At 52.3% G+C, this 54,951-nt stretch carries 49 protein-coding genes and 1 pseudogene; 23 read left to right on the top strand and 27 right to left on the bottom strand.

Features of this window, described 5'->3' with window-relative positions; all coding sequences use genetic code 11:
- The 5 genes from L975_RS02265 to copA form a co-directional block, all read right to left on the bottom strand.
- The coding region (locus L975_RS02265; RefSeq protein WP_047706970.1) for a DEAD/DEAH box helicase at nucleotides 1-1,135 on the bottom strand (1,135 nt) is incomplete at its 3' end.
- 349 nt (nucleotides 1,136-1,484) lie between these two features.
- Nucleotides 1,485-1,727, bottom strand: a complete 243-nt coding sequence (locus tag L975_RS02270) for a YecH family metal-binding protein (protein ID WP_010862012.1) — start codon at nucleotides 1,725-1,727, stop codon at nucleotides 1,485-1,487.
- Nucleotides 1,728-1,978: 251 nt separating this feature from the next.
- Nucleotides 1,979-2,815, bottom strand: a complete 837-nt coding sequence (locus tag L975_RS02275; protein ID WP_010862011.1) for a TraB/GumN family protein — start codon at nucleotides 2,813-2,815, stop codon at nucleotides 1,979-1,981.
- 292 nt (nucleotides 2,816-3,107) lie between these two features.
- On the bottom strand, nucleotides 3,108-3,554 hold the full coding sequence (locus tag L975_RS02280) for a DUF411 domain-containing protein (RefSeq protein WP_047706973.1): 447 nt from the start codon (nucleotides 3,552-3,554) through the stop codon (nucleotides 3,108-3,110).
- Nucleotides 3,555-3,590: 36 nt separating this feature from the next.
- Nucleotides 3,591-6,707 (bottom strand): copper-exporting P-type ATPase CopA, encoded by a 3,117-nt coding sequence (gene copA / locus L975_RS02285; RefSeq protein WP_052181213.1) that lies wholly within the window; start codon nucleotides 6,705-6,707, stop codon nucleotides 3,591-3,593.
- Nucleotides 6,708-6,820: 113 nt separating this feature from the next.
- Here copA and cueR point away from each other — a divergent pair, with 113 nt between their 5' ends.
- The gene (cueR, locus tag L975_RS02290) at nucleotides 6,821-7,264 is read left to right on the top strand and encodes a Cu(I)-responsive transcriptional regulator (RefSeq protein WP_052181214.1); all 444 of its coding nucleotides are present in this window, start codon (nucleotides 6,821-6,823) and stop codon (nucleotides 7,262-7,264) included.
- 159 nt (nucleotides 7,265-7,423) lie between these two features.
- Here cueR and L975_RS02295 read toward each other — a convergent pair whose 3' ends face one another.
- On the bottom strand, nucleotides 7,424-8,446 hold the full coding sequence (locus L975_RS02295; protein WP_052181215.1) for a TDT family transporter: 1,023 nt from the start codon (nucleotides 8,444-8,446) through the stop codon (nucleotides 7,424-7,426).
- Nucleotides 8,447-8,549: 103 nt separating this feature from the next.
- Here L975_RS02295 and L975_RS02300 point away from each other — a divergent pair, with 103 nt between their 5' ends.
- Complete coding sequence (locus L975_RS02300) at nucleotides 8,550-9,467, top strand: LysR substrate-binding domain-containing protein (RefSeq protein ID WP_047706974.1); 918 nt, start codon at nucleotides 8,550-8,552, stop codon at nucleotides 9,465-9,467.
- Between the two features lie 58 nt (nucleotides 9,468-9,525).
- On the opposite strand, the gene L975_RS02305 is transcribed toward L975_RS02300, so the two are convergent.
- The 4 genes from L975_RS02305 to folX form a co-directional block, all read right to left on the bottom strand.
- Nucleotides 9,526-10,380: a co-chaperone YbbN gene (locus L975_RS02305; RefSeq protein ID WP_047706977.1), complete on the bottom strand. Its 855-nt coding sequence runs from the start codon at nucleotides 10,378-10,380 to the stop codon at nucleotides 9,526-9,528.
- 74 nt (nucleotides 10,381-10,454) lie between these two features.
- On the bottom strand, nucleotides 10,455-11,318 hold the full coding sequence (locus L975_RS02310; RefSeq protein ID WP_052181217.1) for an SDR family oxidoreductase: 864 nt from the start codon (nucleotides 11,316-11,318) through the stop codon (nucleotides 10,455-10,457).
- 72 nt (nucleotides 11,319-11,390) lie between these two features.
- A complete protein-coding gene (locus L975_RS02315; protein ID WP_047706979.1) occupies nucleotides 11,391-12,296 on the bottom strand; it encodes a TIGR01777 family oxidoreductase in 906 nt (301 codons plus the stop codon).
- A 19-nt stretch (nucleotides 12,297-12,315) separates the two neighbouring features.
- Nucleotides 12,316-12,717: a dihydroneopterin triphosphate 2'-epimerase gene (folX, locus tag L975_RS02320; protein WP_010862002.1), complete on the bottom strand. Its 402-nt coding sequence runs from the start codon at nucleotides 12,715-12,717 to the stop codon at nucleotides 12,316-12,318.
- A gap of 357 nt (nucleotides 12,718-13,074) precedes the next feature.
- Here folX and L975_RS02325 point away from each other — a divergent pair, with 357 nt between their 5' ends.
- Nucleotides 13,075-14,157, top strand: coding sequence for an AI-2E family transporter (locus L975_RS02325; RefSeq protein WP_010862001.1), 1,083 nt, complete (start codon nucleotides 13,075-13,077; stop codon nucleotides 14,155-14,157).
- A 796-nt stretch (nucleotides 14,158-14,953) separates the two neighbouring features.
- Here L975_RS02325 and adhE read toward each other — a convergent pair.
- A complete protein-coding gene (gene adhE / locus L975_RS02330) occupies nucleotides 14,954-17,617 on the bottom strand; it encodes a bifunctional acetaldehyde-CoA/alcohol dehydrogenase (protein ID WP_039046152.1) in 2,664 nt (887 codons plus the stop codon).
- Nucleotides 17,618-18,294: 677 nt separating this feature from the next.
- Here adhE and L975_RS02335 point away from each other — a divergent pair.
- The 6 genes and pseudogenes from L975_RS02335 (at nucleotide 18,295) to oppF (ending at nucleotide 25,529) form a co-directional block, all read left to right on the top strand.
- A complete protein-coding gene (locus L975_RS02335; protein WP_369795300.1) occupies nucleotides 18,295-18,948 on the top strand; it encodes a YchE family NAAT transporter in 654 nt (217 codons plus the stop codon).
- Nucleotides 18,949-19,808: 860 nt separating this feature from the next.
- Nucleotides 19,809-21,470 carry an ABC transporter substrate-binding protein gene (locus tag L975_RS02340; protein WP_081632827.1) on the top strand — a complete coding sequence of 554 codons (1,662 nt, stop codon included), beginning with the start codon at nucleotides 19,809-19,811 and terminating at the stop codon, nucleotides 21,468-21,470.
- Nucleotides 21,471-21,632: 162 nt separating this feature from the next.
- Nucleotides 21,633-22,553, top strand: a complete 921-nt coding sequence (oppB, locus tag L975_RS02345; protein WP_047706982.1) for an oligopeptide ABC transporter permease OppB — start codon at nucleotides 21,633-21,635, stop codon at nucleotides 22,551-22,553.
- Nucleotides 22,554-22,565: 12 nt separating this feature from the next.
- Nucleotides 22,566-23,474 carry an oligopeptide ABC transporter permease OppC gene (oppC, locus tag L975_RS02350; RefSeq protein WP_010861996.1) on the top strand — a complete coding sequence of 303 codons (909 nt, stop codon included), beginning with the start codon at nucleotides 22,566-22,568 and terminating at the stop codon, nucleotides 23,472-23,474.
- Between the two features lie 15 nt (nucleotides 23,475-23,489).
- Nucleotides 23,490-24,456 (top strand): annotated as a pseudogene (locus L975_RS02355) (ABC transporter ATP-binding protein).
- Nucleotides 24,457-24,491: 35 nt separating this feature from the next.
- A complete protein-coding gene (gene oppF, locus L975_RS02360; protein WP_052181218.1) occupies nucleotides 24,492-25,529 on the top strand; it encodes a murein tripeptide/oligopeptide ABC transporter ATP binding protein OppF in 1,038 nt (345 codons plus the stop codon).
- A 197-nt stretch (nucleotides 25,530-25,726) separates the two neighbouring features.
- Here oppF and L975_RS02365 read toward each other — a convergent pair whose 3' ends face one another.
- Nucleotides 25,727-27,418: a SulP family inorganic anion transporter gene (locus L975_RS02365; protein ID WP_047706984.1), complete on the bottom strand. Its 1,692-nt coding sequence runs from the start codon at nucleotides 27,416-27,418 to the stop codon at nucleotides 25,727-25,729.
- A 287-nt stretch (nucleotides 27,419-27,705) separates the two neighbouring features.
- Nucleotides 27,706-29,046 (bottom strand): anti-phage deoxyguanosine triphosphatase, encoded by a 1,341-nt coding sequence (locus tag L975_RS02370; protein WP_010861992.1) that lies wholly within the window; start codon nucleotides 29,044-29,046, stop codon nucleotides 27,706-27,708.
- A gap of 262 nt (nucleotides 29,047-29,308) precedes the next feature.
- Here L975_RS02370 and rsuA point away from each other — a divergent pair, with 262 nt between their 5' ends.
- The 3 genes from rsuA to L975_RS02385 all read left to right on the top strand — a co-directional run bounded on the left by rsuA (nucleotide 29,309) and on the right by L975_RS02385 (nucleotide 32,993).
- Nucleotides 29,309-30,010, top strand: a complete 702-nt coding sequence (rsuA, locus tag L975_RS02375; protein ID WP_010861991.1) for a 16S rRNA pseudouridine(516) synthase RsuA — start codon at nucleotides 29,309-29,311, stop codon at nucleotides 30,008-30,010.
- Nucleotides 30,011-30,051: 41 nt separating this feature from the next.
- Nucleotides 30,052-31,260 (top strand): Bcr/CflA family multidrug efflux MFS transporter, encoded by a 1,209-nt coding sequence (locus L975_RS02380; RefSeq protein WP_039046157.1) that lies wholly within the window; start codon nucleotides 30,052-30,054, stop codon nucleotides 31,258-31,260.
- Between the two features lie 320 nt (nucleotides 31,261-31,580).
- Nucleotides 31,581-32,993 carry an MATE family efflux transporter gene (locus L975_RS02385; protein WP_010861989.1) on the top strand — a complete coding sequence of 471 codons (1,413 nt, stop codon included), beginning with the start codon at nucleotides 31,581-31,583 and terminating at the stop codon, nucleotides 32,991-32,993.
- Between the two features lie 201 nt (nucleotides 32,994-33,194).
- On the opposite strand, the gene L975_RS02390 is transcribed toward L975_RS02385, so the two are convergent.
- Nucleotides 33,195-34,820: a methyl-accepting chemotaxis protein gene (locus L975_RS02390; RefSeq protein ID WP_047706986.1), complete on the bottom strand. Its 1,626-nt coding sequence runs from the start codon at nucleotides 34,818-34,820 to the stop codon at nucleotides 33,195-33,197.
- A 541-nt stretch (nucleotides 34,821-35,361) separates the two neighbouring features.
- Nucleotides 35,362-35,805 (bottom strand): NUDIX hydrolase, encoded by a 444-nt coding sequence (locus L975_RS02395; protein ID WP_047706987.1) that lies wholly within the window; start codon nucleotides 35,803-35,805, stop codon nucleotides 35,362-35,364.
- Nucleotides 35,806-35,996: 191 nt separating this feature from the next.
- Between L975_RS02395 and L975_RS02400 the strand changes: the two genes are divergently transcribed.
- Nucleotides 35,997-36,824 carry a DUF5718 family protein gene (locus tag L975_RS02400; protein ID WP_047706989.1) on the top strand — a complete coding sequence of 276 codons (828 nt, stop codon included), beginning with the start codon at nucleotides 35,997-35,999 and terminating at the stop codon, nucleotides 36,822-36,824.
- Nucleotides 36,825-36,983: 159 nt separating this feature from the next.
- Here L975_RS02400 and nfo read toward each other — a convergent pair whose 3' ends face one another.
- On the bottom strand, nucleotides 36,984-37,835 hold the full coding sequence (nfo, locus tag L975_RS02405) for a deoxyribonuclease IV (RefSeq protein ID WP_047706991.1): 852 nt from the start codon (nucleotides 37,833-37,835) through the stop codon (nucleotides 36,984-36,986).
- A 506-nt stretch (nucleotides 37,836-38,341) separates the two neighbouring features.
- Here nfo and L975_RS02410 point away from each other — a divergent pair.
- Nucleotides 38,342-38,875 (top strand): surface-adhesin E family protein, encoded by a 534-nt coding sequence (locus tag L975_RS02410; RefSeq protein ID WP_156121066.1) that lies wholly within the window; start codon nucleotides 38,342-38,344, stop codon nucleotides 38,873-38,875.
- 124 nt (nucleotides 38,876-38,999) lie between these two features.
- Here the strand turns inward: L975_RS02410 and L975_RS02415 are convergent, their stop codons facing one another.
- Nucleotides 39,000-39,662, bottom strand: coding sequence for an HAD family phosphatase (locus L975_RS02415; RefSeq protein WP_039046163.1), 663 nt, complete (start codon nucleotides 39,660-39,662; stop codon nucleotides 39,000-39,002).
- Between the two features lie 367 nt (nucleotides 39,663-40,029).
- Here L975_RS02415 and L975_RS02420 point away from each other — a divergent pair, with 367 nt between their 5' ends.
- Nucleotides 40,030-40,707, top strand: coding sequence for a triacylglycerol lipase (locus L975_RS02420; RefSeq protein ID WP_039046164.1), 678 nt, complete (start codon nucleotides 40,030-40,032; stop codon nucleotides 40,705-40,707).
- A 36-nt stretch (nucleotides 40,708-40,743) separates the two neighbouring features.
- Entirely contained in the window at nucleotides 40,744-41,331 is a 588-nt protein-coding gene (locus L975_RS02425; RefSeq protein ID WP_047706995.1) for a molecular chaperone, read from the top strand.
- 236 nt (nucleotides 41,332-41,567) lie between these two features.
- On the opposite strand, the gene L975_RS02430 is transcribed toward L975_RS02425, so the two are convergent.
- The gene (locus L975_RS02430) at nucleotides 41,568-42,134 is read right to left on the bottom strand and encodes a lipoprotein (RefSeq protein WP_047706997.1); all 567 of its coding nucleotides are present in this window, start codon (nucleotides 42,132-42,134) and stop codon (nucleotides 41,568-41,570) included.
- Between L975_RS02430 and L975_RS18020 the strand changes: the two genes are divergently transcribed.
- Nucleotides 42,133-42,312: a hypothetical protein gene (locus L975_RS18020; RefSeq protein ID WP_156121068.1), complete on the top strand. Its 180-nt coding sequence runs from the start codon at nucleotides 42,133-42,135 to the stop codon at nucleotides 42,310-42,312. The two genes, L975_RS02430 and L975_RS18020, sit on opposite strands and share 2 nt — an antisense overlap.
- A gap of 22 nt (nucleotides 42,313-42,334) precedes the next feature.
- Here the strand turns inward: L975_RS18020 and L975_RS02435 are convergent, their stop codons facing one another.
- The 3 genes from L975_RS02435 to L975_RS02445 form a co-directional block, all read right to left on the bottom strand.
- Nucleotides 42,335-43,258, bottom strand: coding sequence for a diguanylate cyclase domain-containing protein (locus L975_RS02435; RefSeq protein WP_047706999.1), 924 nt, complete (start codon nucleotides 43,256-43,258; stop codon nucleotides 42,335-42,337).
- Between the two features lie 116 nt (nucleotides 43,259-43,374).
- Nucleotides 43,375-45,534, bottom strand: a complete 2,160-nt coding sequence (yccS, locus tag L975_RS02440; protein ID WP_036768525.1) for a YccS family putative transporter — start codon at nucleotides 45,532-45,534, stop codon at nucleotides 43,375-43,377.
- Between the two features lie 20 nt (nucleotides 45,535-45,554).
- Nucleotides 45,555-46,010: a YccF domain-containing protein gene (locus L975_RS02445; RefSeq protein WP_039046166.1), complete on the bottom strand. Its 456-nt coding sequence runs from the start codon at nucleotides 46,008-46,010 to the stop codon at nucleotides 45,555-45,557.
- Nucleotides 46,011-46,234: 224 nt separating this feature from the next.
- Between L975_RS02445 and helD the strand changes: the two genes are divergently transcribed.
- From helD to L975_RS02455, 3 genes are read left to right on the top strand one after another with little or no spacing between them, the layout of a single operon-like run.
- Nucleotides 46,235-48,412 carry a DNA helicase IV gene (helD, locus tag L975_RS02450; RefSeq protein ID WP_047707002.1) on the top strand — a complete coding sequence of 726 codons (2,178 nt, stop codon included), beginning with the start codon at nucleotides 46,235-46,237 and terminating at the stop codon, nucleotides 48,410-48,412.
- 12 nt (nucleotides 48,413-48,424) lie between these two features.
- Nucleotides 48,425-48,580, top strand: coding sequence for a hypothetical protein (locus L975_RS18025; RefSeq protein ID WP_156121070.1), 156 nt, complete (start codon nucleotides 48,425-48,427; stop codon nucleotides 48,578-48,580).
- A 40-nt stretch (nucleotides 48,581-48,620) separates the two neighbouring features.
- Complete coding sequence (locus tag L975_RS02455; protein ID WP_039046168.1) at nucleotides 48,621-49,013, top strand: VOC family protein; 393 nt, start codon at nucleotides 48,621-48,623, stop codon at nucleotides 49,011-49,013.
- A 75-nt stretch (nucleotides 49,014-49,088) separates the two neighbouring features.
- On the opposite strand, the gene L975_RS02460 is transcribed toward L975_RS02455, so the two are convergent.
- On the bottom strand, nucleotides 49,089-49,547 hold the full coding sequence (locus tag L975_RS02460; RefSeq protein WP_010861974.1) for a methylglyoxal synthase: 459 nt from the start codon (nucleotides 49,545-49,547) through the stop codon (nucleotides 49,089-49,091).
- Nucleotides 49,548-49,676: 129 nt separating this feature from the next.
- On the bottom strand, nucleotides 49,677-50,366 hold the full coding sequence (locus L975_RS02465) for a DUF2057 domain-containing protein (protein WP_047707004.1): 690 nt from the start codon (nucleotides 50,364-50,366) through the stop codon (nucleotides 49,677-49,679).
- 201 nt (nucleotides 50,367-50,567) lie between these two features.
- Here L975_RS02465 and L975_RS02470 point away from each other — a divergent pair, with 201 nt between their 5' ends.
- Nucleotides 50,568-50,984, top strand: coding sequence for a CoA-binding protein (locus tag L975_RS02470; protein ID WP_010861972.1), 417 nt, complete (start codon nucleotides 50,568-50,570; stop codon nucleotides 50,982-50,984).
- Nucleotides 50,985-51,092: 108 nt separating this feature from the next.
- Here L975_RS02470 and hspQ read toward each other — a convergent pair whose 3' ends face one another.
- Nucleotides 51,093-51,410 (bottom strand): heat shock protein HspQ, encoded by a 318-nt coding sequence (gene hspQ, locus L975_RS02475; RefSeq protein ID WP_010861971.1) that lies wholly within the window; start codon nucleotides 51,408-51,410, stop codon nucleotides 51,093-51,095.
- A gap of 157 nt (nucleotides 51,411-51,567) precedes the next feature.
- Between hspQ and L975_RS18625 the strand changes: the two genes are divergently transcribed.
- A complete protein-coding gene (locus tag L975_RS18625) occupies nucleotides 51,568-51,696 on the top strand; it encodes a hypothetical protein (RefSeq protein ID WP_255359242.1) in 129 nt (42 codons plus the stop codon).
- A gap of 84 nt (nucleotides 51,697-51,780) precedes the next feature.
- Here the strand turns inward: L975_RS18625 and rlmI are convergent, their stop codons facing one another.
- Nucleotides 51,781-52,971: a 23S rRNA (cytosine(1962)-C(5))-methyltransferase RlmI gene (gene rlmI, locus L975_RS02480; RefSeq protein WP_010861970.1), complete on the bottom strand. Its 1,191-nt coding sequence runs from the start codon at nucleotides 52,969-52,971 to the stop codon at nucleotides 51,781-51,783.
- Between the two features lie 161 nt (nucleotides 52,972-53,132).
- On the opposite strand from rlmI, the gene yccX reads away from it, so the two are divergent.
- Nucleotides 53,133-53,405, top strand: coding sequence for an acylphosphatase (yccX, locus tag L975_RS02485; protein WP_010861969.1), 273 nt, complete (start codon nucleotides 53,133-53,135; stop codon nucleotides 53,403-53,405).
- Here the strand turns inward: yccX and tusE are convergent.
- Both tusE and L975_RS02495 read right to left on the bottom strand, forming a co-directional pair.
- Nucleotides 53,402-53,740 carry a sulfurtransferase TusE gene (tusE, locus tag L975_RS02490; RefSeq protein WP_036768522.1) on the bottom strand — a complete coding sequence of 113 codons (339 nt, stop codon included), beginning with the start codon at nucleotides 53,738-53,740 and terminating at the stop codon, nucleotides 53,402-53,404. The two genes, yccX and tusE, sit on opposite strands and share 4 nt — an antisense overlap.
- A gap of 130 nt (nucleotides 53,741-53,870) precedes the next feature.
- Nucleotides 53,871-54,527 carry a Bax inhibitor-1 family protein gene (locus L975_RS02495; protein WP_047707006.1) on the bottom strand — a complete coding sequence of 219 codons (657 nt, stop codon included), beginning with the start codon at nucleotides 54,525-54,527 and terminating at the stop codon, nucleotides 53,871-53,873.
- Nucleotides 54,528-54,951 lie beyond the last annotated feature (424 nt).

Raw genomic sequence — 54,951 nt, forward strand, 5'->3', positions numbered from 1 at the left:
TGTCAGAGGCCGGTTTGTGGCTTCCTACTTCGGGGGTGTACAGATCGTGCGGGTTGCCGGCGTAGTCTAAAATGAGGCAATCGGCTTTATCGGGGGCAAGGCGCAGGCCGCGACCGACAATTTGTTGGTACAAACTCACCGATTCGGTCGGGCGCAAAATGGCAATCAGATCCACATGTGGCGCATCAAAGCCGGTAGTCAGTACCGACACGTTCACCAGATAACGCAAAGTTTGCGCTTTAAACGCCTGAATCAGCTGATCGCGCTCGGTGCTCGGCGTATCGCCGGTGATCAGCGCCGCTTCACCGGCAGGCAGCAGGCCGTAGATCTCTTTGGCATGCTCCACGGTGGCGGCAAAAATCATTACTCCGCGCCGCTCGGCAGCATATTCCATCACCTGCGCAATGATATGTGGGGTGATCCGCTTTTGCTGACGCAGACTGTCATTGAGTTCGCGCTCGGAAAACAAGCCGTTTTGGTTTGGTTGTAGCTTACTAAAATCGTACTGCACGACCGGCATATCGAGGCGATGCGGCGGCGTCAGGTAATGGTTCTTAATCATGTAGCGCAGCGGCAGTTCGTAAATACAATCACGAAACAAGCATTCGGCGCTGCTATCGGCGCGGGTCATGCCGTGGTAGTGGTAGCGGTAAATCCACCCTTTGCCCAGTCGATAGGGGGTGGCAGTGAGGCCGAGGATGCGTAGCTGAGGCTGGTGGTGGCGTAAGTGGTCGATCACTTGCCGATATTGTGAGTCTTCACTATCACCTACGCGGTGGCATTCATCAATGATCAGCAGGGAAAAGGCATCGTTGAAGGCTTCTAAGTTGCGAGCGACCGATTGCACGCTGCCGAATACCACCTTGCCATCGCTCTGTTTGGCATTCAGTCCGGCGGCAAACAAATCGGCATCCAATCCGTAGGCGCAATATTTGGCGTGGTTTTGCTCCACCAACTCTTTCACGTGAGCCAGTACTAACACTCGCCCACGCGCTTTACGCGCCAGCTCCGCAATCACCAGACTTTTTCCAGCACCGGTGGGCAGCACAATCACCGCAGGCGCGTCGTGGTGGCGAAAGTGGGTAATCACAGCCTGTACGGCTTCGGTCTGATAGGGGCGGAGAGTAAAAGCCATGGAGTCGGTAGCCAAATCTCATCAATAACGCAGACTGGCAGTATACCAGCGGTATCGGCGATCCGGTATGGCATGGCCTGGTTTTTTATCCAGTGGCGATCGGTCGTGACCAGTAGCGGCCAGTCGTGAATAGTGCGGCTTCGGTATATCGTGGCTCATTACGTTTGCGAGTGATCACTCCAGCATCAGAACAATGAAGGGCAATGAAAAAAATCAGCAGGGAGTAAAAATGCAAAGCACATCGCGGGGGATATATTGATTTGAACGGCGCGACAGTTTTAACGGGTTAATACTGTCACGCGGTTCGATTAGAGGCTTGGGTTGCTATGAGAACCCAAATCGTCGTCTTTTAGTGACGGCAAATTTTGTCTTCCGACGTGCAAAAACCGTCGCCGGCAGGAATGAATTTCCCTTTGCGCTCTAAAAACTCGACCAGCTCTGCCGCTGTCATGTTTTCTGCCGAGCAGGTATGAAAACGGGTTTCGGCACCGAATTTTTGTTCAATGGCCGCAATCAACGAGGCTTTGGTAAACGGGGTGCTGGCTTGCAGCATCATGTGCATGACTTCATGACCGTGAACTGATGCGCTCATGGGGATCTCCGTTGCAGTAATGGGATAGGTTCAAGATAAGTGGTTATCCTAGCATAAAAGATGCATTAATTATCTATGTTATTGAGTACGGATTTCGCAGAAGGCTAGGTTTTCGAAAATTAGGATCCAGAAAGCCTGCTTGCAGAAAGCTAGGATGCAGCAAATGAGGCGGTAAAAAGAGAAAATGCCGTCGTCGCAAGCGCGCGTTGACGGCACAGAGATTGAACACACAAAAACTGTGGTAACCGGATCTAGATGAGTTTGGCCGCCGATGTGGATGCCGTAGTGGTGGACTGCTGCAGTAACTGCGGCAGGTTATCTTTACCAATTAAGTGCAGCGCACCGACCACCACCATATAACGACCTGGCGGCATGTCTTTAAGTTTATCGGCCCATTTCTGATTACGCTCTGCCAGCAGTGGGCTGTGCAGGCCATCGGCTAAGTCAGGCACATTATCCAAACTCGGAACGGTTTTATCGGTACTGACCCACAACGACTCCACTTGCTTCAAGGTGACCGCGGTGTTGTCCCACTCCTCTAAGGTTTCGACCAGCAGCGGCATCCCATCATCTTCCAGCGTTTCCAGAATATTCATCTGGGTCTGGGAGCCTTCCAGTTCAATGATAGGCAGCGCGCGTTGGCGTGCGTGCTGCAGAATTTGGTAATCGACACCGTATTCGGCGCTCATCCCCAGTTTTTGTGCTTGCATGGCTTGCAAGGTGAGCGCCGCTTGCCATGGATGCAAACTGTTCAGTAACGGCACAGAGAGCCCCGTTTCATGGGCATATTTTTCCAGTAGCGCAAACTGCTCGGTATTCAGACGGGCAGACAGCGGTTGAGTTGGCGGCGCGATCGGCGCCAGTGGTTCAGAGGCCGTAATATCGGCTTCGACAATCAGGGCATCGACCTGATCCAGACGTTCGAGCAGCGAGGCCGGCAGTGTTGCCAAGCGATCGCTAGCCATATGGATACTGCCGACCAGCTCCAGATCAACATCATCCATGCGGACATCCACCGCGGGATAAGCTTGTGCCAGCGGAGAGATTAATCCCAGCCACAGGGCGAGCCTGCTAAAAAGTTTTTTCATAACCTGCTCCGTAACGACAGACAGCGCGTACCGTCGGCTTAGCGGCAATGAGAGATGCAGAGTGTCGTCAGTGGTGACCGGTGAGTGAGCTCGGGCACTGAACGCGTCTTTCATCTTTCACTCCCATTCTCTTACTACTAAGAGTAAGTATTTATAGTGGGTACCTATAGTAAGAAAATGGGGCCGACAGAAAGTTCCTGCAAGCCCCGTAATGAAAATTGTTTCTCTTTACTGCGATTTTACTGCGATACCGCGGTGTTATCGGTGGTGATGGCGTAGCACGCCATCCACATCAGGCACCGTTGTGGCGGCTAAACGCGGTTCGATTGCCTGTCGCATCAAAGGTCACGACCGTGTACGGATCACGGCGATCGCCTTGCTCCATACCTGGGCTACCCACCGGCATTCCCGGGGTGCTGATGCCGCTAATCGCCGGTTTTTCTTTGAGCAGGCGCGCAACATCTGAGGCTGGGACATGCCCCTCAATCGCGTAATCGCCCACAATGGCGGTGTGGCAAGACATCAGCTCTGGGGTAATGTGGTGTTTTTGTTTCAGCTGATACAGGGCGTTGTCATCCAACATCACCGTAGTGACTTCATAGCCTGTCTGTTGCATGTGCTTGGCCCATTCTGAGCAGCAGCCGCAAGACGGCGATTTGTACATGGTGATGCCGGTGGTCGCGGCGAAGCTGGAAGCGGAGACTAGCCCCAGTGCCGCGGCAAATAACGCTCGTTTCATCATGACTCCTTTAAGTAATGGTTCCTGTGTTACGGTTTACTGGTCACCGACGTTTGACTTGTGATCAGCCTCTGCCGGTGAATTTTCGGGGGTAAAGCGCAATAACCGGTTGGCGTTAGAAACCACGGTGATCGATGACAGTGCCATCGCGCCACCGGCGACAATCGGATTAAGCAATACGCCCAAGAACGGATACAAAATCCCTGCGGCAATCGGAATACCCAGGCTGTTGTAGACAAACGCGCCAAACAGGTTTTGCTTCATATTGCGCATCACTGCGCGTGACAGTGCCATGGCATCGGCAACACCGTGCAAGCTATGACGCATCAAGGTCATGGCCGCGGTTTCGATAGCCACATCACTCCCGCCGCCCATGGCAATGCCAACATCCGCTTGAGCAAGCGCTGGGGCATCGTTGATGCCATCGCCAATCATGGCGACCACGTGGCCTTGCTGTTGCAGTTCAGTGATGGCGGCCGCTTTACCGTCAGGCAGTACGCCGGCGATCACCTGATCGATCCCCGCTTCTTTGGCGATAGCATTGGCAGTGATAGGGTTATCACCGGTCAGCATCACCAAACGGAAACCGTCGTGGTGCAGGCGTTGCAAGGCGCTGATACTGTCGGCTCGCAGCGGATCGCGGATTTCCAGCAGGGCAATCAGCTGCTGCTCACGCGCCAGCAGAACCGGCGTGACACCCCGTGAGGCTGCTTGTTCTAGCTGTGCTTGAACGGCGCTGGTATCAATGCTGTTTTGCATCATCAGTGCCATGTTACCGAGTAGCAGTCGCTGCCCATCGGCGCGCGCTTCCACGCCAAGGCCGCGCAGGGTGCGAAACTCGGTCACGGCAGGCAGGGTTAAGCCTTGTGCTTTTTGCAGTACCGCCAGCGCCAGCGGGTGACTGGAGCCTTGCTCTAATGCGCCAGCCCATTGCAGCACCTGCTGCTCATCGGCATCGGCCAGACAGGTAACGGCAGTGACTTGTGGACGCCCTTCGGTCAAGGTACCGGTTTTGTCGAACACCAAGGTATTGACCTTGCTGGCTTGTTGCAGCGCATCGGCATCGCGGATCAGCACGCCGAATTCAGCAGCGCGACCAACACCAGAGATAATCGACATCGGCGTAGCCAGACCCAGTGCACACGGGCAAGCAATGATCAGCACGGTGGTGGCGACAGACAGCGCATAGGCGATTTGCGGCTGCGGCCCCACGAAATACCAAATCAAGCCACTGACGATCGCAATCGCGACCACCACGGGAACGAATACCGCCGAGATTCGATCGGCAATGCGACCTATTTCCGGCTTACTGCTCTGGGCATTACGCACCAGATGGATAATGCGCGACAGGGTGGTCTGGCTACCGACCGCTTTAGCGGTAAATAGCAGACTGCCGTCTTGCACCAGCGTACCGGCGTGTACGGTATCGCCATGCTGTTTTTGCTGCGGAATTGGCTCGCCGGTCAGCATGGCTTCATCCAACCAAGCTTCGCCGCTGCTGACTTCCCCGTCGACCGGAACCCGATCGCCCGTGGTCAGTCGCAGCACCATCCCCGTTTGTACCTCGGCCAGCGGCATGACCTGCTCGCTGCCATCGGCGTGTACCACGCGGGCGGTGGGCGGAGTCAGATCCAGCAAACGCTCCAGCGCAGCAGAAGAGCGCGAGCGCGCTTTTTGTTCCAGCGCATGCCCAACGTTAATCAGACCGATGATCATGGTGCTGGCTTCGAAATAGAGATGCCGCGCTTCAGGTGGGAACCATTGTGGCCACAAGGTCACCACCATCGAGTACAGCCATGCCACACCGGTGCCGAGCGCCACTAAGGTATCCATCGTCGCCGAACCATTTTTCAATGCGCGCCATGCGCTGACATAAAAATGGCGACCAGTGAGGATCATCACCAGCAGCGTCAAGCTACCCAGCCAGGTCCACAACGTCTGGTTATCGGCGGTGATCATCATGTTGTCGCCGATCATGCCCCAGATCATCAGCGGGACACCGGTCCCCAACGCCACGATGGATTGCCAGGTTAAGCGTTTGAGGTTAGCCGCCGCGGCCTTTTGCTGTTTCTCGCGGCGCAGCGCTTCGTCTACCACCACTTCGGCTTGATAGCCGGCATCTGACACGGCCTGTACCAGCGCCTGTGGCTGCGGATGGCCCATCACTAACGCAGTTCGCTCGGCCAGATTCACCCGTGCTTGCTGTACACCTGGTACTGCCTGCAGGGCGTTTTGTACTTTGGTGACACAACTGGCACAACTGAGCCCAGTGAGCATCAATTGGATGGCATCGTCATCGGCGGCGTGATTAACGCTCGCCGCGGTGGGGGCGGCGGCACTCTCCGGTTCAACCTGCGCCTCAGTTGGCGCAGGTATAGTAGACTGCGTGGCGGCTGAAGGCTCAGCGACAGGGCATGCCTGCATCGCCTCAGCCACCTCTTGAGTCACCGGAGCGCGCACAGTTTCTACGCCCTCCGGATCAGGCTTTTTTACTGTGCTCTCCGCTGCCGCATCGGCCAGTTGGGCGTGATAACCCGCCGCTTCGACTGCAGCAATCAGCGCCGCGCTATCGGCAGTGCCGTCGATTTCGGCGCGGGTTTTACTCACGCGTGCATCGGTGACGCCGCTGACTGCCAGTAACGCAGTGCGCGTTGCTTGTTCGCAGCTTTCACACGCCAATCCGCTGAGTGCCAATACCGTAACGGGTGCGCTGGTTTGTGCGGTTTCAGTGTTAGTTTCCGTTTGGGCGGCAGATTCAACCACCTGTGCTTGATAACCGGCCGCGGTGACGGCGGCAATCAGCGCATCGGCTGACGCGCTACCGAAAATCCGCGCGGAAGTTTTATCGACCTCGGCGCTGACGACACCGCTTACCGCTTCCAGTGCGGTTTGGGTTTTGGCCACGCAGCTGCCGCAGGCCAGGCCACTTAAAGACAAAATCAGATCGGGTTTGTTCGCAGTCATCGCTTGATACCCCAGTGCGTTAATTTGTTGGATGAGTTCGTCCACGGGGGCGTCACCGGTCACCTTGGCATACTGCGGGGTGGCGGTCACGTCGGTTACATTTGACAGCGTCAACAGGGTGTTTTTCACTTTGTTGGCGCAACCCATGCACTTTAAGCCTTCAAGGGCTAGCAAAACGGTCGTTGGCATGTGATGCATTCCTTTTTCTGGTTACGCAATTGAATTACTGTAGAGTTACGATAAAGGTTACAGCAAGGGGAAGGTCAAGCAGATCTTTCAAGCGTTAATTTAGGTAAATAAGCATGAATATCAGCGACGTGGCAAAACAGACCGGATTGACGGCAAAAACTCTGCGTTTTTATGAAGATAAAGGGCTGGTGATGCCGATGCGGCAAGACAACGGCTATCGCTTTTATAACGCTAAACATGTTGAGGAGCTGACGTTATTGCGTCAAGCGCGTCAGGTCGGCTTTACGCTGGAAGAGTGTGCCGAGCTGCTGGCGCTGTTTCGCAATCCGGCGCGGCACAGTGCCGATGTGAAAGCCAAAACCGAGCAGAAAATTGCCCAACTTGAACAGCAAATTGCCGATTTGCAGCAGATGCGCACGACCTTGCATGCGCTGGTGGATGCGTGTCCGGGCAACGAAGAGGCCGATTGCCCCATTATTTCCGGATTAAGTGGTGCTTGCCATGCCGCCGCCCCGCATGTCGAGACGACCTGCAAAAAAGCGCATCCGGCTAAATAGCACCCTACATAACATCACCATTTCGAGCCGGTTTCGGGCATTTTCATTGTTAGTGGGAATGGAGGGTAAACCGCAGGCATAAAAAAACCTCCCGCGGGAGGTTTTTTGTTGGTGTCTGTTTTGCGCTTTCTGTCTCAATGCTGACAGAGATTAAGTCACTTAACCGGCTTTGTGGGCAACCACAGACTCTTTTTTCTGGATATTGTTGTTGCCAGCATCGTTATTCTGCGCAGTGCCACGTGGCAGGTAGTTCCACAGATAACGAACAGCGACATAACCGATGATGATACTGGCCACAATCAGTTCAAGGTTAGCCAGTTGATGCACTTGGTTGACATAGTATGGGTCAATGTTCCAGTGACGCATCAGGTTAGTCAGTTTAAACAGCGCGGTTGCACCAATGGCCATCGGGAAGGTGAAGGCCGCATAACCTGGGCTAAATGGCAGACGCAGCAGATGGAAGAATGCCAAGTAAATCAGGAATGTCATCAATACCGCGATACCAAACAGCAGCGCCACAATCACCGGAGACGGATTTGACATTACGGTCAGGTAACCGGCCAGAGACAGACTTGCTGGTGCAGCCATGATAGCGATGGTTGGTTTAGATCCATCCGGCACATTGTGGGTAAAGATAAAGCGGTACAGCATCATTGGCAGCATCACGGCGTAGCACAGCATACCGAAGTTTTGCAGATACTGAGCCACTTCACGCAGTACTGGGTTGTTCGGTACAGATACCGCCGCCACGATGATCCCGATTGGCGGTACGAACCAGCTTGGTACCATGTGATGCAAGGAAAAATCACGGGCACGGTGCACGGTAAACACGGCCAAGAAGACCAAGTGTAATACTACCGCACCAATCCACAGCGCAGAGCCGATAGCCGGTGAATAGTGATCGACAGTCGCTGAAACCACCATGGTGCCCATCGCAAAGGTTGGCGCCACGCTACCCACCACTGGGTGAGCCAGATCATCCAGTAACAGTTGTGGATGCAGAATAAATTTAATGGCGACGACGCTAAGCAGTGCACCGCCAATGATGGCGCCGATTAATTGTGCGTTTCCGTGGAAAGATCCAAAGTTTTCCCAACACCAAAAAATACTTGCAATACCCAGAGCCAATCCCGCCATGGGGGTAGGAACTTTACCAATCTTTCTATGCACTGACTTAATCATGGGTGCCTCAAACAGTCTTATTTCAATGTCAGCTATCATAACTATTTTTGTTAAGTCATAATATTTGAATAAATTAAATACATCGTTCAGAAAGGTTGAATGTATGAGTCTGACCCTCAAACAACTCAGGGTATTCAGCGCAATCGCGTTGCACGGAAACATGACGCAGGCTTCAGAAATGTTGTTCCTGACCAAACCAGCCCTGAGCATGGCGCTGCAAGAGCTGGAAAAGCAGCTAGGACAGCGTCTGTTTGACCGCGTCAACAATCGCCTGCATCTGAACAGCCAAGGGCGTCGTTTGTTGCCGATGGCCGATGAGCTGCTGCAGCGCGCGCACCAGATAGAACAAACCTTTCAGCAAGACACTGAACTTAGTGGTAGCCTGCATATCGGCGCTAGCAACACCATCGGCAATTACATGTTGCCGCAAATGCTGGGGGCGTTTATCGAGCAGCATCCGGAATGTACGCCGCACATCACTATCGATAACACCCATGATTTGGCCGGTAAGCTCACCAGCTTTGAATTGGATATGATTTTGGTAGAGGGCAATCTGCACGATCCGCAGCTGATTTTGCATGACTGGCAACAAGATGAGATGTGGCTGGTGGCGTCACCGCAGCATCCATTAGCGCAGCGTTATCTGGCGACCGGCACCTTGACGTTACTGGATTTTGAAGACCAGTATTGGATTGTGCGTGAACAAGGCTCAGGTTCACGTGAGCACTTCAATACCGCAATTGCGCCACATCTGGATGCGTGGCATTTACGCTTGGAACTCAATCAAAGCGAAGCCATTTTGGGTGCCTGCCGCGCTGGATTGGGTATCGGCTATATGCCAGCGGTTGCGGTAGAGACTGATTTGAAATTAGGGACGTTGTGCCGTTTGCCTCTGCCATTGCCGACCCGCCGTCAGCTGCGCACCGCAATCCACAAGGAAAAATACTTGTCGCCTCTGCTGCGTTGCTTCCACGAGTTTTGCATGGCGTGGCCGCATACCGTCGCTGACCGGTATTGGTAGGCTATCAACAAAAACACCGCCAGTTGGCGGTGTTTTACTCTCGGCTTAATACCGCAGTTTAATACAGCAGCGAATACAGCTGACGACGGTACTGGCCAGCCAGCGGATCGCCATTGCCTAGCGCCGCGATAATGTCGGTCAGGGTTTTACGGGCACCGCCATTGGCTGCGCCCAAATCACGACGCAGGAATCCCATTAGTAGCGACAGCGCTTCTTCGTTACGCCCCACTTGATGCCACTGCAGCGCCAGTTTCACCGCCAGTTCGGCATTGTCCGGTTCTTGCTGCATGGCCTGTTGCAGTTGCTGAATTTCCGGCGTATCGGCGGCTTGACGCGCCAGCTCGATTTGCGCGGTCAGACCTTGCCAGCGGCTATCGCGATCTTGCAGTGGGATCTGATTGAGCAACCCTTCGGCATCATCCATTTTATTCAGCACGATATAGGTTTCTGCCAGCAGCAGCGCAATGTCACTGGCATTGCCAGAGAGCTCCAGCGCCTCTTTCAGCACTGGCACTGCTTCTTGATGTTTGCCTTCCCCCAACAGTTGGATGGCTTGCTCCAGTTTCAGCTCATCTTGCTGTGGTAGGATTTGCAGCAGTTTTTCGCGAATTTCGCTTTCTGGGATCGCGCCTTGGAAGCCGTCTACCGGTTCGCCATTTTTGAACATATACACGGTAGGCAAACTGCGAATACCAAACTGGCTGGCGACGGCCGGTTGCTGATCGCAATCGACTTTGGCCAGAATAAACTGCCCTTGGTACTCATGCGCCAGCTTTTCCAGAATGGGCATCAAACTCTTGCAGTGTGAACACCACTCCGCCCAGAAATCAAACACGACCGGTGTGTGCTGCGCGCGCTCTAAAATGTCGCGCAGGTTGGCATCGGTAACGTCAATAATATAGTTGTTTTCCATGATAAGCCTCGGTCTAGGGTCCGGCGGATATGCTCCTGATATGGGGATGGGTGCCGGTAAGTTCAAGGGGCGTCCTAATCTCCGCGCGCCAGTAGCGCATCTAACCAACGTACCGGCAGCACACGGCGTAAGATGCTGAACACGGTAGTCGGCGTAGTCAGCGGATAGCGTGCTTTCGGGCGTGGGCTTTCCAGCGCATGACGTACCAGCGGTACCACCGATTCAGCGGGTAGGGTAAAGCGATTGCTGATGCCAGCTTTAGACAGTCGCGCAATCTGCTGCTGATATGCCGCCTGATGGACACTGTCATTCAGTGCAATATTGCGCTCAAACGCGGCCAGCGCGTTAGGGCGAAACCGCGTTGCTACAGGGCCGGGCTCAATCAAACTGACATGAATCCCACTGCCGCGCAGCTCAAGGCGTAAGGTGTCGGTCAGCCCTTCGAGGGCAAATTTGCTAGCGTTGTACGCGCCGCGATACTTCATGGCCACCAACCCCAGAATCGAGCTATTTTGGATGATGCGACCATAACCTTGGCGACGCATGACCGGCAACAGGGCACAGGTCAGCTCATGCCAGCCGAACAGGTTGGTTTCAAATTGCTCACGCAGGGCCGCGCGCGGTAAATCTTCCACTGCGCCGGGCTGGCCATACGCGCCGTTGTTAAACAGGGCATACAGGGTGCCGCCGGTGTGCGCCAGCGTGTCAGCCACGGCGCGCGCGATGCTGTCGCTGTCACGTAAATCCAGTTGGACGCAAAACAGCCCTTCCCCTTGTAAGCGGGCAACATCCGCCGGATCGCGACAGCTGGCAATCACGTTATAACCGGCGCGGTGCAAGGCCACCGCTGTTTCATAGCCCATCCCCGATGAGCAACCGGTGATCAGAATAGAGTGGTTATCGATGGGGGCCGTGGATGGCGTATCAGTGCTGTGCATAACGGTTTTCTGTCCATGAAAAAATCGGCGCCCGTGCAAAGACGGGCGGGGTAACGCGGGTGGTTAATCGGATTAATTGGGCTGCGCTTTGAGTAAGCTGGCCAACGCCTCGTGTAAATCGGTATAGCGAAAATGAAAACCGGCTTTATTCAGGCGCGTCGGCAGTGCTTTTTGGCCGGTTAACACGAGGCTGGCCGATTCGCCCATGGTCATTTCTAATGCCATCGCCGGTACTTTCATAAAATGCGGTTTATCCAGCACCTCGGCCAGCGCGGCACTGAAATCATAGTTGCGCGCAGGATAGGGGGCCGTCATGTTAAATGGCCCTTGCAGCGTCGGGTTTTCTAACAAAAAGACAATCGCAGCGACCATATCATCGATGTGGATCCACGGCATATATTGCAAGCCGCTACCCAGTGGCCCGCCGAGGCCTAACCGATAGGCCGGCAGCATTTTGGCTAACGCTCCGCCTTGGGTCGACAGCACAATGCCGGTGCGCATCAGGCACACCCGCGTTTGTGGGCTTTGTGCTTGCAGTGCTAATGTCTCCCAACGAGCGCACAATGCGTGAGTAAACTCCTCGTGCGGCGGGTCATCTTCCTCGACGCACACTTCCCCCTGACGGCCATAAAAACCGACTGCCGAGCCAGATAAAAAGGTGTGCGGCGGCGTCTCACTCGCGTTAATCAGCTGACTGAGTTTTTCGGTTAAATCCCAACGGCTGTGACAGAGCAGCTGTTTGCGCTCCTCGGTCCAGCGTTTGTCGGCAATCGGCTCACCGGCCAAATTGATGACCGCATCAATACCATCGAGTGACGTCCGATCACCGAGCGAATTCCAGAACACCATGTTGCTGCCTAATACCGATCGGGCACGATCGGTGTCACGGGTCAGAATGGTCAGTTGATAATGCTCTTTAAGAACCCGAGTTAGGGCTCGGCCAATCAGGCCGGTAGCGCCGGTGATCAGAATGTTCATGGTAAAGCGCCTCCGGGAGTTATTCCTTACGGTAGCTCAGGGTCAAGGATACAGAATCGGCATAGCGCAGTGCGTGCGGCTTATCCACTTCCGCGCTGGCAAACGTGACCCACTCATGGCTGCTGGCGATGTCCAGAATGTCTTTGGTCAGGCGCTCGAGCAGCAAGAAACGGTTATTCTCTACGTGCGCAATAATGGCTTTGGTAATGGTGCGATAGTTCAGCGCGTCGGCCACGTTATCGCTCAAGCTGGCTTGCGATGCGGGATAGTGAATCTCCACATTGATCACCACATCCTGCGTGTTTTTCATCTCTTCTTCATTAAAGCCGATGTAAGTGCGCAGGCGCAGGTTCTTGATACGGATCACCGCATCGGTGGATTTCTCAGACAGGGATTGTTCTTGCGTTGGTTTTCCTTGCATAGCGTCGTTTTCCTATTTTTATCGTACTGGTTTTACTCTTTACCGAGCTTATTATTGTATTTTCCGGCCATTATCTATGGCTTGAACCAAGGTGCAAAGACGCCCGTTTCAGGTTGGGTCAGTGTAAAAAAGTACGCTTTTTATGTTAATGCGCTTCTTGAACAGTATGGCAGAATATAGCGATGAATTAGGTTACATACTGATCAAAAAGCAATTTACCTTCTTTTGCTGGCCGCAGCACCTGTTGCGTCTTGAGCATGTTGTACCACAGCTGATTTGGCAACGTGCTATATCATGTGCGGTTTTATGACGTGAAAGAGGGAATTTTAACCGTAACGCGCTGAAGAGAAGGATGTTATGTCAGAGGGTAATAACCGCGAGGCGGGAGTTCGCTGTACGGTATGGTTGGCGGCGCTGGTGGTGATTTTAGCCGGCGTGAAAATTGCCTCAGAGATTGTGGTGCCATTTTTACTGGCGCTCTTTATCGCCATTGTCTGTCATCCGGTGGTGGATTTGATGGTGCGCCGCCGTGTGCCGCGCATTGTGGCGATTTTACTGGTCCTCAGCGTGGTGGTGTTTGCATTGCTGTTACTGGGTGGCTTGTTGGGGGCATCGATTAATGATTTCACCCGCACCATCCCGCAGTATAAGGATCAGATCACGCAGCAGGTGTACCACGTGCTGGCGTTGGCCGAGAAGCTGAATATCACTATCTCGTCTGAGCAAATCCACCAGATGTTTGACCCGAGCGTGATTGTGAAAACGGTCAGCCGGATTGTCTCTAGTTTTTCCGGCATCATGGCTAATGTCTTTTTGCTGCTGTTGACCGTGGTGTTCATGTTGTTTGAAGCGCCTGCGGCCAAAGGCAAAATTCATCTGGCGCTGGATGATCCCGAGATGGGCCTCAAGCATGTGGATCGGGTGCTGGACAGCGTTAACCGCTATCTGGCGATCAAAACCTGGGTGAGTTTGTTAACCGGTGTGCTGGCGTGGGGGCTGCTTTCTGGCTTAGACGTGCGTTATGCCGTACTGTGGGGCACTTTGGCCTTCTTGCTCAACTACATTCCGAATATCGGTTCGGTGATTGCGGCAATTCCGCCGGTGTTACAAGCCCTGTTGCTCAATGGCGTGCCGGAAGCCTCTGGCGTGGCGCTGGGTTATGTGGTGATCAATTTGCTGTGCGGTAATGTGCTCGAGCCGCGTTATATGGGCCGTGGTTTGGGGTTGTCGACGCTGGTGGTTTTCTTATCATTGATTTTCTGGGGCTGGTTACTGGGTTCGGTAGGCATGTTGCTCTCGGTACCTTTGACCATGGCGGTGAAAGTAGCGCTGGAAGCCAGCCCAGCCCATCGTAAGCTGGCTATCTTGCTTGGCGATGGCCGCGAGGTAGAAAACTCCTGCAACGGATTATCGATACAGCCGCCATCCCATCCCGAGTGATGATTCGTTTCACATTAGGCTTACGCGATTCAGCGAACAAATCCGGCGAATAGTTTCGCCGGCTTTGTTTTAATGCTTGTCAGCGCGTGGGCTTAGGAGGAAACTTGCCTCATCGAAACAGCTGACATCAACTTCAGCTGTTTAAAAACAACAACGTAAAGAAAGATGAAGCAAGTGACAGGGGAATACCCAGCGTGTAAATCCTGTGCGGTAATCGCTTTATGTTGTGCGGCGTAAGCCACTAAATTTACACGTGATGTAAATAAAAAAGTCTGAAAGACACCTTAAAAAAATAAGTAACATTGCTCTGCCCTACAAACATGCAGTTCTGAGAATAAAGGTGCAAAGACACCATAACCGGAAAGCTTGTGACGTGGCGTTATTGATGTTGAAGATTGATGGTTAACTGTTGATATTCAAGATGAATAGGTCATGAAGCAGCACCTGCATGATGCCATCTTAGTGATGACAAGAGCGCTACGAACGTAAAAGTATAAGTAGCAAATAGATGTTGCGAAGATAAGAAATGCGAAAGATAAGAAACGCGATAAAAAGATAAGCCTCTGAAAAGATAGACCTCTGGTAGATATTCTTCCAGAACGATAATAATAACAGCGATCCTCCCCCTGAGTTGAGTCTGATAACGTGAAGCCCTACATGGCAACCGCAAGGTTGCCATTTTTTTTACCTGATTTTTACCTAAACGTCGCAGCAATAAAAAAGCTCCCCGTAGGGAGCTTTGTTGAGAGTAGCAAAGCCGGTCAGAATGACGACTCGCTATGTCTATGACTGAGTCTTACTTCGCTTTTGCCGCTTTCTCAGCTTTGGCTTTTACTGGTGCTTCAACGTGAGCGGTTTGCTCAACGTATGGACGACCGTAGTAAGAATCCAGCAGAACTTGCTTCAGTTCGCTGATCAGTGGGTAGCGAGGGTTCGCACCAGTACACTGGTCATCGAAGGCTTCAACCGCCAGCGCATCCACTTTAGCCAGGAAGTCAGCTTCGTTGACACCGGCATCGCGGATAGAAGCAGGGATACCCAGCTCAGCTTTCAGGCTATCCAACCAGTGCAGCAGTTTCTCAATCTTAGCCGCAGTGCGGTCACCGGCAGCAGTCAGACCCAAGTGGTCAGCCACTTCTGCGTAACGACGACGTGCTTGCGGACGGTCGTACTGAGAGAAGGCAGTTTGCTTGGTTGGGTTGTCGTTCGCGTTGTAGCGAATGACGTTGCTGATCAGCAGGGCGTTCGCCAAGCCGTGTGGAATGTGGAACTCAGCACCCAGCTTGTGCGCCATGGAGTGACACACACCCAGGAAGGCGTTCGCAAACGCGATACCGGCGATGGTGGCAGCGTTGTGCACTTTCTCACGAGCAACCGGATCTTGCGCACCCAGCTTGTAGCTTGCTGGCAGGTATTCTTTCAGCAGCTTCAGCGCTTGCAGTGCTTGGCCGTCAGAGTATTCGTTCGCCAGAACAGACACGTAAGCTTCCATGGCGTGAGTTACGGCATCAACACCACCGAACGCACACAGAGACTTAGGCATGTTCATCACCAAGTTGGCATCAACAATCGCCATGTTTGGTGTCAGCTCGTAGTCAGCCAGTGGGTATTTCACGCCAGTACGGTCATCAGTTACTACCGCAAATGGTGTTACTTCAGAGCCAGTACCGGAAGTGGTAGTGATACATACCAGTTCAGCTTTCACGCCCATTTTCGGGAACTTGTAGATACGCTTACGGATATCCATGAAGCGCATTGCCAGTTCTTCGAAGTGAGTGTTTGGATGCTCGTACATCACCCACATGATCTTCGCGGCATCCATTGGTGAACCACCGCCCAGCGCAACGATAACGTCAGGCTTGAAGGAGTTCGCCATTTCAGCGCCTTTGCGTACAACAGACAGCGTTGGGTCAGCTTCTACTTCGTAGAACACTTCCACTTCCATCTTCAGGCCTTTCAGCAGACGAACAACTTCGTCAGCGTAGCCGTTGTTGAACAGGAAGCGGTCAGTCACGACCATTGCACGTTTTTTACCTTCCAGATCACCCAGTGCGATTGGCAGTGAGCCACGACGGAAGTAGATAGATTTTGGAAGTTTGTGCCACAGCATATTTTCTGCCCGTTTTGCGACTGTCTTCTTGTTGATCAGGTGCTTAGGACCTACGTTTTCAGAGATGGAGTTACCACCCCATGAACCGCAACCCAGAGTCAGAGACGGTGCCATCGCGAAGTTGTACAGGTCACCGATACCACCTTGAGTGGTTGGGGTGTTGATCAGGATACGGGCAGTTTTCATCTGCTCGCCGAAGTACTTCACGCGGTCAGCGTTGCGGTCTTGGTCAGTGTACAGACCAGAGGTGTGGCCGATACCGCCCAAGTTGACCATCTGGCAAGCCATCTGCACGGCTTCTTCGAAGTCTTTAGCGCGGAACATACCCAGCAGTGGAGACAGTTTTTCGTGCGCGAATTCTTCTTCGTCGCAGATCTTCACGCCTTCACCGATCAAGATCTTAGTATCTGCTGGCACGGTAACACCTGCCATTTCAGCGATTTTAACTGCTGGCTGACCCACGATCTTCGCGTTCAGCGCACCGTTGATCAGGATAACTTTACGTACTTTGTCTGCATCTTCTTTTGACAGCACATGGCCTTTGTGAGAGGCGAAACGCTCTTTCACTTGGTCGTATACTGAGTCAACGACGATCACGGCTTGCTCGGAAGCACACACAACGCCGTTATCGAAGGTTTTAGACATCAGCACGGAAGCCACTGCACGCTTAACATCGGCAGTTTCATCGATAACAACAGGTACGTTACCAGCACCTACACCGATAGCAGGCTTACCAGAAGAGTAGGCAGCTTTCACCATGCCTGGGCCACCGGTGGCCAGAATCAGGTTGATGTCGTCGTGACGCATCAGCGCGTTAGACAGCTCAACAGATGGCTCATCAATCCAGCCGATGATGTCTTTTGGCGCGCCAGCAGCAATGGCGGCGTCTAACACCAGCTTAGCAGCAGTGTTGGTGGAGTTCTTCGCACGTGGGTGCGGAGAGAAGATGATGGCGTTACGGGTTTTCAAGGAGATCAGCGATTTGAAGATCGCCGTAGACGTTGGGTTAGTGGTTGGTACGATACCGCAGATGATGCCCACAGGCTCAGCGATGGTGATGGTACCGAACTCGTCGTCTTCGCTCAGAATTCCGCAGGTTTTTTCGTCCTTGTACTTGTTGTAGATGTACTCGGATGCAAAGTGGTTCTTGATAACTTTATCTTCGATGATGCCCATGCCGGACTCTTCTACCGCCATTTGCGCCAGAGGAATACGAGCATTGTTCGCTGCCAGAGCTGCAGCACGGAAGATAGTATCAACTTGTTCTTGAGAAAAATTCGCAAACTCTTGTTGCGCCTTTTTCACACGTGCGACCAGCGCATCCAGTTCAGCAAGGTTAGTAACAGCCATGTTTATCTCCTGAATAAAGTGAAAACTTTTTATTAAGCGGTCGGTTGTGGTGCATCAATCCATTACACATCCATCACATTGCAGCGGTGTATCAAGCAACCCTTTTGCAGCAATGTTTCAGTATATGCGGGCTTGATAAATTTACATGACTCTTGCCGTATCACACCCGTGAGGTAACGCGCTTAGTAAACTGTTTTCGTTCAGTCAGTAGAGCGAGGTTTACGTTATCGAATCAGGTTTACCTGATGGAGTGCTGTGCGCTGTTTTAGCGTGCTGCTGCGTTGCAAAAACAGAATGTGATCAACACCGGATAACTGTAATTTAGTTTCGCCACACTGACCGTGTTCTTCCGTAAACTTACGACATTAGCATACGCATTTATTTGTCAGACTTGTGTGACTAAATTCACAAATTTCATCAGCTGACTCCTTTCAGCTTGGTCGTTTGATGCTCAAATGTGCACTGTGTGTTGTGGCTTATGTAAACATACAGTGTCTAAAATGCTATCGTTATGCATGGTGTTGGTGCGCAATAAAACACCATAACCGAAGGAAAACTAAGAGAATAAGACTACTTACACAGCATAGACTCAGTGATGTAATTTTATTAAATTAGAGCCGGAAGAATATCTTCTACAGGTATTTGCTGAGCAATTCCTTATTCCGTCTGTCTGCTTACTGGAGTTAAGCGTGGCCCATTTATTTGATATTGCTATTTTTACTAAGTTTTTCATTGGGTTATTCGCTTTGGTAAACCCAGTCGGGATCTTGCCGGCGTTTATCAGCCTGACCAGTCACCAAAGTGAGGTGCTGCGTAATAAAACCAACCTGACGGCAACGGTGTCAGTGGCGATAATTTTGTGGGTGGCGTTGTTTCTGGGGCAGGGGATCTTGCAGATCTTCGGTATTTCCTTGGAATCGTTCCGTATTGCCGGTGGTTTTCTGGTGATCACCATCGCGATGTCGATGATCAGCGGTAAGCTGGGTGAAGATAAGCAGAACAATCAGGAAAAATCAGAATCAGCGCTGCGCGATAACGTGGGCGTTGTGCCGTTGGCGCTGCCATTGATGGCCGGTCCGGGTGCGATCAGCTCCACCATTGTATGGGGTACGCGCTATAACCAGTGGTACAACATGCTGGGTCTGAGTGTAGCAATCGCGCTGTTTGCCCTGATGTGTTGGGCGATTTTCCGCGCCGCGCCGTATATTGTCCGTCTGTTGGGGCAGACCGGTATCAACGTCATTACCCGTATCATGGGCTTGATGCTGATGGCGCTGGGGATTGAATTTATTGTAACCGGTATTCGCGCCTTGTTCCCAGGTCTGGCGTAATTGGCGAGCGTACGTCTTTGAGTTGTTATTCCTTGTGTCTCGCTCAAGTTCTATAGCCTAACGCAGATAGCATAAATAAAACGGCAGTGAAGTCTTTCACTGCCGTTTTTGCATCTGGGGTACCAAACGCCGGAGTGCGGTAGCTGAGCATGCGGAGGTTGAGTCTCTTGGTCTGTGCTGTTGTTCTGTTTCTTGTTTCCTATATCGTGCTTTTTGTCCTTCAGCGTTATTTGGCTTGGCTTTTGCGCTGAACCGGCGATTTTCCCTATTTTTTCTGCTGTATTCGGCTCATGCCTAAACGGGCTCTGGGCCTGATCACTGTTGGCGTTTTTTTCTACGTTCAGACTAAATTTTGTCTTATCGGTAATCGGCTATTGTGCTTCGCTTAAATAGCTGATATGAGTGTTATATGCGCGATTGATGTAATATTGTTCTGATAATTGGTTATAAAATAGACGCAAGGTCTGGTCAGGCCTGCAGGATATTTCACTAACTGATTGATTGGTAAGTTGTTCGTATAATTCACGGTGCTGGTGTGTTTCTGGTGTGTAAAATATCGGTTACATGTGTAAATAAAAGCTACCGCACAGAAAAGGTTATTTTTTCTGGTTAATTATGCTAACGGGATGATACATAATCGGTGCGCAAATCAGCGGTGGTTTTGGCCGTTCGCTGATTCCCGTAAAGGTACTGAAAATGACAGGCAGGGCTTGTGCGGGGAAAGTAAGAACATGTTTTAAATCATGTGCTTACTCAGGTTTCACCGGATAGTGAACACCTTAAATTAATAGCGGAGATTAAGAATGACTTATAACAAGAAAAAACTGGCAGTTACCATTGCAATGCTTGCCGGCGTGACAATGGGCCTTACCGGTTGTGATAACAACTCCTCCTCATCCAGCGCACCGGCCAGTGCAGCTGCTGACGCAAACAAAACCGATAAAGCGACACCTGCCAAAGTCGACCCGAATGCCAAGACCAAAAATGGTGATGTGCTGGCGGCGACTCAGACGCTGGTGCGCAGCAATGGTGATGAGCCGGCCTCTTTGGATCCACACAAAGTGGAAGGGGTACCGGAATCTAACATCATCCGTGATCTGCAAGAGGGGATCGTGAATCTGGACGGTAACGGTCAGGTGATCCCTGGTGTTGCAGAAAGTTGGGAGAACGAAGGCTTCAAACGTTGGGTGTTCCACCTGCGTAAAGATGCTAAGTGGTCTAACGGCCAGCCTGTGACGGCGGATGACTTTGTGTTTAGCTGGCGTCGTCTGGTCGATCCGAAAACCGGTTCGCCATACTCTTCATATCTGGAATATGCTCAGATTGAGAACGTCAGCGACGTTATCAACGGTAAAAAGCCGCCAGAAGCGCTGGGCGTGAAAGCACTGGATCCGTACACCTTGGAAGTGGTGCTGTCGAAGCCGGTGCCTTATTTTGTGAAGATGCTGTCACACACCTCCACCAAGCCAGTAAACAAGGCGGTGGTTGAGCAGTTTGGTGATAAGTGGACCTCCCCAGCCAACTATGTCAGCAACGGTGCCTATAAGCTGAAAGATTGGGTCGTGAACGAGCGTATCGTGCTGGAGCGTAACCCGCAGTACTGGGATAACGCTAACGTCACTATCGATCAGGTCACTTATTTGCCAATCAATGATGAAACCGGTGTGAACCGCTATCGTGCCGGCGAAGTGGATATGACCTATAACACGCTGCCAATTGAGATGTTCAAGAAGCTGCAGGCCGATATCCCACAAGAAGTGCGTGTTGACCCGTATCTGTGCTCTTACTACTACGGCGTGAATACGGCTAAAGCGCCATTTAATGATGTGCGTGTGCGTAAAGCGCTGTCACTGGCGGTGGATCGTGACGTGATCGCCAAGCAGGTGATGGGCCAAGGCCAGATCCCTGCCTATATGTTTACCCCAGAAATCACCAACGGTTTTGACGGTAAAAACCCTGAGTGGGCAAACTGGACACAAGATCAGCGTAATCAGGAAGCTGCGAAATTGCTGACTGAAGCGGGCTTTGATAAGAGCAAGCCGCTGAAATTTACTCTGCTGTACAACACCTCCGAAAACCACAAGAAAGTGGCCGTGGCCATCACTTCAATGTGGAAGAAAAATTTGGGCGTGGATGTCGCACTGGAAAACCAAGAGTGGAAAACCTTCTTGGATAACCGCCGCTTGGGTAACTATGACGTGACTCGTGCAGGCTGGTGTGCCGACTATAACGACCCGACCGCCTTCCTGAACATTTTGCTGTCGAAGAGCAGCAACAATGACATGAAGTACAAGAGTGCCGAGTTTGATAGCACCATGGTGAAGACGCTGGAAGCGGCGACGGATGCTGAGCGCGCTGCGCTGTATCAAGCTGCTGAGGCGATTGCCGATACCGATGCGCCGTTGATCCCGCTGTACCACTACGTTAGCACCCGTTTGGTGAAGCCGTATGTGGGCGGTTATAGCGGTAACAACCCGCAGGATGAGATTTACAGTAAAGATCTCTATATCAAACAGCACTAAACCTATGTGCTGATGCCAGCCGCTCTTTTGCCGGGAGCGGCTTGGCAATCAGCGTCTGGGTTACAGGCACAAGAAAACCACACGTAAACGCAGGGAGCGCGTTAATGCTCTCTACATAACCATAAACAGCGTTTACGCCGTGTGACAGGGAGGATGTGCGCAATGTTGAAGTTTATTCTTCGCCGGCTTTTGGAAGCCATTCCAACGCTGCTGGTTTTGATCACCGTTTCGTTTTTTATGATGCGTTTGGCACCGGGAAGTCCGTTTACCGGTGAACGCAGCCTGCCGCCGGAAGTTCTGGCCAATATCGAAGCCAAATACCACCTGAATGAGCCGTTATACAGCCAGTATTTCCGTTATCTCGGTCAGCTGGCGCAGGGGGATTTTGGCCCATCGTTCAAGTACAAAGATTTTTCCGTTAATGATCTGGTGTCGCAAGCCTTTCCGGTATCGCTCGAGATCGGGATTTACGCCTTTACCTTGGCGCTGATTTTGGGGGTAACGGCAGGTGTGATTGCCGCGTTGAAGCAAAATACGGTGCTCGATTATACGGTGATGGGGTTTGCCATGACCGGTGTGGTGATCCCGAGTTTTGTGATTGCGCCGCTGCTGGTGTTGCTGTTCTCGTTGGGGCTGAAACTGTTACCGGCCGGGGGCTGGAATGACGGTAGCCTGATCAATATGGTACTGCCGGTTTCAGCGTTGGCGATTGCCTATATCGCCAGTATTGCGCGGATCACTCGCGGCTCGATGATTGAAGTGCTGCACTCTAACTTTATCCGTACTGCGCGTGCCAAGGGCTTACCGCTGCGCCGCATTGTGCTGCGTCATGCTCTCAAGCCTGCCATGTTGCCTGTTATTTCCTATTTAGGCCCTGCATTCGTCGGCATCATTACCGGTTCGATTGTGATTGAGACCATTTTCGGTCTGCCGGGGATTGGCCGTTTGTTCGTGAACGGCGCGCTGAACCGTGATTACTCGATGGTGCTGAGTCTGACCATTTTGGTCGGTACCCTGACTATCTTGTTTAACGCGATCGTAGACATCCTGTATGCCTTCATCGATCCGAAAATCCGCTATTAATCGGGGTGTTTTATGATGATGACGAAAAAAAATGCCGCCGCAGTGGAGCAATTCGCCGGTCAGCTGGATATTGAAGGCCGCAGCTTGTGGCAGGATGCGTTTCGCCGCTTTAAAAGCAACCGCGCGGCGATGATCAGCTTGATGATTTTGTCGTTGATTACCTTGTATGTGCTGTTCGGGCCGTCTTTGTCGCCGTTTGCGTTTGATGAGACCGATTGGAGCGCGATGAGCGTCGCGCCTGCGCTGGAGGGAAATCACTACTTCGGAACTGACTCGCTCGGTCGCGATCTGTTTGTCCGTACCGCCTTGGGGGGGCGAATTTCCCTGATGGTGGGGCTGGCCGGTGCGCTGGTGGCGGTGCTGTTTGGCACCTTGTATGGCGCAACCTCCGGTTATCTGGGCGGACGCGTCGACTCACTGATGATGCGGGTGTTGGAAATTCTGAACGCCTTCCCATTCATGTTCTTCGTGATCTTGCTGGTGACTTTGTTCGGCCGCAACATCTTCTTGATCTTCGTGGCGATCGGCATGGTGTCATGGCTGGATGTGGCGCGGATCGTGCGTGGCCAGACCTTGAGTCTCAAGCGTAAAGAGTTTATTGAAGCGGCGCTGGTGTGCGGGGTGTCGTCACGCAATATCGTGATGCGTCATATCGTGCCGAACGTGCTCGGCGTGGTGGTGATTTATGCGTCGTTGCTGGTGCCGGGCATGATCTTGTTTGAATCCTTCCTGAGCTTCTTAGGTCTGGGGGTTCAAGAGCCGATGACCAGTTGGGGTGCGTTGTTGCAAAGCGGTGCCACCACCATGGAAGTGGCTGTATGGCAGCTGCTGATCCCCGCTTGTTTTCTGATTATTACGCTGTTTTGTTTCAACTTTATCGGTGATGGGCTGCGTGATGCCCTCGATCCGAAAGATCGTTAAGTCAGGGAGTACCGTATGAAGTTGTTGGATGTCAAAGATCTGCGGGTCACCTTCTCTACGCCAGATGGTGATGTGACGGCGGTTAACGATCTGAACTTTTCCTTGAGCGCGGGTGAGACGCTGGGCATTGTTGGCGAGTCCGGCTCTGGTAAATCGCAAACCGCGTTTGCCATCATGGGCTTGCTGGCTAAAAACGGCACCATTGGTGGCTCGGCTAAATTTATGGGTAACGAGATCCTGAATCTGCCGGAATCGCAGCTTAATCGTCTGCGCGCCGAAGAAATTGCCATGATCTTCCAAGACCCGATGACCTCGCTGAACCCGTATATGCGGGTGGGCGAGCAGTTGATGGAAGTGCTGATGCTGCACAAGGGCGTCAGCCGCAATGAAGCGTTTGAGCAATCGGTGAAGATGCTGGATGCGGTGAAGATGCCGGAGGCGCGTAAGCGCATGCGCATGTATCCGCATGAGTTTTCGGGGGGGGATGCGCCAGCGGGTGATGATCGCCATGGCGCTGCTGTGTCGCCCGAAACTGTTGATTGCCGATGAACCAACCACTGCGTTGGATGTGACGGTGCAAGCGCAGATTATGGAGCTGCTGAACGAGCTAAAACGCGAGTTCAATACCGCCATTATCATGATCACCCACGATCTGGGTGTAGTGGCGGGGATCTGTGACAAGGTGCTGGTGATGTATGCCGGTCGTACCATGGAATATGGCATGGCACGCGATATTTTCTACCGCCCAAGCCATCCGTATTCGATTGGTCTGCTGGATGCGGTGCCGCGCTTAGATAGTAGTGGCAGTGAGCTGGCCACCATCCCGGGTAATCCACCGAACTTGCTGCGTTTGCCGCAGGGCTGTCCGTTTCAGGAGCGCTGCCTGAAAGTGAGCGATATTTGCCGTCAGCAAAGTCCGGCATTGATGTCATTTGGTGAAGGGCGTGAACGCGCCTGTCATTGGAACTGGGAGAAGGCATGATGATGAATGACGTAACCGCTGCCGGTTCTGATGTGATGGATACTGGCGTAGCCGCCAAAGCCGATCGACACACCGATAAACTGGCGGACAAGAAAGTGTTGCTGGAAGTGTCAGATCTGAAAGTGCACTTTGATATTAAAGATGAGAAAGCGTGGTTCTGGGAGCCAGCGAAAAAACTCAAAGCGGTAGATGGCGTGACCTTGCGTTTGTACGAAGGGGAAACGCTGGGCGTGGTGGGGGAGTCTGGTTGCGGTAAGTCGACCTTTGCCCGTGCCATTATCGGGTTGGTGAAAGCCACTGCCGGTAATGTGGTGTGGTTAGGGCAGGAGTTGACGAGCCTGAGCGATGCGCAGATGCGTGATAAGCGCAAAGAGATCCAGATGATTTTCCAAGATCCGCTGGCCTCGCTGAACCCGCGCATGACCATCGGCGATATTATCGCTGAGCCGCTGATCACCTTTTATCCGCAGCTGAGTCGGCAGGAAGTGCGCGACAAAGTCAAAGCGATGATGATGAAAGTGGGTCTGCTGCCGAACTTGGTGAACCGCTATCCGCATGAGTTTTCCGGCGGTCAGTGTCAGCGGATCGGGATCGCGCGGGCGTTGATCCTTGAGCCAAAACTGATCATCTGCGATGAGCCGGTGTCGGTGCTGGATGTGTCGATTCAGGCGCAAGTAGTGAACTTGCTCAAATCATTACAGCGTGAGATGGGGCTGTCGCTGATTTTTATCGCGCACGATTTGTCGGTGGTGAAACATATCTCCGATCGGGTGTTGGTGATGTATCTGGGCAATGCCGTGGAGCTTGGCACCTATGATGAGGTGTATCACAACCCACTGCATCCTTATACGCGCGCCCTGATGTCGGCGGTGCCGATCCCTGATCCAGACAAAGAGCGCAACAAGCAGATCCAGCTGCTGGAAGGGGATTTGCCATCGCCAATCAACCCGCCGTCTGGCTGCGTGTTCCGTACTCGCTGTCCATTGGCTGGCCCTGAGTGTGCACAGACCAAGCCACTGTTGGAAGGCAGTTTCCGCCACGCGGTATCTTGTTTGCGTGCCGATCCGCTGTGATGTAAAGCGCAGGCATAAGCGAAAACCCACCAGCTAAAACAGAAAATGAAAAAGCCATCCCTTTGTGGATGGCTTTTGCTTAGGTAAGTTCACAGGTTGAAACCATGTAAAACCGTCTTGCTAAGGCTGAGATACTGCGCGTCGTTTTAGCGTTTGAGTTTCAGCTTTTGTTTCATCCCTAAGGAATTGGCTGCGGTTTAGATTTCACGATTGAGCGTGGTGGCCGCGCTGGGTGCGCGCGCATCAATGGCGTTTTGCACGCTGTAAAACACGTTATCTTCCGGCAGTACGGTCATTACACCGGTTTGCCACAGTGCTTCGCGGGCGCGCATGGCTTCCAAACGAGCGATACACACCGTGATGTGCTGACGGTGTAGCTCACTAATCAGGGTTTTCAGTTTATCGGCGGCGGTGAGATCAATATCTAAAATCCCACTGCATTCGATCACCAGCAGCCGCAGCCCTTTTTTCTGCGCGATGCGCTGCCACAGCTGGTTGCTGAAAAAGTCAGCGTTGGTGAAGTTGAGCGGCGCGGCAAAATGGTAGACCAGCACGTTAGGCAGGGTTTCCATCTCGTGTTTATTGTCTTGATGCCACCAGATAGAAGTCCCTTTGATGCGCATAAACTCGGCATTGTTGGGGCGAGCGGTGACAAACACCCCGTGCAGCAGCGACAAGATTACGCCCAGCATCACGCCCACTTCAATGCGCAGCAGCAAAATCATCACCAAGGTGGCGATGCATAGATAAAACTCTTCGCGACTTTGCTGGAAAATACGCCGAATTTCGCTGATTTTCAGGATACTTTGCCCGACATACATCAACACCCCTGCCAACGCCGCATGTGGGATCAGCGGCAAAATCGTGCGTGCGTTAAGCACGATCAGCGCCAGCAATCCGGCTGCTACCAGCGCCGCTAACTGAGAACGGCCACCGGAGTTTTGGGTGATCACAGAGCGCGCCGGACTGGCGTTGGTGGTAAAGGTCCCTGCGATACCGGACAAAATACAGCCCAGCCCGATGCCGGCAAAATCTTGGCTCACAGGCGCTTCTTTATCTTGCGTGGTGCGTGCCACGGCGGCGGTTTGCATGATGCACACTAAAGCCACCAGCAGCGCCAGTGGGAACAGGTGCATGACGGACTGCCACGGTAGACTCCAGAAGGCAAAATCGGGCCGCTGGGTATCGACGGCGCTCAGTACTGTCACGCCATATTTGGGCAGATCGAACACCGCATTGAGCAACATGATCAGCAGCAGACCAAACAGTGCCGCCGGTAGCCGTGGGTTGCGTCGGCCAACCATGGCGGTTAGCAGATAGAGACTGAAGCCAATCAGGGTGGAAATGAGGTTGGCGTGCGGTAGCTGCCACAGCACCATTGCGAGTTGGCGCAGCAGGTGCCCGTGCGGGGTTGGGATCTCAAAAATCTGCGGTAACTGACCAACGATAATGTGTACCGAAATTCCGGCCAGAAAACCGATGGTGACCGGATATGAGAGCAAATCGGCCAGCCAGCCAAGGCGAAAGATGTAGGTGGTGATCAATATCAGCCCGACCAAAATCGACAGCAACCCCGCTAGATGCGCATATTCCGGCGTGCCGGCTACGGCCATCAGTGACAGGCCAGAGGCAAAAATCGGCGCGATAGTAGAGTCAGCGCCGCCAGACAGATAGCGGTTCGCGCCTAAAATGGCAAAGCCGATGGCGGCGGCAATAAACGCGTAGATGCCGGTGAGCGGCGGCATGCCGGCCAGATGGGCGGTAGCCATTTGGGCTGGCAAGGCAATGGCCGCGACTGATACCCCAGCGACAACATCCCCCCACAGCCAGCTGAATTTCCAGTGGCGAAACGATTGTAAAAATAAACGAGGGGCGATGGCTGGTGGCATGGCAGGTTTATGGCTCCAAATGGAAAACGGTATATTTCACAGCGGTATATTTCACAATAGTCTGGTTAAGACTATCCGGTCAGGACTCGCGAAACAGTGCTATCACGGTTGGTTAAAGCGTTCGGCGAGTGACTGTGATTAACTATAGATTGTGCGTCGAATTGCTCATTATAGAGCGACCGGCGCGACTGACCAGTTAAGTCGCACCGGTATTTTCTATGGTTATGTAACTGAATTTAAATTAATTACTGCGCGGTCTTCTGTATTGAGTTTTGCGTTCAGTGAATTCAGTTATGTGGATCAAAACTGAGCGTACTGGCCGGTGTAAAGAGTTGAATGTAGGTGCGCTGGGCAAAGCCATCGGTCATACCGGAGATATAATCGGTGATCACCCGCAGCCCAGAGTGACCTTCGGCGCGACTTTGTTGCCAGCGTTGACGCGTTCCTGGTGGTAATAAACGCTCGGGATCGGCGCTAAAGGCATCAAACAATTCCATAATCAGCTGCTGGCCGCGGTATTCCAGCATCTGTACTTCTGTTTTACGCACCACAAAGTCGTTCACAAAGCGCACCAGAATCGAAATTACCTGCTGCAGTGGTGCCGGTAGCTGGGCATTCCATGCCAGCAATGGTTCGCTAAATAGGGGCTCATGCTGCAAGGTAATGCCGGTGATCAGGGCGTTAACCAGCGCGCCAATCGCATCTTTGCGTTTATGGTGCTCGCCACAGAACAATTTTTCGGTGATTGATGGCATATTTTCTTGGAACCAGGCATCGTCAACGGTGCTGAGGGCTTGATGCGCCGATTCCCACTGAGCGCGAGTGACAATCCCCATCACAATGGCATCTTCCAGATCGTGAATGCCGTAGGCGATATCATCGGCCAGCTCCATCACGGAGCAATCCAGAGACTTAAAGCGCGTTTTGAGCGGCTCACTGGCGTTGCTGCGCGGCTCACGCATGGTGGCCAGATGGCGGCGATCATCTGCGGTTAGCGGCTCCAACACCCAATGAAACAGTCGCTGATCTTGATCGTACACGCCTTTAGCCGGTTTCCATTGGCTGGCTTTCAGATGACGAAAATCACTGACGGCAGGCGGTTGCAGTGTGGCGCGGGTTTGACTTAACAGCGCCGGGTATTTCAGCAAGCCCAGCAGCGTGCGGCGCGCCAGATTCATGCCATGCGATTCGGTATACGGCTCTAAGCGGGTGACAATCCGAAAAGTTTGCGCGTTGCCTTCAAAGCCGCCGTGATCGCGCATCATGTAATTGAGCGCCACTTCACCGCCATGCCCGAACGGCGGATGGCCAATATCGTGCGCCAGACACAGGCACTCCATTAAGCTGTCAGGGGCGAGCAGGGCTTTTTGCTGCGGATATTTGCGCTTGAGCTGTGCAACGATCCCAGTACCAATTTGCGCCACCTCTAACGAATGCGTCAGCCGCGTGCGGTAGAAGTCATTCATCCCAGCGCCGAGCACCTGCGTTTTGGCTTGCAGGCGACGAAACGCGGCCGAGTGCAAGATCCGCGCACGGTCACGTTGGTAGGGGGAGCGATGGTCGTCGCGGCGGACTTTGTTCTCTTCGCCGTAACGGGCTTGCCATAAGGCGGTGGTGTCCGAAGTCATCTCGCAGCCTGTTCTTAGTGGAATACGCTTTCCTATCTGAATCAATTCATTGCTGTCTGTCAACTTTATCGCCGATGTTCGTCTTCGTGATGGGTTTGGTATGCGGAGATGGGGCGCCGCAGCCGATTGTATTGAGGCCAACACTGCAACCGGATGAGTACGTTGCTAAAAGCCGTGATAAGGCGCAACTAACGCTGGGGGATTAGCGAGTGTGCGCTTATAATAACGCTCCTCATTCGACAGGCAATTTCAGAGATATCACATGCGACTGGATAAATTTCTTACCGAACAAACGGATATGACCCGTTCAATTGCAGGGCGCGAAATTCGGCGCGGAACGGTAACAGTAAACGGTGAGGTGGTGAAAAACAGCGCACTGAAATTGCAGCCGGACGATGCGGTGGAGTATAACGGTCATCCTTTGCAACAGCAGACCGGCCCGCGTTATTTCATGCTGCACAAGCCGCAAGGCTATGTCTGCTCCACTGAAGATCCGGATCATCCAACCGTGCTGTTTTTGGTCGACGAGCCGGCAGTACACAAGCTGCATCCTGCCGGTCGTCTAGACATTGATACCACCGGTCTGGTGCTGTTGACCGACGATGGTCAGTGGTCGCACCGCATTACATCACCGCGCCATCACTGCGCAAAAACCTATTTGGTGACGCTGGCCGATCCGGTCGCGCCAGAAGTTATCGAGCAGTTTGCTGCCGGTGTACAACTGCGCAATGAGCCAGAGCTGACGCGCCCAGCGGTGCTGGAGTTGCTCGATGAGCATCATGCACGCCTGACCATCACCGAAGGTAAATACCATCAAGTGAAGCGGATGTTTGCCGCTACCGGTAATAAAGTGGTGGAGCTGCACCGCGAACGTATTGGCGGAATTGTACTGGATGCCGATCTGGAAGAAGGCGAGTACCGTCCGCTGACCGCACAAGAGATTGCCTCTGTCGGTCTGGAATAATCAGGTTTTGGATAACCTTACGCTAAAAAGAGTGAGATAACGTGACGACGCACCCCCAACACGCCCACCATCCCTTGTTGATTTTTATCTTGGGTATGCTGGCGATGCTGACGCCGCTGGCCATCGACATGTACCTGCCCAGCTTGCCGACCATCGCGGCCGATTTGAATGTACCGGCAGGCTCGGTGCAGATGACCTTAACCGCCTATACCTTGGGTTTTGCGGTTGGCCAGCTGTTCCACGGTCCGGCAGCTGACAGCTTCGGACGTAAACCGGTCATTATTCTGGGCACGCTGCTGTTTGCGCTGGCCTCGCTGATGTGTACCCAGCTGACCAGCATTGACTGGTTTATTGCTACTCGTTTGGTGCAAGGTTTTGCTGGCGCGGCCTCCGGTGTGGTGATCAATGCGCTGCTGCGAGATTTGTTCCACAAGGATGACTTCTCGCGCATGATGTCGATGGTGGTGCTGATCATGACAGTCGCTCCGCTGCTGGCACCAATGCTGGGTGGCTATTTGCTGGTGTGGTTTGATTGGCATGCCATCTTCTGGGTACTGACCATTGCGGCGGTGATTTGCTCGCTGTTGGTGTGGAGTTTTATCCCTGAAACCCTGACGGAAGATAAAAAGCAGCCGTTTAAGCTGCGCAGTACGCTGGGGAATTTCAGCGCCTTGTTGCGTCAACGTCAGGTACTGGGCTACATGCTGAGCGGGGCGTTCTCTTTCGCCGGTATGTTTACTTTCCTGACCGCCGGCTCGTTTGTTTATATCGATTTGCACGGCGTTGACCCGCAGCATTTCGGCTATTACTTCGGTCTGAACATCCTGTGTTTGATTGTGATCACCAGCATCAATGGTCGCTTTGTTAAGCGCAAAGGGGCGAACTTTATGATGAAGGTCGGCCTGTGGATCCAATTGGTGATGGGGGTGTGGCTGGTGGCCGGTGGCTTACTGGGCTTAGGCTTCTGGGCGTTGGTGAGCGGGGTCGCGGTGTTTGTCGGGGCGATTTCGATTGTCGGCTCAAACGCGATGGCGTCGATTTTGGAAGAGTTTCCGCACATGGCGGGAACGGCGTCGTCGGTCACCGGCACATTGCGCTTTGGTACTGGCGCTATCATCGGTTCGGCAGTAGCCGCCATGCCATCGGGCACGATTTGGCCGATGGTTGGCACTATGGCGGCTTGTGCGCTGGTGTCTATTGCTTGTTACTACGGCATGGCCGTGCGCGGCACAGTGCATGCTAGTCGCTGATTTTTTCGTCATCAATTAGCGGTAATCCTTAACGGCAGGCAAGTGAAGCCTGCCGTTTTTGTTTTTCGATTTTGCGCTTCGATTTTCCTTCTTATTTTTCCTTTTTTGCCTCGATATGTGGCAGTAAATTGACGTCAAAAACCTTTCTGAAACTACGACATTTTTTGAATCCAAATTTGGCAGCCCCGTCACGCAGAAGTCTGTAATCTCTTTTTACAACTCCCGTAAAATAGAGCTGGTTTCCATTTATGTATCCTGCAGTTCTGTGCCGGTCATGCTTTAGATAGCGGTTGGTTTCAGGTCTTATTCCCGGAGTTGTTATGTCTCATTCCCGCGCCGATTCTCTCGATAGAGGTGTGCATATTGCCGTCTCTAATGCGGCTTTTTTCCGTCAGTTACTGACGGTGGCATTGCCTGTGGCGTTGCAGGTGGTGTTGTTCTCCTCACGAAGCTTGGTCGACATTGTGATGTTGGGGCAATTGGGTGAGGCGGATGTGGCCGCAATTGGTGTCGCGGGGCGGGCGATTTTCGTTACGACCTTGCTGGTACTCGGCGTGTGTACTGGCGGCAGCATGTTGCTGGCGCAATATTGGGGCGCGGGCGATCGGGAAGGGATGAAGCGCACGGTGGCGCTTACACTGATGATCACCAGCGTAGTTGGCCTTGCCGGAGCGTCGGTGTTCTTGTTTATCCCAGAGCGCGTGATGGGATTGGCATCTAACTCGGCAGAAGTGATTGCGCTCGGAGCGTCATTTATGGAGATCACCGCCGGCAATATGCTGCTGACGGCGATCGGTGCCAGTTTTGCCGCCGGATTGCGTTCGATGCATCAGGCGGCCACCAGTACGGTCTTCAGTGCTATCGGTATCAGTCTGAACATCTTTTTTAACTATGTGCTGATTTTTGGTCGTTTCGGTTTTCCAGCCATGGGCATTGTGGGCGCGGCGTGGGGAACCTTACTCAGCGCCCTGATTGAAGTTATCGCTCTGACGGCGTGGCTGTATTGGCGCAAGCACTTGTTGGCCTTTAGCTGGCAGGATATGCGGGAAAGTTTAAACCGCAGCGAAGTGGTGCGGCTGTTGAAACTGGCAATTCCGCTGATTGCCAATATGGTGATGTGGGCGGGCGGCGTGTTCTTGTATAACGCCATTTTCGGCCATATCAGCACACAAGCCTTGGCGGCGCTGACAGTGATGGCTCCGCTGGAGTCGTTGTGTCTGGCAATGTTAAACGGTATTGCTACCGGTGCGGCGGTGGTGATTGGTAATCAGCTCGGGGCGAGCCGTTTTGATTTAGCTTATCGGCAGGCGTGGCTTGCGACTGCGTTTTGTGTCGCCAGTGCCGTGGTGGTGGCGGTGGTCATGCTGTTGATTAAACAGCCGGTCTTGGCCCTATTCAGTGGGCTGCGCGGGCCGACGCTGGATCTGGCGTCGAGCTTTTACATCATGCTGTCAGTGGCGGTGCTGCTTAAAAGTGTGCCAATGCTAATGATTATTGGCGTTTTGCGAGCGGGCGGCGATATCAAATTCTGTTTCTATCAGGATGTGATTGCGCAGTGGTTTATTGGTATCCCGCTGGTGGCATTTTTGGCTTTCTATACCGATGTAGGGTTGCAGTGGGTGTATCTGGCGATCTTCACCGAAGAAGTGGTCAAGATTATCGGCTGCTTCTTCCGTGTGCGTAGCCGCGCATGGATGAAAAACATGGTGCAAACGGCGGCAGTGGCTAGTTAACGCCGAGCAATCACGCTCGGTGACTCATAGCTCAAGTGCGGTAGCGGATCATGAGGATTCGCACAATACAGTAGGTCAAATAGGCGACTCAGTTGCCTACGAACGCGGCCAGCTCGCTAGATATTGTGTTCAATAAATAGCGAGCTTAATTAGCGTTCTTTATGCGTAAATCGGCGTAATTCAGTACAGATCGAGGGAGAATTACGCTAAGCGGAAGTGCGCCACGCTTTGTTGCAGGCGTGCGGCCAATTGGCCTAACTCATGGCAAGCCTCGGTGGTGTGATAAGCATCTTGCGCCACCGCGTTGGACGATTCATTGATTCGCTCAATATTGCGATCCAACTCTTCCGATACCGCATCTTGTTCGCTACAGGCGCTGGCAATCTGCAAGGCCATATCGGCGATCTGCGATACTGCTTCTTCGATCTGCTGGATCCCTTCGCTGGTATTACGGCTTTGCGCTACGCAGTGACGGATCATCTCGCATGTCTGACCGGTGACATCTTTCGCCTGATTGGCTTTCGCCTGCAGGGTTTCGATGATCGCGATGATTTCGCCGGTAGAAGCTTGAGTGCGGCCCGCCAAGGTACGGACTTCATCGGCTACAACCGCAAATCCACGGCCTTGCTCACCGGCTCGCGCGGCTTCAATTGCCGCATTCAGTGCCAGTAAGTTGGTTTGATCGGCGATGCTACGAATCACATCCACCACCATATTGATCTGCGCCGATTCACGCTCCAGTTCGGTAACCAGTGAGCCGGCATGTTCGATTTCCTGCGCGACTTGCGTGATTTCATTGAGCGATTGGCGCACATCCCGATTGCCCTGACGAGCCAGATCATTGGCGGCAGCCGCAGACTGAGAGGCGGTTTCGGTGTTATCGGCCACGTTAGCCACGGTAGCTTTCATCTCGGTCATCGCGGTGGCCACCAAAGAAATCTCGCGCTGCTGGTTCTGAATGCCGTTGGTGGTGTGTTCGGAGACGGTGTCGACAGATTCGATCGCCACGCCAAGCTGAGTGGCGGCGGTGACTACTTCTTCAATGATGACACGCAAGTTATCTTGCATCTTCAGTGACGCTTTGGCCAATAGACCCAGCTCATCGTTACTTATGTAGCGGTTATCAAAGCGATGAGTCAGATTACCGGAGGCAATGGCGTTGGCTTGTTCCACCACCGCTTGCAGTGGTGGGCAAATTTGGCGTGTTAAGAACACGGTCATGCCCGCCATAAACAGCATCAGCAGGCCAATACTGCCGATATTGGCTTTGATGATCAGTGCGATTTTATCCAGCAAATCAGAGCGACTATCGCGAACAAACGCCAGGTTGATTTGCACCAATTTGGCGATGGAATCCTCCATGTTATCGGACAGCTCGCGTGATTGGATCAGCAGTTGCTGAGCTTGAGCGGTTTGTCCTTGCAGTACCAATTGTTCAAAGGTGTGCGATACGCGAATGTATTGCTGCCAGTCTTTACGAAAACGTTCGTAATGCGGACGCTCTTGAGCTACCACCGTACTGCCATAACTTTGCAAATCCAAATTGGTTTGCTCGATCTCCTGCATGATGGTGTTGCGGCGCTTTTGCACTTGAGTGCCATCTTCCAGCAAGATGGCAAATTGATCACTGCGAATCGAAGTGATGTGGTTGCGCAAGGTTTCCACTGAAATAATGCTAGGGAGCACCGAGTCAGTAAAATCCAAAGAGCGATTTTGGACACCATGCAGGGCATGGCTTAAAAATAGCCCTAACATCATGCAGACGGCGGCGACAAATGAGAACACCAGAGCGATTTTTTTTCCTATCGAGATATTTTTATAAAACATAAATTACGGCGTGATCCTTAACGGCTGATTACCGGCATGCATAGCAAAGATCCTTGAAACATGGCCTCTCCACTCGGATAAGCGCATGTACATGCCTGGCAGACTACGAACAACAAAAACATAAAATAAAACCAACATAGTCACAGGCATTACGTGGGTAATGTGTATGTTTTATATGTATTTGAGTCATATTTGACTCAAATTATTATTTATCGCTATGACTGTTAAATTTAAAAATTAACATGCTGATTTTATTAAAATAATGTATTGGATTATAAATAATAAAGACACAATGACACCATTATGAACGGCCTTATCGGCATCCAATTGCATAGCTTTAGCGTTATTTTTGCGCAATCGATATCGAAAAGACGTTTTAGATGGAATTGACGCTGTTTCGGTACAGCGCCAATGATGGCTGGGAGCAGAAGACTATCGAGAACAGCGCTTCGCTTGCCTTATGAGTTCAAAGAAAATCCAATAGGGTGGAAGCTGGAACACGATGTGTCTACGAGGTGACCTAGGAAGGTTCAGGCTGGCATTATTGTGCGGCATTCCGAACGGTGGCCAGATCCGCCGTCATCTGCTTATTCAACCAGCAGTAGATAGATAACCGACTGGCTTCAAAATGCGGCTCAGGCAGTGCGGTGGGCTCAACCCAGCGCCAACCTTCACACTTGTGTGGCTCCAGATTTTGCGGCTCGCCCTCGGTATGGGCCAATAAGCAGACGGAAACGGTGTGTTTTCCTTCTTGCTGGAAGGTCTCTAAATTGTTGGTCAGGGCAATCACTTGCGGGTTGCTGATGACCAAGCCGGTCTCTTCTGCCACTTCACGAATAGCGCATTCGGCAAATGACTCGCCAGCCTCCAGATGTCCACCTGGGATAGACCAGTAAGGGGCATGCTTAGCACTGCGTTTTCCCACCAAAATTTTTCCGTCTGTACGTTGCAAGATAACGCCGACGCCGACATAAGGCCGATTCATGAACTATGTCCAACTCAAAATAAAACAATATTAAAATCATGCGCTTATTTTTTTATGCTGACAAGTTTGACGTGGCACTCGGATATCGGCGGCATTAATCGGTAAACTCTGGTGCTAATTCGCGGCTTTTTCCGCCTTATTTTTATTCAATCTGTTTTATTGACAGCGACTTATCAAAAGAGACATCGGACATGAATTTTGAGCACGTGATTGGTTTGGGTGTGGCCGGTAACTTTGCTGGACATCTTGAGCAGGCAGGTGAGGCCAAAGATTTTGTGGCGGTGAAAGTGGCCGATGCCGTTGCTCCGAAAGCCATTTTCCCATTCTATGTACCATCAGCAGATGCCGGTTTTTTGCAGACCTATCCCCTGTCGAGCGACCATATTGTGCCGCCAGCAGATGCCGATAACCTGCAAATTGAGCCCGAAGTGGCGTTGCTGTGTGATATTCACTATCAAGATGGGTTGGTGGTGGGCCTGACGCCTCGCTATTTCGCCGCCTATAACGACTGCTCAATTCGTCGCCCGAATGCACGTAAAATCAGTGAAAAGAAAAACTGGGGTCCATGCAGCAAGGGGATTTCCTCCACTTTGCTGGAGATTGACCAATTTGCGCCAGGCGGCGTGATGGATGACTACCGGATTGGTTGCTATCTGGTGCGTGGCTCGGAAGTGTACCGCTATGGGGTTGATAGCCCAGTGGTGGACTACAGCTATTTTCACCAGCGTCTGATTGACTGGCTGATTAACCAGATGAACTTCCAAAAAGATGAAGGCCCAGCCGAGAACATTGCGGAGCTGTTGAAAAAAGCCGGGTATCCAACACAGGCACTGATCAGCATTGGCGCGACCCGTTATACCGAGTTTGGGGAAACCCATTTCCTGCGCCCAGGTGATCGCAGCGTGGTGGTGGTCTATAAAGGCTCTGCGTACAGCGCGCACGATATTGAAGAGAAAGTGCGTAACAACCAGCTGTCTGATGCTTTCCTGTCGGCCTTGGTGCAGCAAGTTGATGTGTAAGATTTAACTGTACGAAGCATTAAAAAGGGAGACCACGAGTGTCTCCCTTTTTCTTTGCCTTTTTTCTGGCTTCTATCTATTGGCTATTGGCTATTGGCTATTGGCGCTATTTGCACATTGGCTCGTGGTTTCTCGCCAGTGGCACTTAGCCATTTATGCTTACGCAGCGTTGGCCAGCGATTTTAACCACGCAATCTCTTGCGGCCAGATATCTGGATTTACGGTTTCCAAAATCAAGGGAATGCCGTCAAAACGCGGATCGGCCATGATAAATTCAAAGGCTGGTTTACCTATATTGCCAACGCCGAGGCTGTCATGGCGGTCTACGCGGCTACCTAGCGTGCTCTTGGCATCGTTGATGTGCATGCCGCGCAGATACTGAAAACCAACCACGGCGTCGAATTCGGCGAAGGTCTTAGCGCAGGCGTCCAGAGAGCTTAAATCATAGCCTGCGGCGAAGGTGTGGCAGGTATCGATACAAACCCCGACCCGACTTTTATCTTCGACCTGCGCAATAATTTCTGCCAGATGTTCAAAACGCCAGCCCAGATTAGAACCCTGTCCGGCCGTATTTTCGATCACGGCGGTCACCCCGTGGGTTTGCGCCAGCGCTAAATTGATGGATTCGGCAACTTTGGCCAGACTTTCACTTTCACTGATTTTGTTGAGATGACTTCCCGGATGGAAATTCAGCAAAGTCAGACCCAGCTGCTCACAACGCTGCATTTCATCTAAAAAGGCCGCGCGCGATTTTTCCAAGGCTTCACTTTCCGGATGCCCCAAATTAATCAGGTAACTGTCATGCGGCAGGATCTGCTCAGGGCGAAAGCCCGTTTGCTCGCAGGCCTGTTTGAAGGCGGCAATCATACTGTCAGTCAGTGGCGCGGCGTTCCATTGGCGCTGATTTTTGGTGAAGAGGGCAAAGGCGGTGGCATTGAGCTCTTTGGCGCGCCAAACCGCTTGATCTACGCCGCCAGCGGCACTGACATGGGCACCGATATATTTTGTCATCGCTTAACTCCTTCTGATCTCGGTCGTGGTGCGCTGACTCATCGCATGACATGCATGCAATAGAGAGCGCAGCCATCGCCGGCGATCTTGTTGTTGTCGTGGGCACAATGCCCGTGTTGGCCATTATGCCGCAGGCTGAATCGGTTTACAGCAGAAACGGTGATTCGCGTCACGAATTAATGGCGGTAGACAGAAAAAGTTACCTACGCTTGATCACAGGCACAAGGAGGCGCTCTGCCGGTTGTAGACCTCAGTGTGATGCTCGAAATTTCCGAGCTCGCCTGACGATTACAGCTACTTTCCTTGTTATCCAGCCAGGGCTTTAGCCATACGCTGAATATACAGATTGTTGCGATGTTGATTGCGAGTACGCTGATTACGAGAGCATTGATTACGAGCAGGCTGATTGAGCGAAAACCAATCGAGTACAAGCTGAGCGGATTAGCTTAAGTAATAACTTAGGCAATAACTTAAGCAAACAATAACTTAAGCAGATAGGGGCGCGTATGAACCGATTAGGTAAACTGGCCGAAGTTCGCTTACGTGGCGTTAACACTGTGCCATCCCGTTCATCTCACAAGCAATCCAGTGTTCAATCTAGCTCTCACGTCTCTTGGGTTTCTCAAGTCACATGGGGAATGTGGGTTGGGTTGTCAGTTTTCACTTTACTGACATTGATGGTATCCATTTCGGCACAGGCGGCGGAGGAAACGTGGAAACCGCTGGGCAGCACTGCCGATGGGCAAGTGTATGTTGATACGATGACCGCCACGACGGACGACAAAGGCATTACCCATGCGCAGGTGCGATTAGATTATGTCAGCCCCACAGAGATTGGTACGCTACTGTTAGTCGGGCAGCAAAGCCAAGTCCGCTTGGATTGCGCGCAAAAGCAAAGCGCCACGGATCGTATTTCGGTCACCCAACAAGATGGCAAGCGCTTCATTATGGCTAGCTATGAAGCGGCGCCTTTTGAGCAAATCCCTGCCGGTTCAGCCAATGCACTGTTGATGAGCGAACTGTGCTCGCGATCCATGTAGGTGCTGTAAGCGGCCAAGTGCAGAGAGCTAAAATAACAACCTCGCGTGAATAACTGACGCGGTATGGAATAAAACAACGGCTGCCACGGTCAAACGGGCAGCCGTTAATGTCTCTGCGTTGGCACTAGACCGGTGCGTTCCAGCACAGTACTGTCCAACCTTGGGCTAGTGCTACGCTGTGCAGTTTGCGATCGGGGTTGATGACATACGGTCGATCGGTGGCTGACAGCAGCGGGATGTCATTGCGTGAGTCGCTGTAGCCAAAACTGCGCTCAATCGAGTAAGCCGGATGTTCAGTCAGCCACTGCTGTAAGCGGATAACTTTCCCTTCTCGGTACGTCAGTGTACCGCAGCTCTGGCCAGTGTAGCAGTCATCGCGGGTTTCTAGCTCGATGGCTAAACTGTGCTCGATACCCAATAGACGCGCAATCGGATGCACGATGTGTGCAGGGCTGGCAGAAATCAGCAGTGGAATATCACCGCGCTGGCGATGCCAATCGAGGCGTGCTATCCCTTCTGGGTAAATTCGTGGCGCAATCATGTGCGTGACGAATTGTTCTACCCGCTCTTGGATTTCGCTCACAGACAGGCCGCGTAGTGGCGCTAAGGTGAAATCGAGATAGGCAGACATGTCCAATGCACCTTTACGGTATTGCTGCATCATGGCTTGCTCGGTGGCCAGCATGCTAAAAGGCGCCATGCCGGTATTCACCATATATTCCAGCCACAGGCTGGCACTGTCCCCGGCGAGCAGGGTGTCATCAAGGTCAAAAATTGCCAGAGCCATATCGGGAAATCCTAACAGACAGAGTAAAACTGACCAAAAAACATGATTCAGCGCATAGGCTTACCTTACACGTTGGTGCGCGTTGGCTCTAGTGACATTTTTATTTTTGTGTCCCTCATCAGGCTGACAGGTGCGGGGCAGTATTTCGTCCGTCTTGCACGGCAATAATAAGAGAATCAGTCATAATTGTGTGATGCGAAGCGGATAAGTTAGCTTAAGTGCGTGTGAGCGCCGGTGGGGCATGAAAAGATATTCATGCGGATAAGAAATATACCGAGCTTGATGCCGAGCAATGGCTCGTCGGCTGTAATGACGCTTGAGTTAACGGTCTATTGACTAAAAGTTTTGATAAAAAAGGTTGTGTACGATGCCACAAGAACGTCAAGGTCTGGTGATAGTGATACACGGTCTGTTTATGAATCGGCTGATCATGCAGCCGTTTACCGATCGTCTGCATTATCTGGGTTGGCAGACCGAAACATTTGCCTATAACTCGTTAAATATCGAGCTGGAAGAGATTTATCAGCGTTTGGATAATTTGCTGAGCAATGCGCACGATATGCCGGTGCACTTAGTTGGCCACAGTCTCGGCGGGCTGATCATTCGCTATTATTTGCACCAGCACCGCCCACGTGGCGTGAGCAGTGTGGTGACGTTGGGTACCCCGCATCAGCGGGCCAGCAGTGCCGAGCGCTTGCAGCAATTGGGGATGGGATGGCTGATTGGCAATTCGGGTAGCCACGGGTTATTGGAAAGCGATCTGCCCGATCATTGGGATGTCCCTATTCCTTTAGGCACTATCGCTGGAACCACCGCAGTGGGGATGCGGCCGTTATTATTCTGGCAACTGGATCAAGAGCCAAGCGACGGTTTAGTGTTGGTGCGCGAAGCTTGTTTGCCGGGGGAAACCGATCATATTGATGTCAGTGCGACCCATACCAACATGATTTACACCTGGGATGTGATCCATCAAGTGGATCATTTTATGCAGTATCAACGCTTTGATCATGAGGCGGAAGATGCGCCGGCAGCGGTAAACGAGTAAACTCCGCTTTTTGTTTGATTAGCCGCAGGATCTGCCATGAACACCTTTTCAACCTTATGCCGTTTGTTCGGCACGCTGTTTTATCGTCGTCCGGATGATGCGGTGATGCCGCCAGTACTTAATATGCTGCAGCAAGGTGCCCTTAGCGAATTGTGGCCGCTGGTATTGAGTGATAACAGCGAGTTTGCCCTCAAGCAGTTGCGTCAGCCGCAAGATGTGGCGGCACTGTGCACCGATTATAGCGAACTGTTTGGTGATAACGGTGCCGTATCACTGCTAGCTGAACAGCATGGTATTGATGTTCAAGGCTTTGCGGCTTTCCAACAGCAAGTGGGCATGCCGGGCGCAGGCACGGTAGCTGGTGGTCACTTTGGCCAGATGCTGCTAACGGCCTCATGGGTTGAAGATCAAAGCGCAGAAGATGAAGTGTCGGCGCAAGAGGCGCTGTTCCAGCACTATCTGTTGCCAACGGCGGCGAAAGTGTTGGGGCAAGTTGAGATGCATGCCAAAACCGGTTTCTACCGCGCGCTGGCGGTGCTGACCCGTGAAGCCCTATCAGCCATGGCTGATGAGCTGGTGGAGCAGTTAGAAGCGCAAAATGGCGATGAGAGTGATAACGCCTGATGTGGCCAATTAACCGATTGGTGTAAACACTCTGTGCTTGCTGTGCTTGTTACACAGTTTGCTACATAGTTTGCCACATACGAAAAAGCCCCTGCAGTGCAGGGGCTTTTTTTAACACAGAGATAATGTGATCACTTTTCCCATCGCTGTATTTGCTCAGCAGTGCTGACAAAGTCAGCAAGCCCTGATTCAGCGTTGGCCGTCATTCAGAAGCCGTACTTATTCAGAGGCCATCATTATTCAGACAGGGGGATAATAATTTTACCCGGTTTGATTTCGATGCCTTTTGCTAGCTGACGTACCAGCGCTTCTTCTTTACTGCGGTTTGAGTCCAGCACATAAACCGGCGTCTGGTTAAAGAACAATTGCAGTGAGTTTTTCAGGTATGGCATCAGCACTTTGGTGCTTTTTTCCAGTGATTGTGGCGTTACGGTGGCATTCAGCAGCTGCATTTCACGCAGATAGATAGCACCGGTTTCACTGTCAAAGTATGGGCGAGCGGCTAAAGAGAGCGCCACGTTGGCATGCTCTTGTCCCACCAATGTGCTCAGATTCAGATCAGCGGTGCCGTTCAAAATCACCTGATTTGGCTCAGCGCGCCCGATTTTTGCTTGCATGTCCTTCAGGGTAATGTTGGCTTCAAAAACGCCCGGCAGACCCAGTTGTTTTTGGAATTCCACTTTTTGCTGCAGGTACTCGTTCACCTGTTGCTCAGTCAGTGCGTACTGAGTTAATTGGCTACATGCCGCCAGTAGGGCGGTACACAGCAGGGCAGCAAACATCATCTGAATTTTTTTGAACATGGAAGGCATCTCTGAATTTCTTGAAAACGGTGGCAAAGAATACCGTTTACATTCTGAAAAATCGAGTCAGAACGTGCTTCATCGCATAGAAAGCCTTATTTTATCTTGTCAACGTGGGGATAACCGTGCCGTGCAAAGCACTTTTTTCATCGGCAGGGAAAGCAAGATAGAAGAGTAAAAACAAAGAATTACGGGATGTTTTAGGTATCGAGCCAATACTTAATTTGATTGCGCCCCGATTTTTTGGCGTGATACAGCGCTTGGTCGACGCGATCCAGCAATTCATCGCCTGTTTCATTACTGGGCGTTATAGAAACAACCCCAATACTCACGGTAACAATATTGCCGGTGTCCGGCGACATATTGTGCGCCCATTGTTGCTGGCGAATTTTCTGGCAAAGGAATTCACCGTACTGGCGAATTTCGCCTTCGTTGGTATTGGGCAAAATAATGGCAAACTCCTCACCACCGTAGCGATATACACGCTCAGAGGCGCGCCGAGTCGTGGATTGCAGCACTCTCGCCAGTCGTTTCAGGCAGCTATCGCCCTCTAGGTGACCATAAAAATCGTTGTACAGTTTGAAGTGATCCACATCCAACAGCGCCAACCCCAGCGGCTGGTTGGTGCGCGCATGGCGGCGGATTTCATTATCTAAATCCACGTTCAACGCGCGTCGGTTATACACTTCCGTCAGACCATCTAAGTTGACCTGCTGGCGCAGTAAATCCGCCTGTTTTTTCAAACTCAGCTGAATCCTCACGCGGGTTTTGACCACCGTGGCATTAAAGGGTTTGGTGATAAAATCGACCGCGCCACTTCTTAGCGCTTCGATCTCTTCTTGTGGATTGTGGTATTTGGTGATGAAAATCACCGTGATATCGCGGGTGAGCGGATCTTGCTTGAGCATTTTGCAGGTATCAAAGCCGCACAGACCGGGCATTTCGATATCCAGCACAATCAAATCGGGCTGCCTTTCACGTGCGACATGCAGCGCAGTTAACCCATCCATCGATACCAGTATTTCACCATACGGCTTGAGGATCGTGCTCAGCAGCATCAGCGTGGCGCGCGAGTCATCAACCAGCAAAATGCGCGGGATGTAGCGGATAGGGGCGTATTCCATGACATGCTCCGAAAGCGGCCGGCATTGAGCACCAAAATAATCATCATGCATGATTGCGATGACAGTTATCTTGCTTCTGTCTGCCGGCCGACAGCGGGGCCGCTCACTGCGCTGCGCTAGCTTGCGCTCCCCTCTGCATAACGGCAGACAATTTTTTGTGTCAGTGAACTGAGTTCGTTCAACATTCTGTTAATTAAGCCTAGCTGTTGCAGAACAAAACGCGAGTCCGAATCTTGCAGATCTTGCTCTAAAAGTGACTGCGCAAATTGCTGTGTATTGTTGTGCTCAGGGGCAGGGCAGGCTTGCAACTGCGCCGAAACCGCTTGCAGCTGATGCAAAATATGCTGACTGACCTCTTTTAGCAGTGTGCGTGATTCGGCGTTATCCGGCAGTTTATGGCGGTGCGCCCCCAGCGCGGAGATATAGCCCAGCATGGCATGATTCAGGCACAGCAAGCGAAAGCCTTCTTCGAGGATGCGCCGTGAACGTAGTGGCTCTGAACTCATGTTGGAGATCACCGATGCCAGCTCGGCATCGGCGTTGTGCGCAGCGCGCCGTGCGATGCGATAGCTCAGGCTGTCATCCTTACCTTGCTGATACTGGGCAATCACTTCGCTCAGATAGCTGGTATTGCTGTCGATGGCACGCTGGATCACCAACGGCAGACGGCGATAGCGCCAATCCGGCCACACAAAGGTCACGGCCAGCCATGCGATCCCGCAACCAATCAGGGTGTCGGTGACTCGCGGAATAGCGATATCAAAACCGGCTCCCATCAAGTTAAAGCAGAACAGCACCAGCATGGTAATAAAGGCGGTGGCGTAGCCGTATTGCACGGTACGAAAGGCAAAAAACAGCACGCCAAGAACGACAATCAGCACCAGCTGACCTTCTTGTGATGGGATCAGATACAGCAGCGGTAAGCCGGCGATAATTCCCGCCAAGGTGCCGAGTACCCGTTGACGCAAGCGCAGACGGGTGGCACTGTAGTTAGGCTGACAAACAAACAAACTGGTCAGCAAAATCCAGTACCCGCGCTCCATATTAAACGCCATGATGCAGGCATAACCGGCGCACAGTACCAGCGACATCCGCACTGCATGGCGAAACAGCGCCGAACCGGGCGTCAGCTGATTGCGAATGCGCGTCCAGATATCGCGAATGCCGTGCAACCCATCGTCAGCCAGCGTGTTGTCTTGTGGCAAGCCAATGATCTGCTCTGATTCAATATGCGACAGTTGCCAGTCAATCGCTTGTAAATTACGCAGCACAAAATTGAGCGAGGCCAGCAGACGCTTATCTTCCGCTTGTTGTGGCTGATGTCGCTCCAGAGAGGCATTGAGCAGATTAAAAGCGCGTTCAAAGCGAAAATCGTGGTTGTAGTCATCGCCACTGATAATTGACTTGGCTAACTGACGGCAGGCTTTGGCCTGCAACAGCAGCAGGCGCTGGAAGCGAAATAGCACATCGGAGTGGCGAAAGCGCTTGGCCAGTGCGTGATACTGGTTATGCGCCGAGCTGGCGCGTTCGTGAATGTCTTGCGCCACAAAATAGTAGCGCAGCAAACGGCGCGTACTGCGTTGGCCACGGTCGCCTTTCAGGCGTGATAACAGGGAAAGCTTGGTCTGGTTCAGGCTACTGACCAGTGCGCCATTACTGAGCGCAACCTGAATTTGCAGCTCATCATAGCGGTCAGCTTCATCGGGGTCGAAAAAGGCGCTCTTGGCATCCAGATAGCGCGCCAGCAGTTCATAGCAGTTGGCCAGATTTTCCTGCACCGGTCGTACAGGGCGCAGCGCATGACTGAGCAGTGCAATCAGGCTGTACCACACCGCACCGGCTAGCAGCAGCAAGGGTTGCTGATACCAAGTATCGTACAGCGTCACCCCCAGCATGGTGTAAATCGCAATCAGCAGCGCACCAAAAGAGATGGTGGCGTAGCGCTGACCAATCGCGCCCAGCATGGTAAAGCAGAACGAAGAGATCAAAAGACCAATGGCAAACAGCCACGGGTAGGGGAATAAGATCTCAATGGAGACCGAAGCGATAAAAAAGCACAGCAGCGTGATAAAAATATTGCGCAAGCGACCACTGAGGCGATCATCAAGATCGGTCAACGCGGCGGCGACCACCCCCAGCGTAACCGGAATGGTGGACAGCACTTCACCGGTCAACCAAGGAAATAGCGCCGCTCCTGCCAAGGCGATGAAAATCATCAGGCAGTATTGGAAGCGGCTATTATTTAACGAATGACGAAGTCGGGAAAACGAACCCATAGATGGTACTGAACGTCCTGTTAGCGGCGATAGCGGTCAATCGTGATTTGCGCTTTTTCATTGCGAATTTGACGCGCTAATTCACTAGGAACGACGCGGCGACCGACTGGCCACAATGCCACAACGGCTAATTTGAAATGGGCGATCCCAACCGGAATACCGATCAGAGTCAGGCACTGGCCGATTCCCACGGCAATGTGCACCAGACACAACCACCAACCGGCAATCACAAACCAGATGACGTTGAGCAGAAAACCACCGGCAGCGAGCAAAGAGTTGCTGCGGTTTTCCAGATCGTCGACTTTCACGACATCGTTACCGTATGGCACTAACGACATCTTGGTGATTTCCCAACATGCGCGGGTGAGTGGTAAGGTAACGATACACACAATGCTGAGCAGGGTAGCTAAAAACCAGCTGATTGTGGTGATGAAGCCACCCATTACAAAGTTAAAAATATTCAGTGCAGTTGCCACGGGATGACTCCTGTAAAAAGCAATTATTGTGCTGATTTTAGCGTGTTTTTCGCAATAACGGCAGCAGCTTGTTACGCCAAGCGGCATTATGCCATACCCTGTATGCAGGATAAGCGCTTTCTGTTCTACCTTGTTGGTTAGCAAGCCGTGTACGACTTAGGTCGAGCGACACTCCGCTGCTGAATTAACCGCAATACAATGATGCCAAGGATGACGTAGCCGCAATGAAACTGACTGCCACCCGCCTCGGACGCCGACTTTCGCAGCACCCTTTTCACACCGTTGAAGTGGTGAATGACGCCCTGTGCTTTAGCCGCGGTATGCCCACCGATGAGCGCCCTCATGAATTTCGCACTGAATCGCATCGCGATGCTCAATCTCGCAGTGAACAGTTAATCGTCCCGTTTCGGCAGCTGCTCGCTCTAGAGATACGCCGTGGCATTGTGTGGGGCGAGTTGCAAGTAGTGTTGGCCGAGGGCGAGACGATCACCTTGCATGGTACCGATTGGAATGCCACCCGCGCATTTTGTGCCGAGTTGGAAAGCCGCTGGCAGCAGTGGACACAAGAGATGCTACCGTTGGTGTTACAAGCGCTGGCGCAAGCAGGGGGGCCACTGATCAGCCGTCTCAAAGCGTTGCGCTGGTTGGCCCACGATGAACTGCAACAGCTGCAGCAGACGATTTTGCAAGCGTGGCAAGCGTTACCGATAGCCCCACAGCGCGTTGCCTGTTTGGATGCATGTGCGGAGCCTTTTAGCTTCTGCCAACGTTGGCTGGATGAAGGCGAAGAGCTGACGCGACGTTACAACCAGCAGTTTATCCAGCGTCTGCGCCAGCAAGAGTTTGATTTGTTTGGTGGTTGCTTACCTACAGCCGCGCAGCCGACTGAATCGCAATTAGAGGCTTTGCTCCTTAACGAACCTCGGGTTCTGGTGCTGGGTATTGCGGGCAGCGGGAAAACCCATATTGCCGCTGCGCGCGCCGCATGGCTGATGCAACAAGAGGGCGCGCAAGCGTCGCAGATTTTGCTGTTAGCCGGCGCTCCCGCTAGCCGTGAGCGAATGTTGCAGGTGCTGCGATCTACACTGGGCCAAGACGCGGCGTTACCCGCGATATGGCTGATGCATGAGTTGGGCGCGCACATTGTGGCGCAGGCCGATAGCCGCAAGCTGAGCGAGCTCAATGCGTTAGAAACAGATCACACAGCGCGCTGCGCATTCTGGATTGCGCAGTGGCAAAACCAGTGCAGTGAGAAGGCCGCGCAAGCCAAAGGTTGGGCGCAGTGGTTAGGCGAAGAGTTGGGCTGGCCATTAGCGGAGGAGGTATTCTGGCAAGATCCTGTGCTATGCGCTCGATTAAGCGTTCGTCTCGATCGTTGGTTGATGTTGCTGCGTCGGCAGGCGGGCAGTCAGAAAAGTTGGCTTGAGTCGCAGGTGGATGAAGAGATGCAGCCAGCACTGCAGAAAAAACTGCGGCTACTGAATCCGCTGTTAAAAGCGTGGCGCACTCACCTCAAAGAGGCGCGTACCCAAGATAGTCTGACGCTAGAGCAGCAAGCGCAAGACTTGCTGGCGGCAGGCCGCTATGTCAGCTTGTTTACCCACATTATTTGCGACGATGCGCAGCTCTTGTCTCCGCGGCAACTGGACTTGCTGCAACCGTTGGTCACGCATCGACAGACTCGTTTCTACGCCCTTGGCGATGATTGGCAGCGCATCACCCGTTATGTTGGCGATGGCACTTCGCTGCGCCGCGATGTTGCTGCCCGTTTTGGTGAGCCGTATTGCATCACGCTTGATACCGATTTTCGCCAGCCTGCTGCGGCAGTGGCGGTGAATCAGCGTTTAGCGCAGCAGCACCCAGATTATCGGGATATCGAGTGGCATGGCGCCAACAGTGATACACCTAATAAGGCGAGCAAACACCCAGTGCGCATCTTACCGGAAGGTGAATTAGAGCCACTGTTGGATTTACTCTCCGGCGTGTTGCAGCCAACGCAATCCGTGGTCATTAGCGGCCGCTCAGCTATACAGCGACCGGCTTGTGTGGACTACGCGGCGCGGCGCTGGCCACGCCTGTCGTTACGCTATATCCCCCTGACTGAGCTGATAGGCGTTGAGTGCGAGCACCTCATTTTGACGGGTTTACAGGGCGGTAGTGAGGGCTTTCCGGCACCCGTGCGGGAAACGCTGGTCGAACTGGCGCTGTTACCGCCCGCCGAATATTTTCCTGATGCCGAAGAGCGGCGCTTATTGTATTTGGTGTTAACCCGGGCGCGGGCGAAAACCTGGCTGTTAGCCGCCGATTCCACTGATTACTCGGCTGATCATAACGTTGAACCATCGCGGTTTTTGGCGCGCTTGCGCGAAGCTGACGTCCCGCTTTACCGGCGAGCACAATAATTACGATGCTCGATGAGGCCAATCATTGGCTATTGGCTATTGGCTATTGGCTATTGGCTATTGGCTATTGGCGATGGCTGGTATCGGGTATTGAATAGCCGCGGTAGCCATACAGGGTCACAAATTGGTGCTATGGTGGGACAGTACGGTCAATTTCTACGCCGCTAACTATGCTGACGCCATGCCAGTGCAATAACAGGAGAGTGCTATGTTAACCCTTTGCTCGCTCGACCATTTGGTTCTCACCGTGCAAGACATCGAGCGTACGGTCGATTTTTATCAGGATATTCTGGGCATGCATGCCGAGACGTTTGGTAAAGAGCAGCGCACGGCTTTGCACTTTGGTGAGCAAAAGATCAATTTGCATCCTGCTGCTAGACCTATTCAACCTTGCGCCGCGACCCCGATGCCGGGCAGTGCCGACCTCTGTTTATTGACTAAAACGCCGTTAGATGAAGCGATGCGCTGGGTTAAAGCCAATGGCGTTCAGATAGAAGAAGGGCCGGTACAGCGCACTGGCGCAACCGGCCCTCTATTATCGTTCTATATCCGCGATCCCGATGGCAACCTGATAGAGATTGCTAATCGCTTGGTATCCTAACGCAGCGCACTATTTGTTAGTGAATCGTGTTCGTGAAGCGTGTTCTTGAACCGATAGCTAACTGATGGCTAAGAATCAGCCAAGACGCTCACTCAGGTAGCGCTGGTAATCCGGGATCTCAATGTCGACCGGCTCATTGAACAGGTGGGATTTGATCAGGAAATTGGCGGTAGCGCGGTTGGTGGCAACCGGAATATTCCACACGGCAGAAATACGCAGCAGCGCTTTGACGTCTGGATCGTGCGGCACGGCATTGAGTGGGTCCCAGAAGAAGAACAGCACATCAATTTTGCCTTCGGAAATGTACGCGCCCAATTGCTGATCGCCGCCCATCGGGCCGCTCAGCAGGCTATGAATGGAAAGACCGGTGGCGCGGGAGATCAGGGAACCGGTGGTTCCGGTGGCATACAAATCGTGGTTGCGCAGGGTGTCGATATTTTCTTCAACCCAGCGCAGCAGGGCCTCTTTGCAGTGGTCATGGGCCACCAGTGCAACCTGCTTGCGGGCCTGCATCGTACGGGTTGTGATATACATCATGCGTTCCTTCCTGAAATCTCTGCACAAGAAATCGGTACAACACCGATTTCCGGCACGGTAACTGACTATACAGCCACAGGCTGTGAATTCTCAGACAAAACCGTGCCGGATCAGCGCAGGGCAGGATTACGGACGAGCGTGATCTTTAGCCCAGTTCATAAAGCGCTGCTGGGTTTTGGCATCGGCTTGCTGGAACCAGTACTGTAACATTTGCTCCGGCACATTTTCACCCTGCACGGTAACAGTTTGCTGGGTAACCGCGGTATTTGCGGCAGTTGCCGCACCGGCTGCTACCTGAACGGCCAAGGTCGCGGTCATGGCTGGTGCCAAGTTGGCAATGGCAGCTGCAGAGCTGGAGTGGTTATAGGTTGCCAGAGCTTCTTGGATATTGCGGGATGACATCAAGCCATCAACGGCCAGCACGTCTGATTTGTACGGGACAGTTTTGCCGTTTTGGTCGACCAAACGGAAATCCAGTGATTGATTGAAGCGCTTACCGTCGCTATCGGTATTCAGCTTTGGCAGCTCGATAGTCAGTTTTTGATCGGCGCTGGCATCGAATGAGGCCACAATCGGTGCTGAGGTAAACAGAGTTTGGTCAGAGCCGGAGCGAACAATCTTCTCAACGCGGAACAGGATCTGGCTGGTCTCGTTTGGCAGATTCACGTGTGGGGTGCTTTTCAGCAGTCCACTTGGCACTTTCTGGCCGTCGACCATCAGCAATTCAACGTCAGTTGGAACAGTTAAGCTGGCTGCCAGAGCCGGAGTTGCACAGGACAGGGCCAGCATCCCAGCGTAAAGATGGCTCAATTTCATTATTATCTCCTTAAGGTTGCCGGTTCTTACAGGCCACTGCAGATCTTTCCGGCATAAATGCTATACAGCAATACAGATGCATAAAACTGTGAGCAAAAGATGCCGAATCATACAACACTTTGCAATCACTTCCTGAGCCGGATATAACAGTGTGACTAAGATCATATCGTCTTTTGCGAATTATCGTAACAGGAGGTTTCCATGCACGAAGACTTGATCCGTGAGGTATTACAGTCGACGCGAACCATTGCACTGGTGGGGGCGAGTCATAAACCGGAACGACCAAGTTATCGCGTGATGGCGTACTTGCTTGAGCAAGGGTATCACGTCATTCCGGTTAATCCGGGGTTGGCGGGGCAGCAATTGCTGGGGCAGGAAGTCAAACGCACGTTGGCGGAGATTGATGAGCCGGTCGATATGGTGGATGTTTTTCGCAGTGCCGATGCAGCTTATGAGATTGCTGGTGAAGCCATTGCCATTGGCGCTAAATCGCTGTGGCTGCAGTTAGGGGTGATTAACGAAGAGGCGGCGGCGTTGGCACAAGCGGCGGGGTTAAAGGTGGTGATGGATCATTGCCCGAAAATTGAAATTCCGCGTTTAGGTTTAGAGAAAGCCTGATACGCGTGTTTCACGTCGCCTAAAAAAAGAGCCACATCATTTGCTATTGGGCATAGATGTGGCCTTTGTGTTTGGTGCAAGATTTTGTGCATCAGCGCTGAGTATGTATTAATGCAGCGCCCGATTTTTTTCCAACTCTTCGACAATGGTGTCAGCCAAATCGTCTAAGTTGGGTTGGTCGGGGTGCAGTGGCAGCGTTTCGCGATCCAGCTGCATCTCGGCAATATACGTGTGAACCGGCTCGCCCTCTTCATTCTCCATGACCACGTGATACCACGGAGCCAAGCGAAGGGCATCATCAATCCCCATTTCTGCCGGGGTCGGTTTTTGCAGTGAATATTCGGCGTCTACGTCCAGGATGACACCGAGAGAGCCCAGCATCTTGTGGCGAACCTGCTGGCCGGGTTTAAATTTCACGGCAATCATGATGACCTCCTAAAAAATCTGACGTCTTACCTCTTAATCTGGGGGAGTAATCGGATAATTTCAAGAGCGTAACCGTAATCTTATTGCTTCTTACTCTCTATTAGACCGCGCATGTTATCGCTTGCTCCCGCGCTGAGCAGCAAAAGCGTAAAAATAAATGATGTTGGATGATTTAGATAAAACAGTAATAAATAACAAAGAGATAGAGGGAGGTCGCTATGGAAAAAATCGCTACAGGAGAAAAGCAGAGGCAAAAGGAAAAACAAAAAAGGATATGAAGAAGTAGTGCTGGGTAGTGTGGAGGCACAACAACCCAGCACTAAGCAAACGGCCACAGCATGGAAGCACAGCGACCGAATCGGCTGCGTGCTTAGATCACGCGGCAGGCGAAGCCTTTCAGGTACAGACCTTCTGGGTAGGTACTCAGTACAGGATGATCCGCTGCTTGCGTGAATTGCTCAACGAATTGCACCTCACGTTTGGCATCCAGCGCAGCGTCGGCCAGAATTTTCTGGAACAGGCCAGATTCCATCAGACCTGAGCAAGAGTAAGTCAGCAGCGTACCGCCCGGATTGAGCAGTTGCATGGCCAGCATGTTGATGTCTTTGTAACCACGGCAGCCGCCAGCCAGTTGGCCTTTGTTTTCGATGAACTTTGGTGGATCCATGATGATCACATCAAACTTCTCGCCCTGCTCACGGTATTCACGCAGCAGCTTGAAGACATCAGCACGAACGAACTCGGCACGGCTCATATCAAAACCGTTCAGCTCGGCGTTTTGACGGGCGATATCCAGCGCTGGCTGGGATACATCCACGTTCACCACTTGCTTACAGTTGCCTTTCAGGGCAAACAGGCCAAACGCGCCGGTATAGCAGAAGCAGTTCAGTACTTTTTTGCCATTCACATAGCGGCTGGCTGCCAAGCGGCTTTCACGCTGGTCAAGGTAGAAACCGGTTTTGTGACCTTCTTTGATATCCACCAGAATTTGTACGCCATTTTCACGAATTGGCAGCAGTTTTGGTGGCTCTTCACCGTGCAGCAAACCGGTAACTTGCTTTAAGCCTTCTTTCTTACGCACGGCGACATCAGAGCGCTCATAGATGTTGCACTCTGGATAGCATTCGCGCAGGGCATTCATCAGGTTCAGACGCTGGAACTCCGCACCGGATGAGAGCAGCTGCAGCACCAAAAAGTTATCGTAACGGTCAATGGTGATCCCTGGCAGACCATCAGACTCACCGGCAATCAGGCGATAACCGGTCAGGTCATCACGCGCTGCGACCACGTTACGCCACTGCTGGGCTTGCTGCAGGCGGCGAACAAAGAAATCTTGATCGATTTGCTCGTCACGATCGAATGTCCACACGCGGCCGCGAATTTGCGAGTCAGCGGACCATGCCGCACGGGCCAGCCAGTTGCCGCCTTTGTCAAAAACATCCAGCGTCTCACCGGACAACGGTTTGCCTTCCACGCGCTCGATGGCACCGGAGAAGATCCACGGGTGGCGGCGGAGTAATGATTTTTCCCGGCCTTTGGCCAGAATGATACGTGCAGACATGGTTATATGCTCAGCAGGAACGGTAAATAGAAATGGGGCGCTATTCTCGGTGACACGCGCAAGAAATGCAATCTGAGTTCAGTATCACGTCTTGTCGTTATTCAGCCGGATATCCGCTCGATTATAGGCGATACTCAAAAGAGGGGACAGCAGGAGGGGACATGAGCAATATCAGCATGAAAATCTCGGTAGCCGGTCATGTGCAAGGCGTGGGATTTCGTTACTTCACCCAACAAAAAGCGTTGGCGATGGGGATCAAAGGCTATGCCAAAAACCTCAATGATGGGCGTGTCGAGGTACTGGCCTGTGGCGATGAGGAGACGATCAACCGCTTTATTAACTGGCTCAGCGAAGGCCCCCGTTCTGCCACCGTCGAGTGTTTGATGGCAGAAGAGGTACCCTTTTGCGAATTGGGAGAATTTGAAATCCGTTAAATACACTTAACCGGCTTCGGCAAACCCGCAATCTTGGTGGCCTGTTTGGCAGGACCTTCAGGGAACAGCTTATACAGATAGCGGCTGTTACCTTTTTCCTCGCCATACTTTTGAGCCATGGCTTTCACCAGCATACGAATAGCCGGTGAGGTGTTGTATTCTTGGTAAAACTCGCGCACAAAGTGCACCACTTCCCAGTGTGCTTCGGATAACGCAATTCCTTCACGTTCGGCGATCAACAGCGCGAGCGCTTCGCTCCAGTCCTGACTGTTTTTAAGATAACCGTGGGCATCGGTATCGATCACACGTCCTGCAAATTCCAAAGGAGATGTCATGCCTTTCAGGCTCCGGTGTCAAGGATTCAAAGGGAAGGTATTTTGCGCTGAAATCCACAAAAAACAAACCCTGCCGTAGCAGGGGTTGTTGGGTGTACGTGAAAGTCGGTATTCACGCCATTGTCATCACTTATTCGTCACGCATGATGCCCAGAATGCTGAGCAGGCTGACAAACAGGTTATACAGGGAAACGTACAGGCTCACGGTCGCGCGGATGTAGTTAGTTTCGCCGCCGTGAATGATGTTGCTGGTTTCAAACAAAATCATCCCAGAAGAGAACAGAACAAACAGAGCACTGATTGCCAGATGCATGGCTGGCATCTGCAGGAAAATACCCGCGACCATCAGCACCAGCAGCGCGATAGCGCCAGCTGTCAACATACCGCCCATAAAGGACATGTCTTTACGGGTAGTCAGCACGTAAGCCGAGCAGCTAAAGAATACCAACGCCGTTCCGCCAAGCGCAGTCAGGATCACATCACCGGCACCGGCTTTCAGGAACATTCCCAGCAATGGGCCTAAGGTGTAGCCCATGAAACCGGTCAGCGCGAATGTAGCGACCAGACCTTTAGCACTGTTGGCATAGCGTTGGGTTAAGAAAAACAGGCCATAAAAACCGACCAGCGTCAGAATCATTCCCGGACGTGGCCAGCCCATCAGCATGCTGGTGGTGGCGACGGCCGCAGAAAAGGCGAGGGTTAAGCCCAACAGTAAATAGGTATTACGCAATACCTTGTGGGTACTTAACAGGCTCGTTTCACGTTGCGTGATAACGATAGGTTCCATGGTCTATTCCTTCTTCAAATCAAAAGTTATTGAGAACAAAATAAAAAAACACAACGTACATGCGGTACGTGCTAATCAATCAAAGGCCGCATAACGGCAAACGGGTGACGTTCTTTAATTGCGTCGCCTCATTAACGTGATGTGTTGCTTATTACGTGAGTGACAGGGCTACCTGTTACCCGGCGATGATAGCGGATTATCACCCACTACGAGATAAATATGCGGGCAGATGTGATCTGTTTCAAGTCTCACGCGGATTAAAAAGCAGCAAACTGCATGAAATCTCAGCAAACAGTTCAGCGAGGCTTTACATTCACGGCAGTGACGATTATAGTGCGCCTCAACAAAACGGAAGAGTGGCCGAGTGGTTGAAGGCACCGGTCTTGAAAACCGGCGACGCGAAAGCGTTCTAGAGTTCGAATCT

Source organism: Plesiomonas sp. ZOR0011 (assembly GCF_000800945.1).
Taxonomy (GTDB): Bacteria; Pseudomonadota; Gammaproteobacteria; order Enterobacterales; family CAMTGL01; genus Plesiomonas; species Plesiomonas shigelloides.

Bases quoted from the DNA above. Each gene is read 5' to 3' on its own strand.
- helD (WP_047707002.1), top strand. From the start codon at position 46,235: ATGAAACTGACTGCCACCCGCCTCGGACGCCGACTTTCGCAGCACCCT.
- L975_RS02470 (WP_010861972.1), top strand. From the start codon at position 50,568: ATGCACGAAGACTTGATCCGTGAGGTATTACAGTCGACGCGAACCATT.
- rlmI (WP_010861970.1), bottom strand. From the start codon at position 52,971: ATGTCTGCACGTATCATTCTGGCCAAAGGCCGGGAAAAATCATTACTC.
- L975_RS02310 (WP_052181217.1), bottom strand. From the start codon at position 11,318: ATGCACAGCACTGATACGCCATCCACGGCCCCCATCGATAACCACTCT.
- L975_RS02370 (WP_010861992.1), bottom strand. From the start codon at position 29,046: ATGACTTCGGACACCACCGCCTTATGGCAAGCCCGTTACGGCGAAGAG.
- L975_RS02425 (WP_047706995.1), top strand. From the start codon at position 40,744: ATGAACACCTTTTCAACCTTATGCCGTTTGTTCGGCACGCTGTTTTAT.
- adhE (WP_039046152.1), bottom strand. From the start codon at position 17,617: ATGGCTGTTACTAACCTTGCTGAACTGGATGCGCTGGTCGCACGTGTG.
- L975_RS02410 (WP_156121066.1), top strand. From the start codon at position 38,342: ATGAACCGATTAGGTAAACTGGCCGAAGTTCGCTTACGTGGCGTTAAC.
- L975_RS02420 (WP_039046164.1), top strand. From the start codon at position 40,030: ATGCCACAAGAACGTCAAGGTCTGGTGATAGTGATACACGGTCTGTTT.
- L975_RS02270 (WP_010862012.1), bottom strand. From the start codon at position 1,727: ATGAGCGCATCAGTTCACGGTCATGAAGTCATGCACATGATGCTGCAA.
- L975_RS18025 (WP_156121070.1), top strand. From the start codon at position 48,425: ATGAGGCCAATCATTGGCTATTGGCTATTGGCTATTGGCTATTGGCTA.
- oppB (WP_047706982.1), top strand. From the start codon at position 21,633: ATGTTGAAGTTTATTCTTCGCCGGCTTTTGGAAGCCATTCCAACGCTG.
- oppC (WP_010861996.1), top strand. From the start codon at position 22,566: ATGATGATGACGAAAAAAAATGCCGCCGCAGTGGAGCAATTCGCCGGT.
- L975_RS02430 (WP_047706997.1), bottom strand. From the start codon at position 42,134: ATGTTCAAAAAAATTCAGATGATGTTTGCTGCCCTGCTGTGTACCGCC.
- copA (WP_052181213.1), bottom strand. From the start codon at position 6,707: ATGCCAACGACCGTTTTGCTAGCCCTTGAAGGCTTAAAGTGCATGGGT.
- L975_RS02325 (WP_010862001.1), top strand. From the start codon at position 13,075: ATGTCAGAGGGTAATAACCGCGAGGCGGGAGTTCGCTGTACGGTATGG.
- L975_RS02415 (WP_039046163.1), bottom strand. From the start codon at position 39,662: ATGGCTCTGGCAATTTTTGACCTTGATGACACCCTGCTCGCCGGGGAC.
- L975_RS02300 (WP_047706974.1), top strand. From the start codon at position 8,550: ATGAGTCTGACCCTCAAACAACTCAGGGTATTCAGCGCAATCGCGTTG.
- L975_RS02315 (WP_047706979.1), bottom strand. From the start codon at position 12,296: ATGAACATTCTGATCACCGGCGCTACCGGCCTGATTGGCCGAGCCCTA.
- L975_RS02395 (WP_047706987.1), bottom strand. From the start codon at position 35,805: ATGAATCGGCCTTATGTCGGCGTCGGCGTTATCTTGCAACGTACAGAC.
- nfo (WP_047706991.1), bottom strand. From the start codon at position 37,835: ATGACAAAATATATCGGTGCCCATGTCAGTGCCGCTGGCGGCGTAGAT.
- L975_RS02305 (WP_047706977.1), bottom strand. From the start codon at position 10,380: ATGGAAAACAACTATATTATTGACGTTACCGATGCCAACCTGCGCGAC.
- hspQ (WP_010861971.1), bottom strand. From the start codon at position 51,410: ATGATTGCCGTGAAATTTAAACCCGGCCAGCAGGTTCGCCACAAGATG.
- oppF (WP_052181218.1), top strand. From the start codon at position 24,492: ATGGATACTGGCGTAGCCGCCAAAGCCGATCGACACACCGATAAACTG.
- L975_RS02455 (WP_039046168.1), top strand. From the start codon at position 48,621: ATGTTAACCCTTTGCTCGCTCGACCATTTGGTTCTCACCGTGCAAGAC.
- L975_RS02495 (WP_047707006.1), bottom strand. From the start codon at position 54,527: ATGGAACCTATCGTTATCACGCAACGTGAAACGAGCCTGTTAAGTACC.
- L975_RS02400 (WP_047706989.1), top strand. From the start codon at position 35,997: ATGAATTTTGAGCACGTGATTGGTTTGGGTGTGGCCGGTAACTTTGCT.
- L975_RS02340 (WP_081632827.1), top strand. From the start codon at position 19,809: ATGGGCCTTACCGGTTGTGATAACAACTCCTCCTCATCCAGCGCACCG.
- cueR (WP_052181214.1), top strand. From the start codon at position 6,821: ATGAATATCAGCGACGTGGCAAAACAGACCGGATTGACGGCAAAAACT.
- L975_RS02280 (WP_047706973.1), bottom strand. From the start codon at position 3,554: ATGAAACGAGCGTTATTTGCCGCGGCACTGGGGCTAGTCTCCGCTTCC.
- L975_RS02460 (WP_010861974.1), bottom strand. From the start codon at position 49,547: ATGTATATCACAACCCGTACGATGCAGGCCCGCAAGCAGGTTGCACTG.
- tusE (WP_036768522.1), bottom strand. From the start codon at position 53,740: ATGACATCTCCTTTGGAATTTGCAGGACGTGTGATCGATACCGATGCC.
- L975_RS02365 (WP_047706984.1), bottom strand. From the start codon at position 27,418: ATGCCACCAGCCATCGCCCCTCGTTTATTTTTACAATCGTTTCGCCAC.
- L975_RS02435 (WP_047706999.1), bottom strand. From the start codon at position 43,258: ATGGAATACGCCCCTATCCGCTACATCCCGCGCATTTTGCTGGTTGAT.
- L975_RS02390 (WP_047706986.1), bottom strand. From the start codon at position 34,820: ATGTTTTATAAAAATATCTCGATAGGAAAAAAAATCGCTCTGGTGTTC.
- L975_RS18020 (WP_156121068.1), top strand. From the start codon at position 42,133: ATGGAAGGCATCTCTGAATTTCTTGAAAACGGTGGCAAAGAATACCGT.
- L975_RS02385 (WP_010861989.1), top strand. From the start codon at position 31,581: ATGTCTCATTCCCGCGCCGATTCTCTCGATAGAGGTGTGCATATTGCC.
- L975_RS18625 (WP_255359242.1), top strand. From the start codon at position 51,568: ATGATGTTGGATGATTTAGATAAAACAGTAATAAATAACAAAGAGATA.
- L975_RS02295 (WP_052181215.1), bottom strand. From the start codon at position 8,446: ATGATTAAGTCAGTGCATAGAAAGATTGGTAAAGTTCCTACCCCCATG.
- yccX (WP_010861969.1), top strand. From the start codon at position 53,133: ATGAGCAATATCAGCATGAAAATCTCGGTAGCCGGTCATGTGCAAGGC.
- folX (WP_010862002.1), bottom strand. From the start codon at position 12,717: ATGCAAGGAAAACCAACGCAAGAACAATCCCTGTCTGAGAAATCCACC.
- L975_RS02465 (WP_047707004.1), bottom strand. From the start codon at position 50,366: ATGAAATTGAGCCATCTTTACGCTGGGATGCTGGCCCTGTCCTGTGCA.
- rsuA (WP_010861991.1), top strand. From the start codon at position 29,309: ATGCGACTGGATAAATTTCTTACCGAACAAACGGATATGACCCGTTCA.
- L975_RS02275 (WP_010862011.1), bottom strand. From the start codon at position 2,815: ATGAAAAAACTTTTTAGCAGGCTCGCCCTGTGGCTGGGATTAATCTCT.
- yccS (WP_036768525.1), bottom strand. From the start codon at position 45,534: ATGGGTTCGTTTTCCCGACTTCGTCATTCGTTAAATAATAGCCGCTTC.